At 60.3% G+C, this 56,571-nt stretch carries 57 protein-coding genes (2 of these 57 running past the window's edge); 21 read left to right on the top strand and 36 right to left on the bottom strand.

Translation table 11 applies throughout. The features are described from left to right. On the bottom strand, positions 1–347 hold the start of the coding sequence (gene fliI, locus H0S73_RS01050) for a flagellar protein export ATPase FliI (RefSeq protein ID WP_181050410.1). Its footprint begins 976 nt before the window's first position; the window shows 347 of its 1,323 coding nt (coding positions 1–347); its start codon is at positions 345–347; its stop codon lies off the left edge, out of view. 8 nt (positions 348–355) lie between these two features. Continuing rightward, positions 356–1,081 carry a flagellar basal-body rod protein FlgF gene (gene flgF / locus H0S73_RS01055; protein WP_181050411.1) on the bottom strand — a complete coding sequence of 242 codons (726 nt, stop codon included), beginning with the start codon at positions 1,079–1,081 and terminating at the stop codon, positions 356–358. 200 nt (positions 1,082–1,281) lie between these two features. Between flgF and motA the strand changes: the two genes are divergently transcribed. The 8 genes from motA (at position 1,282) to H0S73_RS01095 (ending at position 7,208) form a co-directional block, all read left to right on the top strand. Beyond that, positions 1,282–2,163 (top strand): flagellar motor stator protein MotA, encoded by an 882-nt coding sequence (gene motA / locus H0S73_RS01060; protein ID WP_181050412.1) that lies wholly within the window; start codon positions 1,282–1,284, stop codon positions 2,161–2,163. Continuing rightward, the gene (locus H0S73_RS01065; protein ID WP_181050413.1) at positions 2,163–3,095 is read left to right on the top strand and encodes a flagellar motor switch protein FliM; all 933 of its coding nucleotides are present in this window, start codon (positions 2,163–2,165) and stop codon (positions 3,093–3,095) included. The genes motA and H0S73_RS01065 overlap by 1 nt, the downstream gene beginning before the upstream one ends. Next, on the top strand, positions 3,076–3,390 hold the full coding sequence (locus H0S73_RS01070; protein ID WP_181050414.1) for a hypothetical protein: 315 nt from the start codon (positions 3,076–3,078) through the stop codon (positions 3,388–3,390). The genes H0S73_RS01065 and H0S73_RS01070 overlap by 20 nt, the downstream gene beginning before the upstream one ends. 83 nt (positions 3,391–3,473) lie before the next feature. Next, a complete protein-coding gene (fliN, locus tag H0S73_RS01075) occupies positions 3,474–3,764 on the top strand; it encodes a flagellar motor switch protein FliN (protein ID WP_181054199.1) in 291 nt (96 codons plus the stop codon). Between the two features lie 14 nt (positions 3,765–3,778). Then, complete coding sequence (locus tag H0S73_RS01080; RefSeq protein ID WP_246388690.1) at positions 3,779–4,807, top strand: flagellar motor switch protein FliG; 1,029 nt, start codon at positions 3,779–3,781, stop codon at positions 4,805–4,807. A 123-nt stretch (positions 4,808–4,930) separates the two neighbouring features. After that, entirely contained in the window at positions 4,931–5,995 is a 1,065-nt protein-coding gene (gene flhB / locus H0S73_RS01085; protein ID WP_181050415.1) for a flagellar biosynthesis protein FlhB, read from the top strand. Further along, on the top strand, positions 5,992–6,495 hold the full coding sequence (locus tag H0S73_RS01090) for a hypothetical protein (protein ID WP_181050416.1): 504 nt from the start codon (positions 5,992–5,994) through the stop codon (positions 6,493–6,495). Before flhB ends, H0S73_RS01090 begins: the two co-directional genes overlap by 4 nt. Before the next feature lie 20 nt (positions 6,496–6,515). Continuing rightward, complete coding sequence (locus H0S73_RS01095; RefSeq protein WP_181050417.1) at positions 6,516–7,208, top strand: AprI/Inh family metalloprotease inhibitor; 693 nt, start codon at positions 6,516–6,518, stop codon at positions 7,206–7,208. Positions 7,209–7,229: 21 nt separating this feature from the next. Here the strand turns inward: H0S73_RS01095 and H0S73_RS01100 are convergent, their stop codons facing one another. The 16 genes from H0S73_RS01100 to flgB form a co-directional block, all read right to left on the bottom strand. Continuing rightward, complete coding sequence (locus H0S73_RS01100; protein WP_181050418.1) at positions 7,230–7,853, bottom strand: transglycosylase SLT domain-containing protein; 624 nt, start codon at positions 7,851–7,853, stop codon at positions 7,230–7,232. Next, positions 7,798–9,021 (bottom strand): flagellar hook-length control protein FliK, encoded by a 1,224-nt coding sequence (locus H0S73_RS26220; protein ID WP_181050419.1) that lies wholly within the window; start codon positions 9,019–9,021, stop codon positions 7,798–7,800. Before H0S73_RS26220 ends, H0S73_RS01100 begins: the two co-directional genes overlap by 56 nt. Positions 9,022–9,200: 179 nt before the next feature. Beyond that, the gene (locus H0S73_RS01110; RefSeq protein WP_181050420.1) at positions 9,201–10,457 is read right to left on the bottom strand and encodes a chemotaxis protein MotC; all 1,257 of its coding nucleotides are present in this window, start codon (positions 10,455–10,457) and stop codon (positions 9,201–9,203) included. A 5-nt stretch (positions 10,458–10,462) separates the two neighbouring features. Beyond that, the gene (locus H0S73_RS01115; RefSeq protein ID WP_181050421.1) at positions 10,463–11,674 is read right to left on the bottom strand and encodes a MotB family protein; all 1,212 of its coding nucleotides are present in this window, start codon (positions 11,672–11,674) and stop codon (positions 10,463–10,465) included. A gap of 6 nt (positions 11,675–11,680) precedes the next feature. Beyond that, on the bottom strand, positions 11,681–12,328 hold the full coding sequence (locus tag H0S73_RS01120; RefSeq protein WP_181050422.1) for a hypothetical protein: 648 nt from the start codon (positions 12,326–12,328) through the stop codon (positions 11,681–11,683). Beyond that, positions 12,328–13,965 (bottom strand): flagellar basal-body MS-ring/collar protein FliF, encoded by a 1,638-nt coding sequence (gene fliF / locus H0S73_RS01125; RefSeq protein WP_181050423.1) that lies wholly within the window; start codon positions 13,963–13,965, stop codon positions 12,328–12,330. The genes H0S73_RS01120 and fliF overlap by 1 nt, the downstream gene beginning before the upstream one ends. A 117-nt stretch (positions 13,966–14,082) precedes the next feature. Next, on the bottom strand, positions 14,083–14,820 hold the full coding sequence (gene fliP, locus H0S73_RS01130; RefSeq protein ID WP_181050424.1) for a flagellar type III secretion system pore protein FliP: 738 nt from the start codon (positions 14,818–14,820) through the stop codon (positions 14,083–14,085). Positions 14,821–14,893: 73 nt separating this feature from the next. After that, positions 14,894–15,403: a flagellar basal body-associated FliL family protein gene (locus H0S73_RS01135; protein ID WP_181050425.1), complete on the bottom strand. Its 510-nt coding sequence runs from the start codon at positions 15,401–15,403 to the stop codon at positions 14,894–14,896. A gap of 24 nt (positions 15,404–15,427) precedes the next feature. Beyond that, the gene (gene flgH / locus H0S73_RS01140; RefSeq protein ID WP_181050426.1) at positions 15,428–16,126 is read right to left on the bottom strand and encodes a flagellar basal body L-ring protein FlgH; all 699 of its coding nucleotides are present in this window, start codon (positions 16,124–16,126) and stop codon (positions 15,428–15,430) included. Further along, positions 16,123–16,638 (bottom strand): MotE family protein, encoded by a 516-nt coding sequence (locus tag H0S73_RS01145; RefSeq protein ID WP_181050427.1) that lies wholly within the window; start codon positions 16,636–16,638, stop codon positions 16,123–16,125. The genes flgH and H0S73_RS01145 overlap by 4 nt, the downstream gene beginning before the upstream one ends. Then, positions 16,635–17,735: a flagellar basal body P-ring protein FlgI gene (gene flgI / locus H0S73_RS01150; protein WP_425488167.1), complete on the bottom strand. Its 1,101-nt coding sequence runs from the start codon at positions 17,733–17,735 to the stop codon at positions 16,635–16,637. Before flgI ends, H0S73_RS01145 begins: the two co-directional genes overlap by 4 nt. Then, complete coding sequence (gene flgA / locus H0S73_RS01155) at positions 17,735–18,196, bottom strand: flagellar basal body P-ring formation chaperone FlgA (RefSeq protein ID WP_181050429.1); 462 nt, start codon at positions 18,194–18,196, stop codon at positions 17,735–17,737. The genes flgI and flgA overlap by 1 nt, the downstream gene beginning before the upstream one ends. Before the next feature lie 24 nt (positions 18,197–18,220). After that, the gene (flgG, locus tag H0S73_RS01160) at positions 18,221–19,009 is read right to left on the bottom strand and encodes a flagellar basal-body rod protein FlgG (RefSeq protein WP_181050430.1); all 789 of its coding nucleotides are present in this window, start codon (positions 19,007–19,009) and stop codon (positions 18,221–18,223) included. A 10-nt stretch (positions 19,010–19,019) separates the two neighbouring features. After that, positions 19,020–19,349, bottom strand: coding sequence for a flagellar hook-basal body complex protein FliE (gene fliE, locus H0S73_RS01165; RefSeq protein WP_181050431.1), 330 nt, complete (start codon positions 19,347–19,349; stop codon positions 19,020–19,022). A gap of 1 nt (position 19,350) precedes the next feature. Continuing rightward, a complete protein-coding gene (gene flgC / locus H0S73_RS01170; protein ID WP_181050432.1) occupies positions 19,351–19,767 on the bottom strand; it encodes a flagellar basal body rod protein FlgC in 417 nt (138 codons plus the stop codon). Then, positions 19,767–20,153: a flagellar basal body rod protein FlgB gene (gene flgB / locus H0S73_RS01175; protein WP_181050433.1), complete on the bottom strand. Its 387-nt coding sequence runs from the start codon at positions 20,151–20,153 to the stop codon at positions 19,767–19,769. Before flgB ends, flgC begins: the two co-directional genes overlap by 1 nt. A gap of 290 nt (positions 20,154–20,443) precedes the next feature. Between flgB and H0S73_RS26315 the strand changes: the two genes are divergently transcribed. The 3 genes from H0S73_RS26315 to H0S73_RS01190 all read left to right on the top strand — a co-directional run bounded on the left by H0S73_RS26315 (position 20,444) and on the right by H0S73_RS01190 (position 26,805). Next, entirely contained in the window at positions 20,444–23,284 is a 2,841-nt protein-coding gene (locus H0S73_RS26315; protein ID WP_181050434.1) for a PAS domain-containing sensor histidine kinase, read from the top strand. Continuing rightward, on the top strand, positions 23,250–23,870 hold the full coding sequence (gene fixJ / locus H0S73_RS01185) for a response regulator FixJ (protein ID WP_181050435.1): 621 nt from the start codon (positions 23,250–23,252) through the stop codon (positions 23,868–23,870). Before H0S73_RS26315 ends, fixJ begins: the two co-directional genes overlap by 35 nt. A gap of 136 nt (positions 23,871–24,006) precedes the next feature. Continuing rightward, on the top strand, positions 24,007–26,805 hold the full coding sequence (locus H0S73_RS01190; protein WP_181050436.1) for a heparinase II/III domain-containing protein: 2,799 nt from the start codon (positions 24,007–24,009) through the stop codon (positions 26,803–26,805). A gap of 61 nt (positions 26,806–26,866) precedes the next feature. Here the strand turns inward: H0S73_RS01190 and H0S73_RS01195 are convergent, their stop codons facing one another. The 5 genes from H0S73_RS01195 to H0S73_RS01215 form a co-directional block, all read right to left on the bottom strand. Beyond that, positions 26,867–27,568 carry a protein phosphatase CheZ gene (locus H0S73_RS01195; protein WP_246388692.1) on the bottom strand — a complete coding sequence of 234 codons (702 nt, stop codon included), beginning with the start codon at positions 27,566–27,568 and terminating at the stop codon, positions 26,867–26,869. Positions 27,569–27,586: 18 nt separating this feature from the next. Further along, positions 27,587–27,970: a response regulator gene (locus tag H0S73_RS01200; RefSeq protein ID WP_181050438.1), complete on the bottom strand. Its 384-nt coding sequence runs from the start codon at positions 27,968–27,970 to the stop codon at positions 27,587–27,589. 49 nt (positions 27,971–28,019) lie between these two features. Next, positions 28,020–28,508 carry a chemotaxis protein CheW gene (locus H0S73_RS01205; RefSeq protein ID WP_181050439.1) on the bottom strand — a complete coding sequence of 163 codons (489 nt, stop codon included), beginning with the start codon at positions 28,506–28,508 and terminating at the stop codon, positions 28,020–28,022. A gap of 2 nt (positions 28,509–28,510) precedes the next feature. Next, complete coding sequence (locus tag H0S73_RS01210; protein ID WP_181050440.1) at positions 28,511–31,309, bottom strand: hybrid sensor histidine kinase/response regulator; 2,799 nt, start codon at positions 31,307–31,309, stop codon at positions 28,511–28,513. Between the two features lie 554 nt (positions 31,310–31,863). Further along, positions 31,864–32,550 carry a response regulator transcription factor gene (locus H0S73_RS01215; protein WP_181050441.1) on the bottom strand — a complete coding sequence of 229 codons (687 nt, stop codon included), beginning with the start codon at positions 32,548–32,550 and terminating at the stop codon, positions 31,864–31,866. Between the two features lie 956 nt (positions 32,551–33,506). Between H0S73_RS01215 and H0S73_RS26025 the strand changes: the two genes are divergently transcribed. Both H0S73_RS26025 and H0S73_RS01225 read left to right on the top strand, forming a co-directional pair. Then, entirely contained in the window at positions 33,507–36,512 is a 3,006-nt protein-coding gene (locus tag H0S73_RS26025; protein WP_181050442.1) for a bifunctional diguanylate cyclase/phosphodiesterase, read from the top strand. A gap of 239 nt (positions 36,513–36,751) precedes the next feature. Beyond that, positions 36,752–37,627, top strand: a complete 876-nt coding sequence (locus H0S73_RS01225; protein ID WP_181050443.1) for an aldose 1-epimerase family protein — start codon at positions 36,752–36,754, stop codon at positions 37,625–37,627. A 34-nt stretch (positions 37,628–37,661) separates the two neighbouring features. Here the strand turns inward: H0S73_RS01225 and H0S73_RS01230 are convergent, their stop codons facing one another. After that, positions 37,662–38,048, bottom strand: a complete 387-nt coding sequence (locus H0S73_RS01230; protein WP_181050444.1) for a response regulator — start codon at positions 38,046–38,048, stop codon at positions 37,662–37,664. A 71-nt stretch (positions 38,049–38,119) separates the two neighbouring features. Here H0S73_RS01230 and H0S73_RS01235 point away from each other — a divergent pair, with 71 nt between their 5' ends. After that, positions 38,120–38,356: a hypothetical protein gene (locus H0S73_RS01235; RefSeq protein WP_181050445.1), complete on the top strand. Its 237-nt coding sequence runs from the start codon at positions 38,120–38,122 to the stop codon at positions 38,354–38,356. A 92-nt stretch (positions 38,357–38,448) separates the two neighbouring features. Here H0S73_RS01235 and H0S73_RS01240 read toward each other — a convergent pair whose 3' ends face one another. Then, positions 38,449–38,658, bottom strand: a complete 210-nt coding sequence (locus tag H0S73_RS01240; RefSeq protein ID WP_181050446.1) for a hypothetical protein — start codon at positions 38,656–38,658, stop codon at positions 38,449–38,451. Positions 38,659–38,907: 249 nt separating this feature from the next. Between H0S73_RS01240 and H0S73_RS01245 the strand changes: the two genes are divergently transcribed. After that, positions 38,908–40,104 carry a YihY/virulence factor BrkB family protein gene (locus tag H0S73_RS01245; protein WP_181050447.1) on the top strand — a complete coding sequence of 399 codons (1,197 nt, stop codon included), beginning with the start codon at positions 38,908–38,910 and terminating at the stop codon, positions 40,102–40,104. Positions 40,105–40,237: 133 nt separating this feature from the next. On the opposite strand, the gene H0S73_RS01250 is transcribed toward H0S73_RS01245, so the two are convergent. From H0S73_RS01250 to H0S73_RS01280, 7 genes are all read right to left on the bottom strand, one after another. Continuing rightward, entirely contained in the window at positions 40,238–41,263 is a 1,026-nt protein-coding gene (locus tag H0S73_RS01250) for a UDP-glucuronic acid decarboxylase family protein (protein WP_181050448.1), read from the bottom strand. A gap of 110 nt (positions 41,264–41,373) precedes the next feature. Further along, positions 41,374–42,483 (bottom strand): glycosyltransferase family protein, encoded by a 1,110-nt coding sequence (locus tag H0S73_RS01255; RefSeq protein WP_181050449.1) that lies wholly within the window; start codon positions 42,481–42,483, stop codon positions 41,374–41,376. Continuing rightward, entirely contained in the window at positions 42,480–43,574 is a 1,095-nt protein-coding gene (locus H0S73_RS01260) for a CgeB family protein (protein ID WP_181050450.1), read from the bottom strand. The genes H0S73_RS01255 and H0S73_RS01260 overlap by 4 nt, the downstream gene beginning before the upstream one ends. After that, positions 43,571–44,683 carry a CgeB family protein gene (locus H0S73_RS01265; protein WP_181050451.1) on the bottom strand — a complete coding sequence of 371 codons (1,113 nt, stop codon included), beginning with the start codon at positions 44,681–44,683 and terminating at the stop codon, positions 43,571–43,573. Before H0S73_RS01265 ends, H0S73_RS01260 begins: the two co-directional genes overlap by 4 nt. Continuing rightward, on the bottom strand, positions 44,680–45,813 hold the full coding sequence (locus tag H0S73_RS01270; protein ID WP_202049761.1) for a glycosyltransferase family 4 protein: 1,134 nt from the start codon (positions 45,811–45,813) through the stop codon (positions 44,680–44,682). Before H0S73_RS01270 ends, H0S73_RS01265 begins: the two co-directional genes overlap by 4 nt. A gap of 45 nt (positions 45,814–45,858) precedes the next feature. Then, positions 45,859–46,974 carry an SDR family NAD(P)-dependent oxidoreductase gene (locus H0S73_RS01275; protein WP_181050452.1) on the bottom strand — a complete coding sequence of 372 codons (1,116 nt, stop codon included), beginning with the start codon at positions 46,972–46,974 and terminating at the stop codon, positions 45,859–45,861. Then, a complete protein-coding gene (locus H0S73_RS01280) occupies positions 46,971–48,083 on the bottom strand; it encodes an NAD-dependent epimerase/dehydratase family protein (protein ID WP_181054203.1) in 1,113 nt (370 codons plus the stop codon). Before H0S73_RS01280 ends, H0S73_RS01275 begins: the two co-directional genes overlap by 4 nt. 409 nt (positions 48,084–48,492) lie before the next feature. Here H0S73_RS01280 and H0S73_RS01285 point away from each other — a divergent pair, with 409 nt between their 5' ends. The 6 genes from H0S73_RS01285 to H0S73_RS01310 are packed head-to-tail and all read left to right on the top strand — an operon-like array spanning position 48,493 to position 53,820. After that, positions 48,493–49,575: an inositol-3-phosphate synthase gene (locus H0S73_RS01285; protein ID WP_181050453.1), complete on the top strand. Its 1,083-nt coding sequence runs from the start codon at positions 48,493–48,495 to the stop codon at positions 49,573–49,575. 16 nt (positions 49,576–49,591) lie between these two features. Continuing rightward, on the top strand, positions 49,592–50,191 hold the full coding sequence (locus tag H0S73_RS01290; RefSeq protein WP_181054205.1) for a histidine phosphatase family protein: 600 nt from the start codon (positions 49,592–49,594) through the stop codon (positions 50,189–50,191). Then, on the top strand, positions 50,188–51,297 hold the full coding sequence (locus H0S73_RS01295) for a CgeB family protein (protein WP_181050454.1): 1,110 nt from the start codon (positions 50,188–50,190) through the stop codon (positions 51,295–51,297). The genes H0S73_RS01290 and H0S73_RS01295 overlap by 4 nt, the downstream gene beginning before the upstream one ends. 2 nt (positions 51,298–51,299) lie before the next feature. Further along, the gene (locus H0S73_RS01300) at positions 51,300–52,112 is read left to right on the top strand and encodes a sugar phosphate nucleotidyltransferase (protein WP_181050455.1); all 813 of its coding nucleotides are present in this window, start codon (positions 51,300–51,302) and stop codon (positions 52,110–52,112) included. Between the two features lie 8 nt (positions 52,113–52,120). After that, positions 52,121–52,894 carry a TIGR04290 family methyltransferase gene (locus H0S73_RS01305; protein ID WP_181050456.1) on the top strand — a complete coding sequence of 258 codons (774 nt, stop codon included), beginning with the start codon at positions 52,121–52,123 and terminating at the stop codon, positions 52,892–52,894. Next, entirely contained in the window at positions 52,891–53,820 is a 930-nt protein-coding gene (locus tag H0S73_RS01310) for a glycoside hydrolase 5 family protein (RefSeq protein ID WP_181050457.1), read from the top strand. Before H0S73_RS01305 ends, H0S73_RS01310 begins: the two co-directional genes overlap by 4 nt. Before the next feature lie 173 nt (positions 53,821–53,993). Here the strand turns inward: H0S73_RS01310 and H0S73_RS01315 are convergent, their stop codons facing one another. From H0S73_RS01315 to H0S73_RS01330, 4 genes are all read right to left on the bottom strand, one after another. Then, positions 53,994–55,022 (bottom strand): Gfo/Idh/MocA family protein, encoded by a 1,029-nt coding sequence (locus H0S73_RS01315; RefSeq protein WP_181050458.1) that lies wholly within the window; start codon positions 55,020–55,022, stop codon positions 53,994–53,996. Further along, positions 55,022–55,975, bottom strand: coding sequence for an MDR/zinc-dependent alcohol dehydrogenase-like family protein (locus H0S73_RS01320; RefSeq protein WP_181050459.1), 954 nt, complete (start codon positions 55,973–55,975; stop codon positions 55,022–55,024). The genes H0S73_RS01315 and H0S73_RS01320 overlap by 1 nt, the downstream gene beginning before the upstream one ends. Before the next feature lie 171 nt (positions 55,976–56,146). Further along, positions 56,147–56,437, bottom strand: a complete 291-nt coding sequence (locus H0S73_RS01325) for a hypothetical protein (protein WP_181050460.1) — start codon at positions 56,435–56,437, stop codon at positions 56,147–56,149. Between the two features lie 66 nt (positions 56,438–56,503). After that, positions 56,504–56,571, bottom strand: partial view of a hypothetical protein gene (locus H0S73_RS01330; protein ID WP_181050461.1) — the 3' end only. It continues 394 nt past the right edge of the window; the window shows 68 of its 462 coding nt (coding positions 395–462); its start codon lies off the right edge, out of view — the gene reads right to left on this strand; the stop codon is at positions 56,504–56,506.

Consider the following 56,571-nt stretch of genomic DNA (forward strand, 5'->3'; position numbering starts at 1 on the left):
TCATCCAGCGGCTCGCCGAGCGCGTTAATGACCCGGCCTCGCCAGGTCTGATCCGGCCGCAGGCCCGTGTCGCTCACGATGAACACGGGCGTTCCGATCCCGGCTTCGATGCGCCCGCTGAAGGGCTTTACGGTGACGCCGCAATCGTCGATGCGGACGACCTCTCCGGTCTGCGTCCCTCCATCGGCGGCAAAACCGACGCGATCCCCAAGCTTCACGAATTGCGACAATCCCGCAACGCGATAATAGCTGGGATTCACCTCGCGGATGGTACCGCTGATCCGTACCTTTCGTCGCCCGACGGCTTCGGCCAGAACAAACTCTTCAAGTCTTTGGAGCGCGTTCATCACGGCCGTCAGGTGCTGGGACCGAGAGTCCGGATGGCATCCATGAAGGTCGATTCGCTCTCCTGGATGGTCGTCGCGGCGCTATCGAAATTCCGTTGGACCGCAATCATCTTCGTCATCTCCAGGACGGGATTGACATTCGATCCTTCGCTGAAACCCTGCTTGATCCCGGTGGAGTTGAAGTCCTGGACGACTTCGCCCGGAATGCTGGACCTGACGCCGGAGTTTCCGAAACGACTGAGCCGGCTGTCGTTGCGCAGGTTGAAGAGACCGATCGCTCCGACCTGGTTAGTGCCCTGCGTGATCGTTCCGTCATGGCCGATGGTCGGGGCGCCTCCCATCGGATCCAGGGCGATGGGGGAGCCGCCGGCGTCCAGGACCCGGTAGCCCTCGACGGTCAGGAGATCGCCGTTCTCATTCATCTTGAAGCGGCCGTCGCGAGTATAGACGGCCCCGCCGGGACCGTCGAACGCGAACCAGGCTTCGCCCTGAATGGCGACATCGAGCGGGTTGTCGGTCTTCACGACAGGGCCGGTCCGCCGGGACACGTAGTTATGTCCGGAAGACGCGAAGGACACGTTCTCCTTGGCCGCGAGCGAAAGAATTTCCTCGAACTTCACCTCGTCGGCCCTGAAGCCGCCCGTGTTCATATTGGCAACGTTGTTCGCAATCGTGTTGAGGCGCTTTTCCATGGCCACCTGGGCGGACAATGCGACATAGAGCGAGGATTGCATTGAGGAACTCCGGCCTTTTCTCTCATGAGGGCGGCGCTGGCCGACCCTGATGGCGCGGCTTCCATCCGCCGCATGAACCTAGCCCTGGGGGTAGCCGAACAGCCTTGCACGAGGCTTGCCCCTCCGTTTCCAGCTTCGCGCAAGCCTCCGTGATTAAGACATCCTCAGCAGGTTGGACTTTCGCAAAAGGGACCACAACGTTGGGCGTTTTGATCGGATTGGCAGTCGCCATTGGCTCGCTCGTGAGCGGCTATGTCGCCATGGGCGGTCATCTGGCCGTGATATGGCAGCCTTGGGAATACGTGATCATCTGCGGCATCGCGATCGGCACGTTCATCATCGCGAACCCGATGCCGCTGGTGAAGGACACCGGTCGGGCCGCCCGCGAGGCGATTTCCGGCACCGTTCCGAAGAGGGACCATTACCTCTCGATCCTGGGCCTTCTCTACGCGCTCATGCGGGAGCTGAAGAACAAGCCCCGCAACGAGGTGGAAGGTCATATCGACCAGCCGGAGGAATCGGAGATCTTCAAAGCCTTCCCGAGCGTTCTGAAGGACAAGGACCTCACCCTCTTCATCTGCGACTATGCGCGCCTGATCATCATCGGCAACGCTCGTCCCCATGAGATCGAAGCCCTCATGGAGGAAGAGATCGCGACCCTCAAGCGCGACCGGACAAAACCCTATTACTCCATCAACACCGTGTCCGAAGCCCTCCCCGCCCTCGGCATCGTGGCGGCCGTCCTGGGCATCGTGAAGGCTCTCGGTGCCATCGATCAGTCGCCCACCATCCTGGGCGGCCTGATTGCCTCGGCCCTCGTCGGAACCTTCGGCGGCATCTTCATCTCCTATGCGTTCCTGTCGCCGCTCGCGAACAAGGTGAAGGCCACCCGGGAGAAGCAGACCCGCGTCTATGTCATCGTCAAGCAGGCACTCATCGCCTATATGAACGGCGCGCTGCCCCAGATTGCCGTGGAGCATGGCCGCAAGGGCATCTCCGTGGATTACCGCCCGACCATCGATGAAGTTGAAGCCGCTACGACCACGGGCGGCCGCAGCGAAGACCTGAAAGAGGCCGCGTGATGATGAGCGGCTCACAAAGCGCCAACGATATCCGCGACATGCTGCTTGACGCGGCGGGCCTTTCCCTCGACCGCCTGCCGATGCTCCACGTGATCTTCGACCGCATGTCGACGAGCTGTGCCGAGCATCTGCGCCACATGGCCGCCTCGCCCATGTACTACTCGCTCAGCGGGCTCGAAAGCGGACGCATCACCGAAATCCTGGAGATGTACGAGGCCAATGCGGTTGCGGGCATTTTCCACGCTCCGGAATGGGACAGCCATATCCTGATCGGGTTCGACCGCGACTTCATCTACACGATGGTGGAGGTTCTCTTCGGATCCGACGGCTCGGAGCCGCCGGTCGAGGAAGCGCGCGGCTTCTCGAACATCGAGCTCAAGATGGCACAGACCCTCTTCGAGCAGGTCGCTAAAGCCCTGCAGGCCTCCTTCTCGCTTGTGGTCGACACGAAGTTCAAGCTCGAACGCATCGAGACCCGCATGGATTTCGCCGTCATCGGACGGCGGAACAACCAAGCCGTCGCGGCGAAATTCCTTCTCCAGGCGCTCAATCGCGGCGGCGAAATGTTCGTCATCATTCCGCAATCGGTCCTCAACCCGATGCGGAAAGCCCTCTCGCAGGTAGTCACCGGCGAATCATCGGGCCGCGACCCACGCTGGATGAAGCAGATCGCCACCGAGGTGAAGAAGACCGAGGTGACGCTCAAGGCCGTTCTCGAAGAGCGCTTCCTTTCGCTCGGCGAGATCGCCGACCTGAAGATTGGCGACGTGATCGAGCTGCAGGCGACGCCGCGCAGCCGCGTCAAGCTCGAAAGCAATCAGCAGGGCCTCTTCTGGTGCCATATCGGCCAGTCGGAAGGTTCCTATGTTCTCAAAGTCGATGAACTCATCGATCAGGAAAAAGAGTTTCTCGATGACGTCCTCCCTCGCTAACGCCATCCTCTTCCTTGCGCTCGTGACGACCAGCGTCATGGTCGCGGTGATGTACCGGAAGCTCAAAAAGCTTGACCGGTATCATGCCGAGTATCAGCAGATCTTCGACAAGACCGGAACTGCCCTTCTGGCCGCCCAGAACGCAGTGACGAACTTCGGCACGGAGGGCAAGGAGACACTCGTCCTTCTCAGCCAGCGTATCGAAGAAGCGCAGGCCGTTTCCGAGCGGCTCGAGACCCTCATCCGAGAGGCTCGCCAACAATCGCAGCCGCGCCCCGGCACCATCCACTCATAAGGTCCGCTCCCATGACGAATCCATTCGAACCCAAGCAAGACAAAGCCGTATGGCAGCAGGAAAACGCCTTCGAGGGCACCGGCATGCATGACGACAAGCTGGGGGGCGGGAAGAACCTCGACTCGATCCTGCGCATCCCCGTGACGATCCAAGTCGTCCTCGGTTCCGCCACCATGCCCGTCGCCAACCTGATGAAGCTCGGACGCGGCGCGATCGTTCCGCTCGACCACCGGGTCGGCGAGCCGGTCGACGTGGTGGTGAACGGACGCATCATCGCCCGGGGCGAGGTCGTCGTCGTCGAAGACGACAACTCCCGATTCGGCATCTCACTGACCGAAATCGTCGGTCCGCCCACCAACGATCTTAACGGCTAACTCGGCTCCTCGGCATGGTCGCTCACGTTCCCATGAAGGCGAATGGCACGAAGGTTCTCAAGGGACCCGAACGCGTCGCAACGCTCCTTTTCGCCATGGGGAAACCTGCGGCGAGCAAAATCCTCAAGCACTTCAGCGAAGAGGAAATTCGTCTCGTCACGAAATCCGCCGCGCAGCTCGGGCCCGTTTCCCCGACGCAGATCGAGCAGCTGGTCGAGGAGTTCGCCTCGAACTTCTCCGATGGTGCGGACCTGATCGGCGGCGCGGCCCATATCGAGAAGCTGCTGACCGGGATCTTAAGCCCGGAACAGATCTCCAGCATCATGAGCGAGGTCGTCGGCAACGCGAACCGGAGCATCTGGGAACGCATTTCGACCGTCAGCGAAGGCGCCATCGCCTCCTATCTCATGAAGGAGCACCCGCAGACGGCGGCCCTCATCCTGTCGAAGGTCAAGCCATCCTGCGCCGCGAAGGTGATGACACAGCTGCCGCAGCCCCTGCGGAACAACCTCATGCGCCGCATGTTGAGCATGAAGCCCATCGTCGACGAGACGATGAAGAACATCGAGAAGACGCTGCACGACGACTTCATGGCGAACTTCTCGAAGAATGCGGGTTCGGACACGCACGCGAAGATCGCCGACATCATCAACAAGATGGAACGGGATCACATGGAGGATGTCCTGACGAACCTCTCGTCCGTCCGTCCGAAATCGGCCGAGATTCTCAGGGGCCTGCTCTTCACCTTCGACGATATCGTGAAGCTGACGCCGAAGGATCGCACGACCCTGTTCGATCAGGTCCCGCCGGATCGCGTCGTGCTGGCCCTGAAGGGCACCAACGACGAGTTCCGCAAGGTGGTCCTGTCGGCGCTTTCCTCGCGCGTCCGCCGCATGATCGAGCACGAGCTCAACAGCAAGGAGCCGTCGGCCCATCGCGACATCGCGGAGGCCAGACGGACCATTACGGATCTCGCGCTGGAGATGGCCGGTCGGGGAGAGATCGTCATCAACTCAGAGAACGAGGATGAAGCTTACTTCTAGCGCATCGTGCGGGTCCGAAGGATCGCCTGAACGATGCGCCTCTGTAGGGATTGAGTATCGCATTCTGCCCCGGGAGCGGAGTCCGCTCGTGGCCTCGATGCTCTAGCAGCCGAACCTCGGATCATGTCTGACACGGACGACCAGGACAGTAAGACAGAAGCACCTTCCGACAAGAAGGTCAGGGACGCCGTCGAGAAGGGGAATATTCCCTTCTCGAGGGAAGCCCCCATGTTTGCTTCCATCGTGGGAATCCTGATCGTCCTGGCTTTCGCCGCAAGGGGCACCACCAAGACCCTGACGGAGAAGCTGTCGCTCTTCGTCAACCGGCCGCAGGACTTCCGGCTCGATTCCGGCTCGGACGCCATCGCGCTGTTCCACGCCGTCGCTCTCGAATCCGGCCAGTTCCTGATTCCGACGGTCATCATTCTGGCGGCTTGCAGCCTTGCGGCGTCGATCCTGCAGAATGTGCCGTCCCTCGTCGCCGAGCGGATCAGGCCGCAATGGAACAGAATTTCACCCGTGAGCGGCTGGAAACGGATCTTCGGCCGCCAGGGGTTAGTGGAATTTGCGAAGTCGCTGTTCAAGTTCGCAACGATGACGCTCGTCAGCATCCTGCTTCTCAAGTCGGAGCAATACAAGGTTCTGAATGCCATGTTCACCGATCCTTCCCTCCTTCCGGAGCTGATGCTGACCATGGCCATGCGGCTTGTCTCCGCCATCGCCATCGCGACGATCGTCCTTGTGGCGGCAGATCTGCTCTGGGCGCGCTTCAAGTGGCGCAGCGACCTGAAGATGACGAAGCAGGAGGTCAAAGAAGAGTACAAGCAGATGGAGGGAGATCCCATGGTCAAGGCGCGGATGCGCTCACTGGCCCAGGATCGAAGCCGCAAGCGCATGCTGGCCGCCGTCCCGAAGGCGACCTTCGTGATCGCCAACCCGACCCATTTTGCCATCGCCATGCGCTACGAGCGCAGCGAAGCCAGCGCCCCGATCGTCGTCGCCAAGGGCAAGGACCTCATCGCTCTCAAAATTCGCGAGATCGCCGAAAAGAACGGCGTCCCCGTGATCGAAGACAAGCCTCTCGCAAGATCCATGTACGATCATGTCGAAGTCGACCGAATGATTCCTCCCGACTTTTATAAAGCAGTCGCTCAGCTCCTGTTCTACATCCTCACGAGGTCTAAATGAGAAGCCTTCGCGCCGTCGAAGCCGCTGTTCCGTTGAGAGAGCATTGGGATATTCAAGCGTTCGAGGAGGTCCTGGCCTGCAACCTCAAGGATGTGATCGCCGATTTCTGCCTCACGGATCCTGAGATCATCCGCTTCTATGCCGACAATCAGCTGCATGGAAACATGGACGAGATGGTGAATGCATCGGCGGAGCTCTATTTCAAGGGCAGGACATTGTCGTACGGCCATGTCGCCCATGTCAGCTCCGGTCGCGAGGAAGCGTCCTGCATCGTGCTCGACATGGAGTTCAATCACGATTCCGTCACGGTCTTCTTCCAGCTCATTTTCGGCAACTATTACATCGGCGTCAAAATCAGCGAAGTTCTCCTCGAGACCGCTCTCCGCAAGGCGGATTTCAATCCTTCCTTCTTTGGAAGGATTCTCTCGTCCGCCCGATTGAGACCGCTTCCGGCCCGGTTCAAGTCGCCCTATTGCCCTGCCGGCACAATGCGCCATTGAGCATCAGAGAACGCACTCCGATGCTGCACAAATGCTTCAATGCGGTGAGCCTGCTGACGCTAACGGCCGCGATCTCGGCCTGCAGCTCGACCGATCCCTCCTACAGCCAGGGGCCTTGGGCGCAGGGATATGCCCGCAGGGCCTACCCGGAATACGCGGCACCCTGGGGGCGGCAGCTTCCCGGACCCGCGCCCTTTGTGATCACCCAACCTGCCGTTCTTCCCATCGAGAGTGTCGAGATCCCCGTCACGCGGCCCACAGGGCGGCGCGACTTCCGCTTCGAAGCGGATATGGGGCCCCTCCCCCCTTCGCAGGACACGGCTCTCGTGGCGCCCCCCGAGCCGGCGCCTCCAGCTGCACCGAGCCAGCAATCGCTTGCGGCGGCCCCGATCTACCCAGAGCCTCAATCGAGTCCTCCAGGAATTTTCGCCGCGCCCCAGCGTGCCACCTCGTATGCCGGAACCTGGAACGCCAGCATCGGCGCATCCTCCTGCAAGGTGCAGCTCACCAGCGTGCCTTCCCTGGATCTCTACAAAGCCTCGACGCAGGGATGCAAGGATGAGGCCGTGCGCGGCGTGAATGGATGGAGCTTCCGCGAGAACCAGGTCATCCTCTTCTCGCGAGGAACCGTGGTCGGCCGTTTGTCAGGCGCGGAAGCAGCACTTTCCGGGACGCTGAGCGGCTCCGGGTCCGAAATCAGAATGTCGCGATAACGGATCGTTTTGGATGGCGGTTCAGCCGTCCGAGGCCGTCTGCCCGCTGCTCAGACCCGGCGCGTCCGCGCAGAAGGTCCTGGCTCCCGGCGTCCACTGACCGAAGCCGGTTGCGACCATGTTGGCGATCACGCGGCAGACATATCGCTTCTGGGCCGGATCGTTGTTCGGGCCGGCGTGATAGCGCGCGACGGCCATCGTCCAGGTCTCGTGACGCGTCTTGAGCTCCCTGAGAAAGCGGGCTGCGTATTCCACGTTCATGCGCGGATCCAGCATGCTCGCCAGAGACGGGAAGTTCTCACGATGGTAGAGGTGGTTGATCTGCATGCAGCCGAGATCGATGAGTTTCGCGCCACTGCGGCTCGCCTCTTCGAAACGCTGCATCGCCTCGGCTGCGCTGTTGGAGAACACAGCCTTGCCTTCGACATTCATGGCATAAGGCTGCAGGCTGCCGCGCCGACCCGTCTCGGTGAGGCCGACCGAGTAGAGCATGCCGATCGGCACTCCGTATTTCGATGAAGCGCGCATCATCTCCCGTTCGCACAGGCCGGAAGGCGCCTGGGCGAAAGCCGGAGTGGCCACACAGGCGCTAGAGATAGACCCCGCCAGCGCGGCCGCCGCCAGAAGCCAGACCTTCGCTCCCATCCTGATGGATCTCCCGCCTGCTGCCGCCGTAGCGGTCTCCCTGATGGCGGGAGGAGTTGCCCTGACCCGCAGCCGCGCCCTGATCGAAGGACTGGCCTCCCATGCTTCCCTGTTGCGGACGGTGGAACGATGAGCGGTCATGGGAGGCAGATTCGGCAGATTGGATGTTGATCAGGTCGGGACGATAGCCCGACACGCGAAGAAGGCTGGACAGCTTGTCTGCATCGTTTCGCAGAAGCTCCGCCGTGTCCTCGTGCTGAGCCTGGATTTCCATTTCGATGCTGTCGCCTGAAAGCCGCATTCTGATCGTCACGAGGCCGAGTTCCGCCGGCTTCAACTGGAGATCCAGGACCCTGAGAACACCCGCGGAGGCTCTTGCCGTGGCGACCCGGTTCAAACCATCATGCTGGAAGGAGGGATGCTGAGGTTCGGATATCCCCCTGGCATCCTCGACGATGGATCTTGCAAGCTGCTGAAGCGTGGAGGACGGGAGAGAGGCGGGTTCGGTTTTCGCCCCATTGATCGGCGCCTGCTTCTGGACGTCCGTCCGTTCCGTCATGCGATCCGAGATCGTGCTTCTGACGGTTGCGCGTTCTTCACTCTTTGCTGCGGCCTCTGCATCGGCAGCCGTCTCCGCTGAGGCCTGGAGAGCCTCATCGGTATTTTCGGGCTGCAGGCCCTTCAAGCCAACGCTTTTGGCTTTCTCCTGAAGAAGGTTCACGGATGTCTGTCCGGTCTCCTCCGTTGAGAAGGGCAGTCCCGATTCCATCGGGGCACTGCTCAGGCCTTCGATGATGGGCTTGAAATGAGATTCCTGGTTTTGAACCGATACGGCGAGCTTCGATCCCAGTCCTGAATTCGCCGGACTCAAATTCTCCAGTTCCTGTTGCATCATGGCCAGGGAAGGCGACGCGAAGGAGGCTCCGGAACGCCCTGGATCGGCATGATTTCCATTGGCCGTTCGCGCCAGAATACGGGGAAGGAGATTTTCGAGGATCGCAAAGGTGGAACTGCCAGCGTCAGGAGCCGAACCATCTTCGGAACCCTCGCGCGGAGGCACCTCGGGCAGGAGATCCTGCAACGGATCGGCGTCGGCCTCTCCCGCCATCGAGAGCGCCTTGTCCCCCTCGGCGCCCACGAGAACGGCTTCGATCTGGGATGGCCCCACACCGTCTCGTGGCGGCTTTCCGGAGAACCCGTCCAGGAGCGATCCGAAATCGGAGGTCGCAGCACTTCCAGCGCTCCCCTGATTGTCCGAACCCGGAGACGGGTTGCGCGACTGCGTGTCCACAAGCCTCGGCGTTGTCTGTGACAGAAGGTCTAATCGGCTCATCAGCTTGCTAACGCCTAGTTCTTGATCAACTTGTCGACGCGGCTCAGGGCGTCACGTGCCTTGGATAAGGCCTGAAGCTGTTCCAGCCCTTGCACAGGGGTGGAGGCGCTCACCTGTCCCTCCGAGGCGACCTTCGTCACTTCCGGCTTCGCCGGAGTGGCAGGCCGGGATTGAAGGTCAGGCACTCGTCGAATCTGATCCGCCATCGCGAGGGCAGAATCCAGCAGGCTCAGGTCGTTCGCCGCGAGATTCGACCTGTCGATGCTGCGGAGATCATTGACGGCGCCATCGATGAATTGCGGCGACGTGATCAGCGAGGCTGCTCGGTAGAGCTTTGCCCTTGTCCCGCTTGCCTGGTCCGATCCGGCCAGCTCCCCGGCCTTGTCGGCCAGCAATTGGGCCGATGTGGTAAAGCCCTGTTCGATCGAGGAACGCGATGCCAGAAGATACAGATCGCGCCTTGCCTCGGGCTCAAGCTCGGACATCATCGCCACGAGGCCGTCGAAGCGTGACGCTTCCTTGCCGAAATCGATTCGGGTCAGAGCGGCGGCCAAGCGCTGGCGGAAGTTGCCGGCATAGATCGAGTGGCGGTATCGCCGCAGGTAATCGGTGGCCAGCGACTGGAACTTCTCCATCTTGCCGGTCTGGCTGGCAACAAAGACCTGCCGTCTCAGGGCAGCCTCTTCGAGGAGGGTCCCGGGCGCCTGCAGCCGGGCGAAATCCAGCAACTCGTCGGATTTCGCCGCGTTCTTGCGCACCACGAGTGCCGATTGAGTCAAGGCGAGCTGCGCTCCCAGCATGGGAGGAAGGGAGCGGGGATCCACGGATGCGAGTGCGCTCTGCGCAGCATCCTCCCGGCCCTCGACATAAGCGAGTGCACCTTCGACCAGGGGCCGTTCGCTCTCTCCGATCACGGACGAGCCCAGTTCCAGGAGCTTTCTCAGGATGGCCGGATTTCCGCCACTGAGGACGAAGGATACGGCCGCCTGCACGTTCTTGCTCGTTTGCCAGGTCTCGGGCTCCAGGTTCATGAACCTGTCATCCAGAATCCCCAGCAGCCCCCGCTGCGCGACGTGTGCCTCCATCGAGCCGACCGCAATCTGGTCCTGCATCAGGTGCAACGTTCTCACGAGCTGCACCGGGCTGGGGATGCCGACGGCCTCGACCTTCTGCTCTGCATGGGCTTCAGAGGGTCCCGCGCTCTCCGCCATAGCGGCACCTGCGCCGAGGAACACGAACATCGCAATGAAAGAGAATGAACGACCTTTCATCGTGATCACTCCTGCAACAGGATCTCGACCCGGCGATTCTGATCCGCGTTCGGATCGCTCGGGATCTTTGGATCCCGATCCGCATGCCCCTCGACCCGCACGATTCGACTCTCGTTCAGCCCGCCGCGAACGAGCATGTACAGAGCCATCTGAGCCCGCGCCTGAGACAGCCGCCAGTTATCGTAGTTGGCCGATTTGAAGGGCCGGGCATCCGTATGCCCCCGTATGACGATCTTCCCCGGACGCGACTGCAGAATCTTCGCGATCTCGGCCATGGCCCGGACGACTTTGGCATGGGGCTCGGCCGAGCCCACGGCAAACATCGTGAAGTCGAAATTGTCCGTCAGGCTGATCAACGTTCCCGCACCGGTCCGGCGGACGTCGATGCGCGGCTGCGGCGACGAGTCCTTGGTCGGCTGAACGGCTTTCATGATGTCCCGCTTGAGCTCCGCCGCCTTCAGATCGGCCGCACTTGCCACGCTCGCATCGCTGTTTGCAGATTGTCCTGCCGCATCGGGCGAAGTGCCGTTCGGTGTTGGCGCCGGCGCGGTGGTCTTAGGCTCGGGCCGAGTTCCGGCCGGAGCTTTCTGGCTCAGAGCTGCGACCACATCCATGATGGCCTTCGGAGGAGCTGGCGCGGCCGTTCCAGGCTTCGGCTTAGTGTCCGTCTTCAGTTCGTCGACCGGTGCGACCTGCCAATACAGAGGGTCGAATGGGTCCCTGAAAGCTTCGCCCGCCTTGAGGCCAGGAACCTCCGTATCGCCTGGCGTCGCGTCTGCGCCGAGCGTATCGTAAGGGGTCACATCAGCCTCATCGGCAATCCTGGCGAGCACGGCATAAGGATCTTGAAAGAGGGCCCCCTCCTTGAATCGCGGCTTTCGTAGCTGGTGGGACTTCCCGCCGGTTCCTTCGCCGCTCCCCTTCTCCTTGCCGTCCTTGGTGTTGTCCGTCTCATTGTCCGGCGGCACGTTCTGCGGATCGTCGAGCCCCTTCTTGTTCGGGGTCGACTCCGCGAGCTGCACCGGATTGAAATAGTTGGCGACGCCGCTGCGTGTTTCCTCATCGGTCATGCCGATGAGCCACATCACGAGGAAGAACGCCATCATGGCCGTCATGAAATCCGCATGTGCGATCTTCCATGCGCCACCCTTGACGACATCTTCGCCATCGTCGCTTCTACGAACGATGACGATCTCCTGTTTGTTTGAACTCGCCATCGATCGTCAGCCTTCCAAGGCCTGGAACAGTCGGGCCGACCAGGCGCTCAATTGCGTTTGAGCAAGTGTATCCTGCGCCGTCGCGCTCACCTCGACATGCTCGCTTGGCGTAACCTCGATCAGCCTCCCGGAATTCCCGAGACTTGCCTGCAGCGACACGAGCAGATCTTCCGGCCCGGAGACATTCAGAAGGCGTGCGTCATTGCCGGACAGCAATGTCGTGAGGACCTCTTTGAACTCTGCGAGCGCCTGCTGGCGATAGGCCTCGGCAAGGAATGGCCTGAGGATGTTGGCGACCTTCTCCGAGAGGTCGCCCTCGATGCGACCGACCGCCGTTGAGATCTGATCCGAGAGTTGCTGCGCCTGCTGCTCGACCCAGATCGCACGCTGCTCGTTCATGTCCTCCAAGTGGCGGATTTTCTCGGCCGCCAGGACGTCCTCAAGCTCCTTGCGCGCGATCTCTCTTTCCTCGGCCCTCACGCGCGCCTCGATCGAGGCCGCGATCTCCGCTTGTCGATCGACGATAGGCGGCTGCGGCGGCTCCGGGCTTGGCTCAGACGCGATCTTGACGGAGCGAAGAAGGCTGATCCCCGAAGGAGCTCCCGCGGCCGGGCTCGAAAAATCGGTCAGGAGGCTGGCGAGGGTCCCGGCCATTACGCGGCCTCCCGGCCGAGCCACTGCTTCAGAACGGCGGCGGCCTGCTCCTCACTCAGCTCGATGATCTGCTCCAGCTTGCGCTGCGGCGTCCTCGGCATCTCGATCAGGTTCTGCTCGTCCAGCTCGGACGCCACCTGCAGGGCAGTCTCCCTGCTGGATTCGAGAGCCTCTTCAGCCTCGGCCGCAGCCAAGGCGGCCGCCTGTTCGCGCTGGAGCTCAAGCTCGGCCTGATGGCGGGCCATGAGCATGCGGACGGCGGGACGCAGGCCGAACCAGATCATCATGGCGCACAGGGCGAGGATCGTCAGGGCGTTCACGACCGTGCCGAACTGGCGCATGAGAATCTCGGTCAGAGACGGGCCCTGAACCGGCTGAAGCATGCCGCCGTCGTCGACGAAGCTGACGGCGGCCACCTTGATCTGATCACCGCGATTCTTGCTGAAGCCTGCGGCCGAGGATACGAGCTGCTCGATCTCGGCGACCTTGGCGTCCATCTCGGCCGGAGTCGCATTCTCGCCGAGAAGCGACGTGATTCGGGACCTGTTCACCAGGACGGCAACGGACAGGTTCTTGATCTGGTAGCCGTCGCTGATCGTCTGGATCGTCTTCGACGAAATCTCGTAGTTCGTCAGCTCTTCGCGCCGCTGGTTGTCCTCGCTCGAGCTGTCGCCCGATTCGCTCCGGACGTTCTCGTCCGGCAGGTTCTGCTGGACCGTGGTAGGCTTCTGGCCGCTCTTGTTCTGCGAGACCTCGGTTTCCTTGATCGTCCGGGTCGAACGCTCGACCTTCGATTCAGGATTGAAGATCGTCTCGTTGGTGCTGACCTTGTCCGTGCTCAGGCGAGCGGCCACGCTGACCTCGAAGTTGCCGGTGCCGAGATAGGGCGCGAGCGTGCGGCGCACATTGTCCTGGATTTCGAGGCCGACCGTCTTCTCGAGGCGAGCCATCTTGCCCGTCGAGGCGTTGGCGGCATCGTCGCCGGACATCAGGAGCGTCCCGTCCGTGTTCATGACGGTGACCTTGTCGACAGCCATGCCGGGAATGGCGGCCGCGACGAGGTGCCGGATGGCCTGCGCGGACGAGGCATCGTCAGACGGCACCGTGCGAATGACGACGGAGGCCGAGGGCGGCTGCTGCTCGCGGCGGAACGAGCCGCGATCCGGAAGGACGATGTGGACACGCGCCGCCTTGATGCCCTTCATGCCCTGGATGGTCCGGGCGAGCTCGCCTTCGAGGGCCCGCACCTTGGTGACTTCCTGCATGAAGGACGTGAGGCCCAGGGAGCCGAGATCGTTGAAGAGCTCGTAGCCGGATTTCGTGCTGTGCGGCAGCCCCTTCTCGGCCAGCAGCATGCGGGCCTGGGCCGTATTGCCGTAGCTGACGAGGAGAGCCGTTCCATCGGTGCTCACATCGAAGGGGATGCCGGCATCCTTCAGGACCGCTCCCATCCGCCCGACGTCCTCGCGGTCGAGCCCCGTATAGAGCATCTCCTGCGCCGGCCGGCTGAGATAGTAGGTGCCGATGCCGACGGACAGGAAGACGGCGAGGCCGATCGCCGCCAAGGCAGCCAGGCGACGGGCGCCAAGCTGCATCAAACTACTCCACAATCTTTCGGCGTGCTGACGACCAGGCATAGAGAATCTCGGTACTGGTAAGAGGTGTCGAGATCACTTTTGCGTCGTCAACCTTGTGCGAAGGTTGCTGCCTCTCCGCCGATCATCCATTTTCCTGCTTTGCAGGATTTGGGTCAGTCAGAAATATGATCGAACGAGGCCGCTCACCAGGATGTTCCACCCGTCGATCAGGACGAAGAACAGGATCTTGAACGGCAAGGCCAGAACGGTCGGAGGCATCATCATCATGCCCATGGACATCACCAGGGTCGCCACGATCATGTCGATGACGAGGAAGGGCAACGCGATCAGGAAGCCGATCTCGAAGCCGCGCCGCAGCTCGGAGATCATGAAGGCCGGGATCAGAATCCGAAGATCGATCTTCTCGCCCTCGCTGGGCCGGGGATAGTTGACGGCCGCCAGATCGCTGAACATCTGGAGGTCCTTGGGCCGCACATGTGTCATCATGAACTCGCGGAAGGGCTCCGTCGTCCTGGTAAACGCCTCCGCCTCGGAAATCTGGTTCTCCGTCAGGGGCCTGACCCCGTCGTTCCAAGCCCGGTCGAAGGTCGGCCCCATGACGAAGAAGGTCATGAACAGGGACAGGCTGATCAGGAAGAGATTGGCGGGCGTGCTCTGGAGCCCCAATCCAGAACGCAGGAACGAGAAAGCGACCACGAACCGGGTGAAGCTGGTCACCATGATCAGCAGGCCGGGCGCCAGAGACAGCACGGTCAGGAGAACGACGAGCTGGATGATCCTGCCGCTGACTGCGCCATCGCCGGCGGGGATGAGCGATTCGAGGCCGGCGATCTGCGCGTGAGCGCTTGTTGCCGTCAGGAGGAATGCGCCGGTGAAGATGAAACGAAAGGGCATCGGTCACTATGTCTTTCAGAAATATGGAAAGGCATTCGCGTAACAGGCCGGCGAATGCCGCAATGGTTTCGTTCTATTGTACGACCAGGGTTTCAAGCACCAGCTCCTGGATCACGCCTTTCGAGCGCAATCTCGCGCGCTCGTTGAGATCCTCACGCAAATGGAGGAGGCCGCTCGGTCCCTGAATCTGCGCCAGAGATACGGTGCGCATATAGGCCAGGATGTCCTGTCGCGTCTCCGATGCCAGCACGTCCGGGTGCTCTTCCTCACCAGAACGGTATACGATGGATGCTTCCAGCCTGACCCAGTCGCTTGCCGAGCCTGCCAGGTTGGTCACGACGGCCGCCAGTTTCTTGATCGCGATGTTGCCCTTGTAGGGGCTTGCGACCTCGGTCTTCTGCGGCAGGGCCTTGTACTTTTCCTCGACCTGACGCTCGATCCCCGAGACCATGACCAGGCCGAATCCGCCTCCGATGGCCGCGGACAGGAGGGTCAGCAGTCCGAGCGTCAGGAGCCATCGGAGCGATCCTTCTTTGCTCGGCGAGCTGCCGGCGGGCGCAGGAAGTTGTAGGGCCTTGGCCATTCTTCTCTCGTCCTGGTGGTCTACTTAGAAAGGCGCCACGACATCGTAGATCTGCTGTCCGTAGGCGGGTTGCTGAACTTCCATGAGGCGTCCGCGGCCACCATAGGAAACCCGAGCCTCGGCAATCTTGTCGTAGCTGATCGTGTTCTTCGGCGAGATGTCCCTCGGCCGCACGATCCCGGCAATGTTCAGAATGCGGAGTTCGTAGTTTACGCGCACTTCCTGCGATCCGCTGATGACGACATTTCCGTTCGGCAGAACCTCGTTGACGACGGCGGCCACGGAAAGGCGTAGCTTCTCCGACCGGTCGATGGTTCCCTGCCCGGCCGAGGACGACGACGAATTGACGCCGAAATCTCCGGTGCCGTCGGCATTCCATCCTTTGAAGGAGAACGCATAATCCAGGCCCGCCCCAATCGAGGATTTTCTCGACCGGTCGCTCGCGTTGTCGAACTGGGCTTTGTCGTCGATTTGGATGTTGACGGTGACGATATCGCCGACCTGTCGCGCGCGCGGGCTCGTGAAGAGGTCCGCGCTGGCATTGCTCCAGGTGGAATTCGCCGCCGTCGGCCCATTCGCTTTGAAGAGATGGGGAAGCGGCTCACGGTCGACGAGGACACCGGACCCGACCGGCGTCATTCCCGGTTCACGCCCAATCTCCTCCGGCCGCGTTGCGCAAGCGCCGAGGAAGCACAGCCCGGCAATCAGTAAAAGGTGTTTCAATTCTGCCTCACGGTATTCTTGTCCCGCTTGGGAGCATCGGTGATGACATTCGCCAATTGCGCGGCGCGGGCCGGTTCCATTTCGTTCAGAACGGCACTGGCGACGCGAGGATTGAGCCTTGCGATGACAGCGGCGGCTATCTCTTCATCCATATTGGTGAGCTGCAAGGCCGCCGCATCCGGGCGCATGCGCGAATAGATCAGGACGATGGTCTCGTCGGCCTTCGTCAGGACTTCGTTCCGGCGACGCAGCCATTCCTCATATTCGGCGCGCTTGGCTTCGAGCACTTTGATCCGGCCCTCGATCTCCTTCTCCATGTCGGCGAGAGCCTGCTTCTGGAGTGCGAAGCGTGCGTCGGAGGCAGCATCCGCAATGCTGGCACAATACTGGCTGGACTTGGCGTCAGCCTTGACTTCCTGCGCCGTTGCAGCGTGATGCGCGCCTGCCCCGAGGAGCAGCCCGGCGGCAATGGCCGTCGACTTGAGAGTCTTGATGATCGTGGATTCGGTCATTGGATCACCAGTTCCGCTTGAAGTGCCCCGGCCGTCTTGACGGCCTGGAGAATGGCGATGACGTCGGACGGTTTGAGGCCCATCTGGTTGAGTCCCTTGACGAGGGTCTGGAGGTCGGCTCCGCGAACGATGGCGAGCGGCACCCTCTCCTCCGCGGCTGTGATCTGAGTGCGCGGCACGACCACGGTCTGGCCCATGGAGAACGGATCGGGTTGAGAGACTTCAGGGGTTTCCGTCACGCGGATCGTCAAGGCTCCATGGGTGATCGCAACCGTGGAGATCTGCACGTTCTTTCCGATCACGACCGTCCCGGTCCGCTGGTCCACGACGATCCTGGCCGGCGTATCCGGCCTGATCTCGAGATCTCCCAACTCGGCGATGAAACGGGTCGCCGCCACATTCTTCGGCTTCTGCAGGAGAACGGTGCGAAAATCGCGCGGAGACGCCACGCGAACGCCGTAACGCTGCTGCGCATAAAGGTTGATTGCATCCGTGATCAGCGTCGCGGTCTTGTAGTCGGGGTTCTTGAGTTCGAAGGCCAGCGGTCCCATGGCATTGAAGCCGCCTTGGACCTCCCGCTCGATCAGGGCGCCGTTCGGAATACGCCCAGCGGTCGCGACGCCCGAAGTCAGCGTCTCGGCCTGCCCCTGGGCGGAGAATCCCGAAACGGCGATCGCACCTTGCGCGACGGCATAAACCTGCCCATCGCCGCCCTGTAGGGCGGTGAGCATCAGGGTGCCGCCCTTCAGGGAGGTGGCATCGCCCATGGACGTAACCGTCACGTCGATGCGCGATCCGGATCCGACGAAAGCTGGAAGGTCCGCCGTAACGATGACGGCCGCGACGTTGCGGGTCCGCAGGTTGATGTCGCGGACATTGACGCCCATGCGGTCGAGCATCGATTGGAGCGACTGCTCGGTAAACTGGGAGTTGCGAAGCGTATCGCCCGTTCCCTGGAGGCCCATGACGAGGCCATACCCGATGAGCTGGTTGTCGCGCACACCTTGAACGGAGGCCACATCCTTGATGCGTGTCGCAGCGTGGCTCTGGAGCGAGACCAGAACGGCGAGGAGAAAAAGAATCGCACGGAGCATCATCAGAATCCGATCCGAACCCGACCGTCGGGCTGAACCCGGCCAGTGATGATCCGGCCGCTGTCGACGTTCTTGACCTGGATGGTTTCACCCAGAGTACCGGACTGAAGCGGGATACCGATCCCCATGATCGACAATCCGCCTTCCTCGAACACGATCTGCGTCTGCGTACCCCGTGTCACGAGCTTCGGGTCGTCGACGGCATTCATCGGAATCGGCTCCCCGGGCAGAAGGGTCCGACGAGCCATCTTGCCGGTGAGAACCCGCGGCGACTCGATGACGGCCGTCCGATAGCGATAGTTCTCCGGAAACGCGCGATCCTTGAGCATAGACTCGTTGATCGTGTCGCCGGGATAAATGGTCACCGAAGGAACCGGGAGGATTCGCTCTTCAGCCATGGCGGCCCAGGGGGCCGCCAGCGCCATGACGCTCGCCGCGAGAGCAATATGGACGAGATGCTTCATGAATCTTTCACCCGGCTTTCGCCCTTAGCGGATGCCCTTGGACACGGTTCCGGCCATATCGTCGGCAGCCTGGATGACCTTCGAATTCATCTCGAAGGCACGCTGCGCCGAGATCAGGTTCGTGATCTCCTTGATCGGATCGACGTTGGAAGCCTCGAGATAACCCTGATGGATCTTCCCGAATCCCGGATCGGACGGCATGCCCACCACCGGGGCGCCGGATGCGAGCGTTTCGCGATAGTAGTTGCTGCCGATCGGCTCCAGGCCCGCATCGTTGGCGAAGTTCGCAAGCGAAAGCTGACCGAGATTCTGCGGCTGGGCTTGCCCGTCGATCTTCGCAAACACCTCGCCGGATTCGTTGATCGTCACGTCGAGAGTGTTCGCCGGTACGATGATCGGCGGGTTGAGCGTGTAGCCGTCGAGGGTGACGAGCTGCCCGTTGCCGTCCTTATTGAACGATCCCGCACGGGTGTAGACGATTTCGCCGCTGGGAGCATTGACCTGGAACCAGCCGCGGCCGTTCAGGGCAAGGTCGAACTGGTTCGACGTATTCGTCAGCGATCCCTGACGATGCAGGTTGCGGATCGCCGCCGTTCGGACGCCGAGCCCCAGCATCGCTCCTTCCGGAACCGGGCTCGATCCGGCCTGGTTGGGAATGGCCTGCGACCGCTCGGCTTGATAGAGCAGGTCCGTGAACTCGGCCCGAGCCCCTTTAAAGGCGGTGGTGTTCACGTTCGAGATGTTGTTGGCGATGACTTCGACGTTAAGCTGCTGGGCATTCATGCCCGTGGCGGCGATCGCGAGCGCTCTCATTTCAGTCCCCTTAAATCGTCATCCGGGAGATTTCTTGGTAGGCCGCGACGACCTTGTCGCGGATCGCGATGGCCGTCTGAAGCGTCTGCTCAGCCGACATCACCGCCTCGACGACCTGCTGCACCGAGGCCTTGCCTTGGATCCCGGCGATCGACGCCGCTTCACCCGCCTTCATGGTGTCGATGGCGGAATTGGCTACCTGAGCCATCATGTCGCCGAAGCTTGCCTGGGATGCCCCGGCCACGGCTCCTGCGGCCGGCGTCCCGCCGAAGGTGGGAATGGCTGCGACCGCCGATGGGCGATCGATCATTGAGGAGATCGAGGAAACTGCGCTGACCATATCAGCCTCTCATGAGATCGATTGTTGCAGTGATCATGGCTCTGGCCTGCTTCATCATCTGCAGGTTCGCCTGGTAGGATCGATTGGCTTCGCGCATGTCCGCCATTTCGATCAGCGTGTTGACGTTCGGCTTCTTGACCATGCCGTTCTCATCCGCGGCCGGATTGCCGGGATCGTACTCGAGCGGGAAAGCCGAATCGTCCTGCCCGATATCCTTGACGGTCACCGAAGCTGCGCCGAGTGTCCGGTCGAGCTCGGATTTGAAGGTGATCGTCTTGCGCGTGTAGGGATCGGAACCCGGCGTGCGCCCCGTCGATTGGGCATTCGCGATGTTCTCCGAGATGACCCGGAGACGAGACGATTGGGCCTCCAGGCCCGAGCTCGATAATTTGCTGGATGCAACCAAGGGGTCGATCATCATGAAGTCCTTACGCTTGACATCAGCATCCGGTGGAATGACTTGACGATGCTTGTATTCAACGAATGCTGCCGGTTGACCTCACCAGCCTTGATGAGCTCCTGCTCGAGGCTGACGGAATTCTTGGAATAGACCGTGTCCCAGCTGTCCGACTTCTTGACCTTGCTCGCTTCGGCTTTTGACGGGGTGAACCCGATATGGCTGGCGTTTGTCGCAGCCATGGCCAACTTGGTTTTGTCCATAACGTCCGCGAACGGCTCGACATCCCTGGCCCGATAGCCCGGTGTGTTGGCGTTGGCGACGTTTCCGGAAATCGTCGTTTGGCGGGCGGCGAGCCATTGAGCCTGTCGCGATGCCAGATCGAACAGATAGACAGGTGCCGTCACAGGGTGGTCTCCAGGCGAATATGGTAAAGAGGCATTTAACCCGCCAACCTTGCACGAGGCTGACCTGGGCACCGTTCCGGGGCCGTAGCTTGAGCCGGCTCGCCTCGCGCGACGAGGCTCAGTTGAGGATCGTGTCGAGAAGGATGGCCGAGCCGCGTTGGCGGCGTTTAAACATTGTAACGTCTCGAAAATTTAGACGCCCTCGTTGGCGCGACACTATAGCAGCAGCGCCAATTGCTTTTTGGGTTGCCGATTTCGGCGCGCTGTTGCAATCGCGACGGTGACATTTCTTGTCGGCCGGGCGTATCAATGGTGTTGCCCTCGGCGATTCTTCACCATTAAGTTTAAATTCTGCACGCGACGCAGCACATGGGTTGGGGGGAATGACTCATACTTCTGCGTTAAATAAGAGAGTCGATGTGCGATCGGGGCAGGATGCCCGACAGATCGCCGATGCCGGTCGCGTCCTCACCGCCATTCGCGACTTCGCGCTGATCACGCTCGACCCTCAAGGACACATTATATCGTGGAACAGAGGCGCTGAGCAAATCTACGGTTGGAGGACGGATGAAGTCCTGGGCCTCCATTTCTCGCTCCTCTATCCATCGGATGCCGTGAGCCGCAATAAGTCCGTTCAGGATCTGAGAGTGGCCGGGAGTCTCGGCCATTTCGGAGATCAGGCGCGCTGCAGAACGAAGCAAGGTGTTCATCTTCTATGCAGGGTCACGATTGATGCCGTCGAGGATGAAACCGGGACCATATGCAACTATGTTCTGACGTCGCGCGACGTCAGCCGTTTCATGGCCGCCGAGGCTGCGCTCAAAACCCAGGAGGAGCGCTACCGGGCCTTGATCGAAGCGAGCGCCGCGATGGTCTGGCGCGCATCGCCGGACGGTTCGATCATCGACGGCCTGTTGGGCTGGGAAACCCCTCACAGCCACTCAGCGATGAATCCCGGAGATTTCGCATGGCTGGACCACGTTCATCCCGATGATCGTGAACGGGCAACGTCGTCCTGGCTCGAGACGCTCGCGTCCGAACAGCCCGGAACAAGCGAGTATCGTGCCCGCCAACCCAGCGGTGAATACCGGTGGGTTCTCATGCGAGCCGTTCCTCTTCGGGATGCCGGTGGCGTAGTGCAGGAATGGGTTGGCACGGTCACGGATATTCACGCGCAGAAATCCGCCGCCGAACGTCTCCGCCAAAGCGAAGAGCAGTACCGCGCCCTGATCGAAGCGAGCGCGGCTATCGTCTGGCGTGCCGCGACGGAGGGATCTGTCACCAAAGTCTGGGGCTGGGAGACGTTCAGCGGCGAGTCCCGCGAAGCCTATATGGGCTTCGGGTTTCTCGACGCCGTTCATCCGGATGATCGCGAGAAGCTGCTCGCGCAATGGCAGGCTGTCCGTACGTCCCAGGACCCTGGCATGTTCGAGTATCGTGTTCGGCGCTCGGACGGGACGTACCGCTGGGTCCTCGCAAGAGCGGTGCCGCTCCTGGGCGAAGACGGCGCCGTGCTGGAATGGGTCGGGACGGTCACGGACATTCACGACCAGCGTCTGGCCGAGATGAAGCTTCGCAGCAGCGAGGAGCGACTGCGACTGGCCATCGAAACGACGGCTCTCGGCATCTGGGATCAGGACCTAGTCACCGGCCGTCGCCAATGGACACCGGAAGCCCGCCAGATCCTGGGCCTTGGACCGGGTGTCGATGTCACCCGCGAGATCGTCCTCGGATGCGTGCATCCCGACGACCAGGACGAGTTGGAAGAAACATTCTATGTCGATGAGCCGGGCGCCAGCCTGACCTATAGCGGCACGTTCCGGGTGTTTCGCGCCGACACCGGCGATGAGCGCTGGGTGACGGCGATCGGCCGCACGATGATCGATGAAATCGGCCGGCCCATTCGCAAGATCGGAACGATTCAGGATATCACGGAACGCAAGCTTGCGGAGAATGCCCTGCGCTCCAGCGAGGAGCGGTTGCGCACCAGGGAGGCTCACCTCCGATCCATTCTCGCAACCGTTCCCGATGCCATGATCGTCGCGGATGAGAGCGGCATCATCCGCTCCTTCAGTGCCACTGCCGTGCATATGTTCGGCTACCGCCCGGATGAGGTCATCGGGACCAATGTCAAGTTTTTGATGCCTTTGCCCTACAGGGAACAGCATGACGGCTATATCCGTCGTTATCGTGAGACAGGTGAACATCGGATCATAGGAAGCGGTCGCGTGGTCGTTGCCCAGCGCAAGGACGGCTCGACATTCCCCATGGAAGTTCAGGTCGGCGAGATGGAATCCGATGGCGAACGGTTCTTCACCGCCTTCATCCGTGACCTGACCGAGCGCCAGAGAACCGAAACCCGGATGCAGGAATTGCAATCCGAACTCGCTTACATGTCCCGCTTCACGGCTTTGGGCGAAATGGGATCGACTCTGGCTCATGAAATCAACCAGCCCCTGACGGCGATCACCAGCTATCTGAAAGGCTGCGGAATGATCCTGAGCGGGATTGAAGGTGATAAAATTGCGCTCGTCCGGCATGCGGTGAACGAAGCGGCCGAAGAGGCTCTCCGGGCCGGCGAGGTCATCCGGCAACTGCGCGAGTTCGTCGCCCGCGGAGGCAGCGAGCATCAGATCGAAGGGCTTCAGAGGCTCGTCGAGGAGGCTGGCGCTTTGGCATTGGTCGGTGCCAAGGAGCAGGAAGTGAAGGTCGAGTTCGACTTTCCCTCGGACAGCCCACTGGTCTTCGTGAACCGCGTCCAGATTCAGCAGGTGCTCCTCAACCTCATCCGCAATGCGATCGAGGCGATGCAGGATGTGAGCCAGCGCGAACTGACGATCAGAGCGAGGCCTTTGCCGGCTGAATCGCTTGTTCAGATCAGTATTCAGGATACAGGGTCAGGGATCCCACCGGAGATCTTGAAGAACCTGTTCAAGCCGTTTACCACCACGAAACAGAGTGGCATGGGGGTCGGCCTCTCGATCAGCCGGACGATCGTGGAATCTCACGGCGGCAAGATCTGGGCGGAATCCGTTCCCGGCGAGGGTACGAGCTTCCATTTCACTCTTAGAACCATCGATATGGAGGACATGGCCAGTGTCGAACACGCCGATCGTGTATGTGGTGGATGATGACATTGGAGTGCGAAAAGCTCTTTCGTTTCTGCTGGTATCGGCCGGGCTGAACGTTCGTGTCTACGAGTCCGCGAAAGCATTCCTCGATGAGGTTCAAGATCCCGGCAGATGTTGCATCGTTACAGATGTCCGCATGCCCGGCATCGACGGCCTGGAGTTCATCCGCCGCCTCCATGGTCGTGGCCTGAATGTGCCGGTTGTCGTCATGACCGGGCACGCGGACATTCCTCTCGCGGTTGAGGCCATGAAGGTGGGAGCCATCGACTTTCTCGAGAAGCCCTTCCGGGAAGACCGCTTCTTGGAAGTGGTGCGCTTCGCATTGGTGTGCGATGAGAAAAGCGTCCGTAAGAATCAGGAGCTTCTTCGCACTCAAGCCAGACTGCAATCGCTGTCTCAGCGGGAGCGCCAGGTACTCGACGGCCTCGTCGCCGGAAAAGCCAATAAGATGATCGCCCACGAGCTGAACATCAGCATCCGCACCGTGGAAATCCATCGATCCAACGTGATGTCCAAGATGGAAGCGAAGAGCCTTTCCGAGCTGATCCGCATGGCTCTGTTTCTCGAAGTGGCTACCGGCAACTAGGCGGGCAGAGCGGTACAGGCGCCCCGGCCCTGTAACCGGCATGTCATGCTCATCCATAGCGCCCTTCTCTCACCTCTGACGTGGTGGAACTCCACACGCCTGCCTCACAATTCTTCGATAAGGCTTTAAGATCCGCATGCCTGAAGTCAGACACATTTCCTCGGCTCCACGAGATCAGGCTGCAGAAGGTTCTAATGGCGACACTCACGTCGTCGCGAACCATAATCGCTGGTCGCGGGTTGTTTTCGACGTCAGGGACGTTTCTAGCGATACCTGGTGCGAGGTCGGATTTGAGATCGCCTGGCATCCGGAAGAGGAAGCGCGGCCCGTTCACGACTTCGCATCGGTCGGCATCGATTTCATGGCGGGGGATGGATCGAGTATCGATTTCGCCTATGTCCCGGGTTTATCCAGGACGCAGATCGATCCTCATAGCCATTACATCTCTGGGCCTGCCTATTATGATCGAAGCAGCGACCATTCCCATTCGGCTCGGGTGCTCTTCAATGTCTTCATCCCGGCTCCAGCACGCCACCTGACCCTTACGATCCGCAGCTGGCGCAACTCGCATCCGTTTACGATCCGCGATCTAAAAGTTCGTCAAAGTGCTCAGACATCTCTGCCTGCTCCTGCGGAACCCACAGGGCTCCAGGCAGAGGACAAGCCAGTACCGGCTTCACGCCGCGCCTGGTGGAATTTGAGTACGACGCCGCACTGGCTGAATTATGGTGTCGCCCCTGGTCATCCGCTCATCGTCCGTGGGCAACTGATCAACAGCGGCAAAGCAAGTGATGGAGCCTTGGCCCGGATCATCTTCCGGGATGCCAAGGGCAAGCAACTCCCCCCTCCCTATGACGGCATCACGTCCTTACCGGCCTACGGGCCCGTCCTCGACATCCCGATCCATCGACAGGCAAGGCGCTTCACGCTTGAACTAGAGCCTCCGTCAGGTGCGGCAACAGTCGAACTCGGCTTCCAGGTCTCAGAGGATGAATCTCAGATCAGCTTGGTCACTCCTCTTGAGGTTTCCATCGGAGACGATCTCCTGCTTGAGAACATTCTAGGAGACGCGATTTCCAATTCGCTTAGCTTCGTGGAGAAGGTCTACGATCGCCTCCACGTTCAGGTTTATCCTGAAACTCAGCGTATGCCTGCGAGCCTAATCGATAAATCGATCGATCCGAGCAATCTCGGACCTCTGTTCACCTTCCATGATCGACTGAGAGCCATCCAGCTCGGGGAAGCGCTGGCGATCACCGATGGCCGCTTGACCCTGTGCGGTCTTGAGCCCTGGCCTCTTCCGGAATCTTTCGAGTGGACGGAAGATCCTTACAAGTCTCCAGCATGGCGCGTGGAATTCCAGTCCCTTTCGTGGCTCCTTGACCTCGCCACCCGGCCGGACCTCGGTGGCCCTGCGAGAGCTGTGGACCTTGCGCTGTCCTGGGTGCGGTCCAACCCCTGGGATGAGCCCAAAGACGCCTTGAGCACATATCCGCGGTCGATGGCGACACGCACAGAAGTGCTTCTGCATCTTCTTGCGCTGACAGCAGCCTCAAAGAACGGTAAGGATATCAAGCGCCGGCAGGCTCTCTTCGCCGAGATTATAAGATACGGTTTCGCCCTCTCCGAGATCGCAAGCCAGAATATCTTCTCGCCCTCCCTCATTCAGCTGCGTACCGCATGTGCGTTGCTTGCCGTCGCCCGCGCCAATCCTCTCTTTCCCTTGGCGTCTTACTGGGCATCCATCGCTCTCGCCCAACTCAGCGCTGGCTTCGAGCAGCTGATCGGCCCCGATGGCTCGTCAGTCGAACAATCTCTTCATGACCGGCTTGAGATGATCTCCATCGGATTGCTCTTGGCGCACAGCCTAAAGGACAGTCCCGAGGCAAGGGAGTTTCGAGAGCGCCTGACCGTCCGCCTGAGTGCCGGCCTCAAAGTCATCGTCGGGATGACCGACCCCGGCGGAGTGCTGCCGCCTCTCGGCGATACGCCGCGCGGCTATCATCATGCATCCTGGCTGAGACGGCTGATCTCCAGTTACGGACGACCGCTTCTGGCAGATGCCGAACTGGCACAGGAGCTGTCCTATCCGACAGGTCCACGGATGTTCACGTCCGAAGGGGACGGCATCGTCGTCCTCCGGGATTATGAGCGAAAGCCGCACTGGAGCTACTTCTGTGCTTCCTTCGGCGAGCAGCGCCATGAGAATGGTCATTTCAACTGCTCGTCCTTTGTGTACACGGCCCGTGGCACCCGGTGGATCACGGATCCCGGAGGATCAAGCCTCCATGACACGGGTTCGATCCGGCATTTTCTGACATCGTCGCGAGCTCACAACATCGCCGGCCCGGACGGGAGAGATCAGTCATCGGGCCATGGGTGGATCGAGGCCAGAACGTCGTTCAATCACGCGAATATCATTCGCATCGGGACGAACGTCTATGGCCCCGGTTACGATCACGCCCGCGTTTTCATATGCCTGGACAATCTCAGCGCAATCGCCGTCTTCGATTGTTTCCGAGGCTCCGGAGCATCCCTCTCGTTCGTTGGGAACCTTCACTTCGAGGAAAATGTCGCCGTCGCGCTGACAAGTTCGAACCTTGCAATCGGATTCCATGGCAAGAACCGATTGCGCATGGTCCCGCACGCCGTGGCGGGTGAATACAACGGCATGGCAATTCTTAACGGTTGCAACGACCGTCGCGGATCGCTGCAGGGCTTCGTCTCCCATACACGGGGAGGCCTGCGCCCGGCCAATGTCCTGACCTACACATTCTCCGGCTCGGGCGATGTCTGTGGAGGAATGATCCTCACGATCAGCGACCAAGGCTTCCGTCGGATCATGGATCTGTTGGCGACTCCCGAGGTCAGGACAATGCTGCAGATGCCAGGACGTCAGCGTTCGATTGCGCCGCAGGACCCGATAGTTTCATGAGGCGATAACCCGGCTGATGCGAGGCCGGGTATCGCTTCAGGCAGCGATTAAAGGTGCCTCATCAGCCGAAAAGCGCGTCGATCGCATCCTGGGATGTTACCCCTTTGTCAGTCGCGAGAGCGGGGCCATTCAGGAGCGCTGCGTCTCCCTTTCGACCGGCTTCGTCCACCGGCTCGATGTCCTTGAAGCTTTCGAGACCGCCCCAGATGTCGATCATGTGATGAACCCGCTCCTCGACGAACTTCATCGCGTTGACAACCTTGCTGATACGCTGGCCCGTAATGTCCTGGAAGTTGCAGGCCTCGAAGATGCTGATGACGTGGTCGAGGATCTCACGGGCGATCTCCTGGTCACCTCCGGTAAGACGCGACGACAGATTGCTGGATAGATCGTCGATCTTCTCGGCTGCGGCCAGGATCGAATTTGTCGCCGTCTCGGTCCCAAGAACGATGGCTCCGAGCTCGTCGGTTACCCGCGTGATCTCTTGGCCTTGTGTGCCCGCATATCGAAGCGTCGCGATCTCTCTCTTGGTGCGCTCGATGGCCTCGTAGATCGAGTCGAGCTCCACCTTCAAACGAAGGGCCTCCTGCATGTCGCGGCGATGCTCTTCGAGCAGGGATGCCGAGATTTCGCGCGCGGGCACGATGGATTCTTTGATCGTTCCGAGCATGCTCATGATCTCGGAATGCCGCTCCTGGATACCCTCGTCATATGGAAGGGCATCCATGCTCGCTTCGATGCGATAGCTCTTACGTGACTTCATGACCGTGCCCGCCATCACTTATCCGTTGAAAACGGCGCTGATTTTTGTCCGCAGCGTCTCGGCGTTGAAGGGCTTCACGATGTAGTTGTTGACGCCGGCCTTCTTGGCCGCAACGACGTTCTCGGTCTTCGCTTCGGCCGTGACCATGATGAAAGGCAGAGTGCTCAGCTCCGCATCGGAACGCACCTGCTGCAGCAATTCATATCCCGTCATGGGAGCCATGTTCCAATCGGAGATCACAAGGCCGTACTTCCTGGCCCGCAGCTTCTCCAGTGCGGCCTGTCCGTCGGAGGCATCGTCCACGTCGTTGAAGCCGATCTGCTTGAGGAGATTGCGGAGGATTCGGACCATCGTCTGGTAATCATCGACGACGAGAACGGGGGTGGAAAGGTCAAGGCTCACGGTATCAGATCCTTATGGGGCCCACATGCGGGCTCGAGTTGCGAATGGCTTACGCAGCTTCCCGCTCTGTCTCGAAGGCCAGGACGGCATCGACGTCCAGGACGATCAACAGCTTGTCGTGCAGCTGATGCACGCCTTGCGACAGACCGACCCAGCCCCGGTCCATGTGAACCGGATTGGGCTGCATCTCATCCGGGTCGAGCTTGAGGACCTCTCCGACCTCGTCCACGAGCAAGCCATAAGCCTCGCCATGGTTTTCCAGACCCACCGCCATTCGGCGCTCCGTTCCGCCTGAATCACCCAGGCCTAGACGGCGACGCAGCGATACGGCAGTGACGACCCGGCCGCGCAGGTTCAGCAGACCTGCAATCTCTCCAGGCGCCAGCGGCACGGTGGTCATCTCGCTCACGACGAAAACATCGTGAACCCGGCTTATCGGCAGGCCGAGCAGCTGCCCAGCAACCGACACCGTGACGAATTCCATTTGCTTGGAAGCTCCCTTAGTCACCGTGGACGTGATCGGATCGATCGGTTTCATGATCATGCAGCCTCTTCAAGCGATGCGCTGAGCTCGGCCAATGCGGAGAGCAGTCCCCGCCGGTCGATCTTCGACACGATTTCAGAAATGCGCAGCTTCCTCGCCAGAGCGATCTGCTGCGGATCGGGCTTGACCGTCATGCCGATGACGGGCGTCGCGCTGTGATGCGAGTCCGCCCTCAAGGAGGCAACGAGTGCGAAGCCCGAATGGCCCGTGAGTTCAAGATCCGTCACGACCACATCGACCTGCAACCCGTTGGACAGAAGGCGAACGGCTTCCTGGGCCGTCGTGGCCGTCTGAACACGGTAGCCAGAAGCCTTGAGGACCGGGACGAGCATGTCACGGAAGAAGGTCGAGCTGTCGACCAGGAGCAGGGACCTGTCCGGCCCGTTGCGCCGGTCTCTGCGAGACCAAGTCTCAAGCACCATGGGGAGGTAATGAGCGATGTTAACGATTTCCGTGGTGCGACCGCGAACGACTGCGGACCCGACCAAGTCCGAACGCTCCGCGAGCAGCTCCACATCGAGCTTGTCTTCGACGATGTCCACGATCTCGGCGACGGCCAGTCCCATGGAGACTTCACCGTCAGAGAACACCAGCAGGGATTGCATGCCCTGCCGTTTGATGGTGAGTTCATCGTCGCAGGACACCAGCGGCATCAAGCGCCCACGGTACTGGATGACCGGGCGCCCGCTCGACCATTCGATGGTGGACGCATCGATTTCTTCGAGGCGCGTCACCAAGGACAGGGGCACCGCCTTGAGGCTCTCGCCTCCGCCACGGAAGAGGAGAAGGCTCGTCAATTCCTCCGCTGCAGCGACCGTCTGTTCGAGGCCCGCATCGGTTTGGAACTCGTTGGTATCGGCACCGGAGCCGACCATCCGGGCAAGTCCGTTGGGATCGATGATGAGCACCACGGCACCGTCGCCGAGAATGGTGTTACCGGAGAAAAGCTGAATATGCCTCAGCTTCGATGACATCGGCTTGACGACGATTTCCTCGGTATGGAAGACGCCATCCACCAGGATGCCAAAGCGCTGATGGGCCACCTGCGTCACGACCACGAAGCCATGGTTCGCATCTTCATTCGCAGAGAGGCCCATGACTTTCGAAAGCGGGACGATCGGCAGCAGCCGGTCGCGCAGGCGAAGAATGGGAGTGCCGTTGATCCGCTCGATGGAATGTTCCGACGAGGGAGAGACCCTGACGAGCTCGGAAACAGCGACCTGCGGAATGGCGAAGCGCTGGTCCTTGGAGGCCACGATGAGCGCCGCGACGATGGCGAGGGTCAGCGGGATCTTGATCGTGAACGTCGTCCCCCGCCCCTGCTCGGAACGGATGTCGACAGTACCGCCGATCAGTTCGATATTCGTCTTGACGACATCCATGCCGACGCCGCGGCCTGACACGGACGTGACCTTCGCGGCGGTCGAGAAGCCGGGATGGAAGATGAACTTGGCCACCTGGGCATCGCTCATCCGCTCCACTTCGGCATCGCCAGCGATGCCTCTTTCGACCGCCTTCTTGCGGATTGCCGCGAAGTTGAGCCCTTTGCCGTCATCGGCAATCTCGATCGTGATCGAGCCACCCTCATGATACGCGTTGAGGCGGATCGTGCCCTTCTCGGGCTTTCCGGCGGCCTTGCGGTCTGCCGGGTTCTCGATGCCATGGTCGGCGGAGTTGCGGACCATATGCGTCAGAGGATCCTTGATGACCTCCAGCACTTGCCGGTCGAGTTCCGTATCGGCCCCCTGCATCACGAGTTCGATCTTCTTCGAAAGCTCGTTGGAGAGATCGCGAACGACACGCGGAAGCTTCTGCCATGCATTGCCGATGGGCTGCATGCGGGTCTTCATGACGCCGTCCTGCAACTCGGCCGTTACTTGCGAGAGACGCTGCAGGGGCACCTTGTAGCCGTGATCCTCGGAGCTCCTCCGGGCGATCTCGAGCAACTGATTGCGGGTCAGAACGAGCTCCGACACCATGGTCATCAGGTGCTCGAGCGTGTCGACGTTGACGCGGATGGTTTGAACCTTCCCGGCAATCCCTTCGCCGCCCTCGCTCGAATCCGACGTCTCGGCATTCTTCCTGGCAGCGGGCGGAGGCGGCGGAGCCGATGCCTCGGCCTTCGCTACAGGCGCAGCCGGCTTCTCGATGACGAGCGGTGCGGGACCGGGCGCCTCACGGAAGGCCCGCTCGAGTTCGTCGAGAGACACCTCGCCCGGCTTGAGGGGGCGTTCGAGCACCTGGTACCTCAAGGTACCGGATGTCAAAACCTTTTCAGGGCCCGGCGCGTCCTGGAAGGCGCGCTCGAGTTCATCAAGCGAAACCTCCCCGGGGCGCAGTTCCCGTTCAAGAACTTGATAGACCAATTGCCCCGATGCCTGCTGTGACGTCGGCTGCGAAGCAGATTCGGGAGCGGGCGCCTCTTGCGAGGCCATCTTCTCCAGCTGCCCGATCAGGTCGTTGTCCGAACCTTCGGGCTCCGCCCCCTGGCGCTCCAGCTCACCCAGGATCTCCTTGATCCGGTCGAGGGTCGTGAGGATCAGGGACACGGCAGGAGTCGTCACCGGCATCCCATCGCGAAACTTGCCCATCAGGGTCTCGGCCGCGTGCGCAAGCGCCTCGAGGCGAGGCAGTCCGAGGAAGCCGCAAGTCCCCTTGATCGTATGAACCAGGCGGAAGATGTTACTCAGAATCGCTTCGTTGTTGGGGTCCTGCTCGAAGCGGACCATCTCCACATCGACCGTCTCGAGATGCTCGTTGGTCTCGGTGAGAAACTCAAGAAGAAGGTCGTCCATTGCCGTGTCTCAACTCTTACTACGCGAACTGATCGGCATAGATCATCAAGCCGTCTCAGATGGAGGATCGCGCGGCCTTCACGCCGGCAACAAAGCGCTGAACATCATGTCCACGCTGGGAATGCGGGAGGATCTTCCTTGATCCACACTCAACTGATCTGAAGCAGCCTGCTCGAACGCGGTTGCTTCTGAATTGAGATCGGCACTGCTCTTATTGTCATGCCCCGCCCCGGTACGCTTTTCACTTTGTCAGGCTCATTGCTAATCTTTTTATGGGACAGATCCGGAGCTGCTCAGCGCCTTAGTTGGCTGCGAGTTTTATTCCGGTGCGCTTACCCATCCTGACAGCTTCGATCATGACGTTGAGGAAGAATAAGGGTCCGTTTCCTGCAATAAAGTTAACAAGTTGATGGAGAATGGGAATTATTTAGAGCTTTAAAGACGAACGGCCACCGCGAAGGCTAATCCTTCGGCGATGACCGCAGCCGCTGTCTCAATGCTTGTCTGGGACTTGAGGGCCCGCATCCTATCCGACGAGCGCTCAAGCAACCCGCTTAGGAAGCCGCGCCGACGTAGGAGTACCCAATGTACCGCTTTGCGTCGATGGGATCGTAGCCAAGACGTTGCCGGAGCTTCTTACGAAGCTTGCTGATATGTCCTTCGACAACGCTGTCTTCCACATCGTCGCTGTAGATTCCATAAACCGCGTCGAAGATCTGCTTCTTGGTCAGGCGATGTCCCCGCTTGCGAACGAGATATTCGAGGATGTGCCGCTCGCGACGAGGGAGCGACAGAGGCAATCCGTCGATCTCCGGATCACGGCCATCAAAGAAGACCTTGAGACGGTCGGTATCGTTCTGCGGCTTCTTTCCTGCGCTTGCATTAACCCGTCTCCAGATTGCTTCCGAGCGGGCCAGGATTTCCCGGACATGGACGGGCTTGCGAACGACATCATCGAATTTCGCTGTGAAGAGTTCCAGGGTTTCTTCAAGGGAGCGAACATCGCTCAAGGCAATAATGGGTGCCTTGGAGTAGCGGCGAATGCTCTCGGCAGAGTGAACCCGCTCTTGGAAGGTGCCAAGGACAAATCCTTGAACGGCCTCGAGATCGGCATCGGATGCTGATTCCAGCCAATCGGTAAATTCATCTGCATATAAGCCAAGGGAGGATATGCCTTCACGCTTGAAACTCGCAACATATCCGGACGTAACCATCTGCCGGTCATCGACGACGATATACATATTATTCTGCCCCGCCTTAATAATTAAGCGCGTTTTACATAGTTTTTACTTGCCGCTTGGAATTTTTACTCGACTCGTTTGTGTCTTGCGGCAACGGTCAGAAGATATGAATTAACGATTGCGCGGACAATACGTAAATAATGGGAGCACTCTCTAGGTTATGGTTAATGCCTCTTAACCAACCTTAAGCAGTCGTTAAACTCGTCCGTTGGATGCTCAATTGCCGGATGTTGCTTTCGGTAATCCAGGCAACGATCTGATAAGGCAGACATTTTTCCGTAGCTTACGTTCCAGGGTTACGGAAAGCCTCAACCCAAACCAATTTCTACAATATTATTACTAAGTAGTGTCCGCAATTTCGGCGTACGTAAAACCACCTATTCTTTACCGCAACTGCTCCGCATGACCACAAGCTGGCTCGGGCAAGAATCCTGAGGCTTCGATGCCGGGTTTCCCGGGGGTCGCTGGACTTTCAGGCCCATGATGGTCTTCATCGCTCTGCGAATCGACATATGAGGAGCCGATCACCCGAGTACGGCGTTCTGCCGCATGAAGATTGCGCGAAGATGCCTTCGCTCTCGAAGCGACTTGATACTGTCTCTTAGAGCCCGCACCTCATAGGATAAGAGTTCCGAATGGCTCATACGGCTCACATTGCGAAACCGTTAACCGTAAATCTTGAGGAGCTTTTCGGCTTCTTGACCCCTGTCCGGCGACAAGGTTATGCCTTGAGACGACTATAGTTCAGATGATTGCGGACAATAGATCGGTCAGCACTATGGCGCACCCCGTTCATGGGTGGCATGACGCTCTGCCATTTTACCGGTACTGAGCCCGGATGTTCTGTGAGCAACGGATCGAGTGACTCTCGATGCATGATGCTGTTCCGTTGAGTCGGTTGAATTCCGACATGTCCCAAACACCCTAGACGCCTCCGAGCGGACAGATTTTGAACGATGGAATGTCCTGGTCCCAGCAATCTTCCTCCCTGGGAGGAGGTCGACCGTCTTGCTGCGCTCCAGAAATACGACATTCTGGATACGGCGCCGGAGGTCGAGTTCGACAGCATCGCCAGAATCGCGGCCCAGGTTTGCGGTACTCCGATCGCTTTTATTTCCTTCCTCGACGAGCACAGGCAGTGGTTCAAATCCAGGATCGGATTTGAGATTACCGAGACGCCGCGCGAGTTCTCCATTTGCAACCATGCTATTCGTCAGCCTGGCATATTCATTATTCCCGATGTCGCGGTCGATCCTCGTTTCGGAAGCAAGCCAGCCGCCAGTACCGACGCAATGCCGGCATTTTATGCCGGAGCGCCTTTAAGGACGAAGGACGGATTACCCCTTGGAATGCTGTGCGTGATCGATTACGAGGCGCGCCCCTCTGGTTTGAGCACACAGCAGGAAGCAGCCTTGGCGGCTCTCGCTGAGACAATCATGACTCAACTCGAGCTAAAGCTCGCCACGAGGACGGCAGCAGATCGTGAGGAATTCACGCGACGCCTGCTGGCAAGTTCGAATGACTGCATCAAGGTTTTCGACCTGCAGGGACGCCTGCGCTTCATGAGCCAGGGTGGACTGCGTGCAATGGTGGCGGAAGAATTCGCCTCGATCGAAGGGGTCGACTGGACGTCGTTGTGGAGCGGCGTTGCCGCAGAGGATGCATCTGAAGCGTTCGAGAAGGCCAGAGCCGGGGGCACCGGCCGTTTCCAAGCGTCTCGCGAAACGGCAACGGGAATATTGAAATGGTGGGATGTCATCGCGACCTCCATCATGGGCCGAGACGGAACCCCTCAGGGGTGCCTATGCATCTCCCGTGATATCACGGAGTTTCGAAGGGCGGAACAGAACCTACACAAGAGCGAAAGGCGTCTTCGCACGCTCATCGAAGCTATGCCGATCTCTTTCTCGTCGCCGCAAGTCGTATGGTTCAGCGATGCGGAAGGCGAGTTCACATACTTCAGCGACGCTTGGTATGAGTACACGGGGCTAAGCCCCGACATAGGATGCAAGGAATGGCACTCGGTCATCCACCCTCTGCACCGTGAAGAGATCCTGGAACTGTGGAAGGGCTCCATAAGGAGGGGAATACCCTTTGAAATGGAAATACCCCTTCGGCGTTCGCCCGATGGGATGTATCGTTGGTTCATCGTCAGAGGAGAGCCTCTCAAGAGCGAGCAAGACAAGCCCGAACAATGGTTCGGTATCGCCTTGGATATTCATGAACGCAAGGAATCCGAGCGGGCCTTGAGCGAGAGCGAAGAGCGCCTCCAACTTGCATTGAAGGCAGCCCATATGATCGCCTGGGAGTTCAATCCGCAAACAGGAATCACGACGAGATCCGACAATTCGCTCGCACTCCTGGGAATCCAACCGGGCGCCGACAAGAACTTCCTGACAGGCATTCATCCTGACGATCATCGGAAGGTAGAAGACTTCCTGCAGCAGATACGGATCAGTGGCTCAGATTCGGTCGAATGCCGCTACATCATGCCAGGTGGAGCGATCCGCTGGCTGCGGGCGCGCGCGGAAAAAACGGCGCCGGATAGGATCGTTGGCGTGACGTTCGACATCAGCGAGCAGAAGGAAGCGGAGGAAGAGATATGGCGCTCGGCCAATCACGATGCGCTGACGCGCCTTCCCAACCGCAATCTCTTCCAGCGTCGGCTTGAGTCAGCCCTCACCGCAGCCAATCAGAACGGCACATGCGTGAGCCTTTTGCTGATCGATTTGGATGACTTCAAGGATATCAACGATACATTGGGGCATGACGCAGGCGATGCCTTGCTGCAGGAGACGGCGCGCCGCCTGTCCGCCATGATCCGCAGCTGCGATACCGTCGCCCGGATTGGCGGCGATGAATTCGCCGTACTTGTCATTGATCCTCTGAAGCTCGAGAATGCCACGCGCCTTGGCACCCTGATCGCCGAGATGCTGCGCCAACCCTTCACTTATCAGAAGCGGACTCTCATCAACCGTGTGAGCATCGGTATCGCGGCCTTTCCGGACCACGACGGAACGCCGGCGGAACTGATCAAGGATGCGGACATCGCGATGTATCAGGCGAAATCGCAAGGCCGCAACCGGGTCTTAACCTACTCCCCTGAAATGCGCAAAGTCATCGAGCAGCGTGTCTCCCTCGGACGCGGCATGCGTGAGGCAATCGCCAAGGATGAGATCATTCCGTTCTACCAGCCTAAGGTAAGCCTCGCGACAGGCGAGATCGTGGGCCTCGAAGCACTGGCGCGCTGGCAGCATCCCACGGAAGGTCTCCTGACACCGAGCTTTTTCGGAGCCGTTTTCGATGACCATGAAATAGCGGTCTCAATTGGCAAGCTCCTGACTTCGAAAGTCGCCGCCGACGTGCGCCAATGGCTCGATCAGGATCTTCCGTTCGGGCGGATTGCACTCAATCTGTCTCCGGCTCAGTTTAGCCAGTCGAATCTCGTCGATACCATGCTCAGGACCTTCGACTGGCTGAAGGTGCCACCGACGTCCTTCGAGGTTGAGGTCACGGAAACTGTCCTCCTGGGGAAAAACTCCGATAATGTTTCCTCAGCTCTTACACAGTTCCGCGAGAGCGGCGTCCAGATTGCGCTCGACGATTTCGGTACCGGCTATGCCTCATTGACTCATCTGAAGCAGTTCCCGGTCGATCACATCAAGATTGACCGCAGCTTCGTGCGGGATCTGGAACAGGATTCCGACGATGAGGCGATCATCACTGCCGTGATCAGCCTCGGCAGAAGCCTGCAGCTTCAAGTGACGGCAGAAGGCGTGGAAACGCACGGCCAAGCGCGGCGTCTGCGTGAACTGGGGTGTGACCATGCTCAAGGTTATCTTTATGCAAAGCCGATGCCCGCTGCCCAAATCGTGGACCTTGTGAGGCGCTGGAACGCAGTGCTCATAAAGCCGCGCCAGATACGAAGCGAAAAGCTATTAAGCGGCCGAATTTCCCTGTAATCCTCTTTGCCGCCTGCTGAATACAGCAATATGGCGAGGGTAAGAGGCATTTCTTTGCGCCTTGATGCAGTTTTCATGGAAACATCTCTCCCATGAACGAACACAGGCCCAGCAGCGGATCAGGAGAAGGTCCATGCCGCTCAGCCTTATGCAATCCCATGAGCCTCTCACGCTCTAGCTTGCGTCGCATTTAGCCGATACCCTTATCAGGATGGAGATACAGGGCCAGGAGCTGCCGCATGAGCGTTACCATTTCGAGTCCTCGTCTTCAGGCTCAAGTGTCGCAGAAGGGCGCGGAACTCGTGCGGCTCCAGGACGAGCAGGGCCGGGACCTTTTGTGGGACGGCAATCCTGCCTTTTGGACTGGCCGCTCCCCCTTGCTTTTCCCCGTCGTCGGCCGCGTGAGGAATGATCGCATCCAGGTCGAGGGGTCGGAATATGGATTGCCGAAGCACGGGTTCGCGCGCACGGCTCTCTTCGAGACGAGAGAGGCAGACCCTGTCCAATGCCGGTTCGGCCTCGGTTCCGACGAGGCCACGTTGAGGCAGTATCCGTTCCCGTTCGAGCTCGACGTGACCTACAGGATCGAGGACGTCAGGCTGACGGTCACTGCTTCGGTGACCAACACCGGCCCCGCCATCATGCCGGCCTCTTTCGGGTTTCATCCGGCCTTCCGCTGGCCGCTGCCCTATGGGGCACCGCGCGACACGCACTCCATCTGCTTCGAGCACGAAGAGACGGCCCCGATCCGCCGTCCCGTGGACGGGCTCATCAGCCGGCATGTCGAGGAGAGCCCGGTCCAGGGACGGATGCTTCGCCTGCGAGACAGGCTCTTCGAGACGGATGCCCTGGTCTTCGACCAACTTGAGAGCAGGTCCGTTACCTACGGGGCACCCGATGGCGGCTCCATCCAGGTCGACTTTCCGGATATGCCGCATCTGGGTATCTGGACCAAGCCCGGAGCAGGATTCATCTGCATCGAGCCGTGGCAGGGGCATGCAGATCCGGAAGGATTCGATGGGGAGCTGGCCGCCAAACCGGGGATCGTCCTCGTTCAACCGGGCGAAACGCGCAGCTTCACGATGGCAATCACCGTCAGTCCTGCGGGCCTGTAGTTCTGGCACAGCGCCCCTTCGGGCACGCCATCCGTCAATGGCTCGTCACGAGCTCACGGATATGCTTGACCACATCCTCGCTGGAATAAGGTTTCGGCACGAAGCGTCCATCGTCCGGGATCTGTTGGGGAAGCGGCCTATGATATGCGGACGAGATCAACAGTGAGATGTGCGGCCAACGCTGCTGAACGCTTTCAGCCAAGTCCAGGCCATTCATGGATCCCGGCATGTCGATATCCGTGAAGAGTACCTGCACGTCATGAGAACAGGTTTCCAATACGGCCAAGGCTACATCGGCATTCGCAGCCTCCAGCACATGGAAGCCCGCATCCTGCAGATCCTCTGCCGCCGCCATGCGCACGAGAAGCTCATCCTCAACGAGGAGAACCACAGACGTCTCGTCTGAATAATTGTTCATCATGAGCGATGGAACGAAACTAACTTATGTTAGTTCCTACTGCTCAGGTGGCTTTTAAACGGGGGAGCCGGGCTATGGCGTCGCACAAGTTCAAGCTTGGGGATCAGGTGCGATTGGTCAAGCTTACGAGCACGAACACCGTTGAGGCTTTTCTCAACTTGGTGACAACCATCGATGCCACTCGTTCCCAGGACATCTGGGAAATCACGCGTCTTCTCCCCGCCGACAGAAACGGCTTCCAGTACCATATCAAGGGCGATCAGGAAGGGCCGGAACGCCTTGTCCGGGAAGAGCAGCTCCAATTCGCCTGATCTGGAAACCTCGACTGGTTCAAGGAGGCGAGCATCGCCAGATCACCTGGATACCGGCGACGCCTTCGTCAAGCATCACAGCAATTTTCGGCTCAGCTTGCCTTGCGAAGCAGGCCGTCATCGACCCCGTCGGCTACAGGCGCCGTCCGGTTGCGGAACTGGTGCAGTTCTTGCCGAACCGTCTCAAGAACCGGATCGAAAGCCGGTCCATGCTCCTTTGCAATCTCGACAAGCACGTCGATCGCCCGGAGCAGGCGCTCCTCGGTCACCGGTTCCCACTTGCGTCCTGACCAATCGTCCATCTCAGACCCTCCTCGTGGCTTGGGAGAGACACTGGTCCAGAGAGTCTTGCATCCGGGTTAAAGGCACCGCTCAAAGTGCAGGCATGCACAGTCCTCAGAAGTGCGACGATCTTGCGTTTACGCATCGACATATCACTCCCGCGGGACGCTCATGCTCGATAAGTGCGTGGAACCGCTGCGTTATTCGGGAGGTTTACGGTTGAATCAGGCCGTTTGGCCGACAACCGATCAATGAGGCTGTGTCCGACTATGGCAGACAATCCGGCTATCCAGCAACCTGGCGCGCGGCAATCCTCCTCCTCTTCGACTGTCACGACCATGTGGGCTGTGGTTCTCGGATGGGCCCTCGTGCGCCTTGTGGCAAGCGGAGAGCGCTCCGCGTCACCCTCGCCCCAAGCTGGTCGCCCCTCGTCGGCTCCGGCGCAGGCTCGGGGACAGGCGCGGAACACCGGTTCGGATATCGGCGAGAAGCAGCATGCTCCCCCTCACGCAGCCGCCGAGAAGGGTCGCGGGCGAGGCGCGGACACGCCAACCGAAATCCCGGCGCGAGGATGGAAGGACATCCTGTGGCGTACCTATGAGGAGTTCAACAAGGACCGGGTTCTATCGGTTGCCGCCGGGGTGACCTATTACGCCCTGCTTGCCGTCTTTCCTGCCATCGCCGCTTTGGTGTCCATTTACGGCCTCTTCGCGGATCCCGTAACGATCCAGGAGCATCTGAACACCGTGTCCGGCGTTTTCCCGGGCGGCGCTCTCGACATCATCCGCGAGCAGGTGACGCGGATCGCTTCGCAGGGAGGCGGGGCACTCGGCTTCGGCTTCATTTTCGGCCTGGGCCTGTCTCTCTGGAGCGCCAATGCCGGCATGAAGGCGATCTTCGACGCCCTCAACATCGTCTATGGCGAGGACGAGAAGAGAAGCTTCGTTCACCTGAACGTGCTGTCTCTCTCATTCACTCTCGGGGCCATCGGTTTTATTCTCTTCGCTCTGGCGGCGATCATCGTGCTTCCGATCATTCTGAACTTCATCGGCCTCGGTTCCGGCACCGAATGGCTTGTCTCCCTCTCGCGCTGGCCGATCCTCCTCATCGGGGTCACGTTCGGATTGTCGCTCATCTATCGCTTCGGCCCCAGCCGCGACAAAGCGGAATGGCGCTGGGTCACGCCGGGCGGGCTCGTCGCTGCCGTCCTGTGGCTTGCCGTCTCCATGCTCTTCTCATGGTATGTGGCCAATTTCGGAAGCTACAACGAAACCTATGGTTCGCTTGGAGCGGTGATCGGCTTCATGACATGGATCTGGCTGTCGACGACCGTGGTTCTGCTTGGCGCCGAGATCAACGCCGAGATGGAGCATCAGACAGCCCACGACACGACCGAGGGCACCGATCAGCCCATGGGGACTCGCGGTGCCCGGATGGCCGACACGATAGGGGTTGCAAAAAGCTGAACGCTCACTATCAACCGCATGAAAGGCGCTCCCACCGAGCGCCTTTCTCTTTGCAATCTTCGTAGGCGAAGAAAAGAAGCGCCAGCCAACGCTGGCGCATTTCAATCCATCGAGGAGACTATGGGCCTCGGACCTACCCGGCCGAGACTGCATCACCCAGGTTCGGCACCTTGTGAGCCCGACCCTCATCGGCGTGATCCTCCGAGAACCAGGCGATGGTCGATTTCAAACCTGCATCGAGAGACGTCCGCGGCGACCAGCCGAGAAGCTTCTTGGCAAGGGTAATGTCGGGGCGCCGGCGCCGCGGATCGTCGATCGGGAGCGGACGCTTCACGACGCGAGAGGACGATCCCGTCATCGCCAGAACCTTCTCGGCCAAATCGCCGACAGTAAGTTCCACCGGGTTTCCGAGGTTCACAGCCCCTGGGAACGACCCCTCATAGGCCATGAGGCGCAGGAAACCTTCCACAAGATCCGACACGTAGCAGAACGAGCGCGTCTGGCTTCCGTCACCGTACACCGTGATGTCCTCGCCCGCGAGAGCTTGGCAGATGACGTTCGAGACGACACGGCCGTCATCGGCTCGCATGCGCGGGCCATAGGTATTGAAGATTCGTGCCACGCGCACTTCGGCGCGCCCCGCTCGATCGAAGTCGAATGTGAGCGTCTCGGCCGCCCGCTTTCCCTCATCGTAGCAGGCGCGCGGGCCAGTCGGGTTGACATTGCCCCAGTAGCTCTCCGTCTGAGGGTGAACCTCGGGATCGCCGTAGATCTCGCTTGTCGAGGCAAGGAAGAAACGCGCACGAACCGACTCGGCAAAGGTGAGAAGGTTGTGCGTCCCGACGACGCTTGTCAGCATGGTATGCTCGGGATCCGCCTGGTAATGCGGAGGAGACGCTGCGCAGGCAAGATTGAAGATCTCGTCGATCTTAAGGCGCTTGGAACGCAAGCGAGCAGGCAACGGCTTGATGATATCGCCATCAACAATATCGAAACGCGGTTCACGCTCGAGATGACGGAGATTCTGCTTTCGCCCTGTTTGAAAATTGTCGAGGGCGATCACGTGAGCGCCTTCACTGAGAAGAGCATCGCAGAGATGAGACCCAAGAAATCCGGCACCACCTGCCACGAGAACGTGCTTACTGTTGCTATTCTTCATGAGAACGCCCTCCTTTTCAGATCCTGACGGATCTAAAGGTACAAACTGGTTCTGCCCCAAGTTTCATGCATGGCATTTTCTCAATGCCTTATTAGAATGAATTCACAAGGTCAGGACTCAACCGCCAAAGCGAACGGCTGTTCCTGGCGCCTGCGCCGAATGGCTTCATGGAGATCCTGCTCCATCGAGGCCGCCCGGTGAGCGGCGGTGTGTTCCGCGAGAATGCGGCGCCGAGCGCGGCCCCCCATTGCCCTTCTCTGATCTTCGGGCCATGTCGCTAGCACATCGACGACCTCTTCAGGCTTGGAGGCAAGAAGGATCTCATAACCCGGCTCGAGAAGCGTCTCGATGCCGTCCCAAATATCGGAAACGATCGGCGTTCCGCAGGCGGCTGCCTCGAAGAGGCGAACGCTCGGGCTATATCCGGCCCGGATCATATCGGCACGCGTGACATTGAGCGTGTATCGGCTCCGCGCATAGAAAGCCGGATGATCGTCCGGCGGCACATGATCGATGCGCTCGACATTCTCCGGCCAGTCGATCCCTTCAGGATACTGCGGGCCGGCCACCGCGAAGCGCAGGTGAGGCGCGCGGCGAGCGGGTTCGATCAGGAGCCGTTCCAAGGTCGGTTGCCGGTCGGGACTATAGGTGCCGATGTAGCTGAGATCCCAACGCTTCTCGCAATCGAGAACCGGATAAGCCTCCGGATCGACGGAACAGTACAGAGCTCTTGCGGCCGGTGATCCATACCGCTCCATGACCGCTTTGAGCGTCGGTCCGCCGGTGAATGAGAAATAGACGTCGTAATCAGGAATGAGGCCGGGTGACAGATACTCGTAGTCGCCTCGGTCCAGCTTCGCGAGCGTGACCGGCGTATCGATGTCGTAGAATGCCACGATGCCGTTCGCCAGGCGCTGTACGTGGCGACCGACATCGACTCCTTCGGGCACATAGGAGCCGACGATCACCGCGTCGGCATTTCCGATTGCGTCTCGGTATCGGCCGAGATCCTCCAGATCGGAATAGAATTCCAGACGGCAGTAATCCGGATTCTTCAGATCGCGTTGAGCAGCGTACCATGGCACATCGCGTTCAAGAAATAGAATATCATGCCCACGAGCCGCAAAGGCTCTCAGCAAGGCGCGGAAGGTCGTTGCGTGACCGTTGCCCCACGAAGAAGACAGGCTCAAGCCCAGGACAACGATACGGAGCTTGGTCACGCCACGCTCCTCTCGCGCTTCTGGGCGGCTTCCTCCCGCAGGATGACGTCGACCTCTGCGCCGCGCCGGGTATAAGTGTGCTCGGCCATGATCCGGGCGCGAGCGGCATCACCGATCGTGCGGGCACGCTCAAGGGTCAGGGCCTCGACATGGTCGGCGACGTCCTTGCCGTCGCGCGCCACCAGGACCTCCTCTCCTTCCTTCAGAAACAGCTCCAGGCCGATCCAGGCATCGGTGACGAGACAGGCGCCCGCTCCCGCGGCTTCGAAGACGCGGGTCGCGGGCGAGTAGCCCGTGCTTGCCATGGAATCGCGAGCGATGTTGAGAACGGCCAGCGGGCTCGTGTTGAAGGCATTGTGATCGCGCGTGTACACATGCCCGATATGGCGCACGTTCGACGGCATGCCTCTCGTCTCCCAACCGTTGCCGCCGATCAGGAACTTGCGGTTCGGCAGGCGCCTGGCTGGCTCGAGGAAGAACTGCTCCACCCGGGCTTCGCGGTCGGGCAGGCGATTGCCGAGAAAGGACAAATCGGCTCCGAAGCGATCATCCGCCGGAACCGGATGATGGGTCGTCGGATCGCAAGCATTGTAGATCGGAACGCAGCGGCGCGCGCCGAAGCCCTCGTAAGCGGCGATCACCGGCGGACCGCCGCCATAGGTAAGCACGAGATCGAGCGCCGGCATGGTGCGATGGAGCGGATGGTCTGGGCTCTCGCGCAGTTCGGCCAAAGTGGCAGGAGCGTCCACGTCCCAGAAGATGCGAATGGCGTCGGGACGCGAGGCTGCCGTGACCCCTTCCAACAACTCGTTGTCGAAGACACCAACCCCGGAGGCCTTCACCACGACGTCCGCCTTCGCGGCCTCGGCCACGACACCGCGCATGGCCTCCTCCGTCGCCGGATAGACCTTTACCTCAGCCCAATCCGGCGGCTCGATGTCCCGATGTTTCTGGCGATCGAAAGCATCCGGTTCATAGAAGGTGATGCTGTAACCACGTCGGGCAAGATCGCTCAGGAGGCCGCGATAATAGGTGGCGGCTCCATTCCAGTACGACGACAGAAGGCTGGAACCATAAAAGGCGATCTTCATGCAGACATCTCCACCGGCGCTGAAATGCCGTAACTTGCAAGAATGGCGAGAAGCTGATCGACCCGGTGGGCACAGGAATGGCGGCTGCGAACAGCATCGAGCCCGTTCTCCACCAAGGATCGGCGCAGATCGGAATCGTTGAGGACCGATTTCATGTGGCGCTCCATCTGCGCCTCATCCTGAGCGACCAGATAGTCCGTCCCCGGCGTGAACAGATTCTCCGAGTCATGCCACGGCGCCGAGATCAGCGGGATACCGCAGGCGAGGGCCTCGAAAACTCGGATCGTCGGAATACCGGGGAGCATATCGACGTAGAACCGCCTCGGCACATGCACGGTCGCAAGATGCTTCGCGAACACCTCGGGCGCTCGGGCGTTCGGAAGCCAGCCGCGATAGGTCACGCCATAACGGGCAAGCGTTTGAAGGGCTGCCTCCGGATAGCGGACGCCATATATGTCGAGGGACAGGCCAGCCGTTTGCGCGGGGCGAAAGAGAAAGCTTTCCAGTTCCGCGCTTCTCTCGTCGTCCCCCCAGTTTCCGATCCAGACAAGCCCTTTCCGATCCGTCTCTTGGACAGGAGGATGAAAGAGCCGTGTATCGGCGGCTTCATGCCAGACGTGAACCCGGTTGCCCCAGCCCCAACGGCGATAAACCTCCGCGAGCGTTTCGCCAAAGGCGAGGACGCCGTCATAACCATCGAGCTCGAAACGGCGGATGGCGTCGGGATCGCTCACTGCCCTGTGATGCGTGTCATGGAAGAGGAGCGTGAACCGTCCGCCTTGTCGCCGCGCTCTGCCGATAGCGGCGACAAGCCAGGGCTCGTTCCATTCGTGAACGACCACCACATCCGCACCGGACAGGGTCTCTCCGAGGTCGACGTCGGGATCGAAAATTTCCGACGACAGTTCAGGGTAAAGGCCGCGATAGGCATGAAGACCAGCCTCTCCATGATCCTTCAGGAGGTTCTCCAGGCTCCAGGCGCCCCGCGGTTCATAGGCTACGACATCGTGGCCGCGGTGAACGAACTCGCGCAGAACCCCGCGCAGAAAATGCGCATTGCCGTGATTCCAGCACGAGGCGAGGGAATGCGTGAAATAGATGAGCTTCATGCAGCGGCTTCCTCAAGTGAGGATCTCGGGGGCTCGCGGCGCAAGACGGAATAGTAAGCGCTCAGGACCCCCGCGCTCATGGCGGCGGCCGTATAGGTATAGGCCCGCTCTCGCGCGCGGCGCCCCAATGCGGCGCGGGACTCCGGATCCTGCAGAAGTCGCTCGATCTCCTCAGCCGCCGCGCCGTCATCATCGGGCGCAACGAACAATGCGGCGCCCTCCCACAATTCACGGAATGTCGGAATATCGGACAAAACGAGCGCGCATCCGTGCTGAGCGGCTTCTAGGACCGCAAGGCCGAAAGGCTCATACCGCGCCATCGAAAGAAAGATGGGCTCTCTGCTCAGGTGCCGGGCAATCTCTGAATCGCTCAAGCGACCAAGCGGCCTCGCATGACACACGTCAACATGCGCGCCGTTTGGGCCGTCGAGCGGCCCGGCCGCAAGGATCGGCACTGTGAGCCGCGAAGAAATCCGGTCGATGACGGCGAAATTCTTGCCTTCGTCCCAGAGGCGCCCAGCGGTAAAAACGAAATCCTCATCGGATTCCGATCGGCTCGCGATGGCGGAACGTCGGCCGTTCGGGACAACATGGGGCGCCTGAACGAGACCATAGACCTGCGCAGTTGCCTGAGCAAAGGCCCACGTCGGCGCGAGCAGTCGGTCCACGGACGAATAACCCTTCGCTACGAGTTCCGTGCGCCAAGCGAACTCCTCCGGCAGAGGACCGTCCTTGACGGCCTGCCACCAAGTCGCAACGCAGGAATGACAAACCGCCACAACCGGGATGTCGAACGACACATGGGCTGCAAGGGCCGGAGAATTGAGGTGAATGAGATCTGGCCTGATCTGCGCAGCGACGCGAGCGACTGCGCGGCCGGTTTCCTCGACCTCGCGGGCATTATCTGCCGTCCAATCGAGTGGAAGGTCTGTCAGGATGAGCTTTGCACCGACGGCCTCGGCCATGGCCTGCTGGTCTGACGAGGGAGGGGGGCCCAGCACTGCTATTGTCGTCCTGACACCCTCCGAGCACAAGCCTTTCGCGAGATCCAGCGCATATTGCCAGACGCCGCCGACCGCATCTGCCGTCATGAGCACATGCAGGCCTGCGGCTTTGTCAGACCCTTCCATGGCTGCCCTCTATTGTGCGCAACGTGGAGGCGACATGACCTCCCATCACAAAGCCTCTGCATTCTGCAGACGTGAAGGCAACGAACCTGAACGTGCGAGCTCCCGTTCATCCTGCAGCCACTCCGCAAGGGCGGCCACGCCCTTGAGCCAAGTGACAGGCTGACTCAACCCGAGTTCCCGGGTTGCGAGGTGCGTGTCGGAAACGTAGTAGCGTTGATCGCCGGCACGCCAGTCGTCGTAGATCGTCTCGACAGGACGGCCAATCACCTCCTCGATGTGGGTGAGAAGCTGGCGCAAGCTGATGGCATTGGACGGACCACCTCCGAGATTGAAGGCTCTGCCCTGAACCGCATCGATGCGCTTCCACGCGGCCGCATAAGCGGAGACAGCATCGGAGATGTCGAGCACGTCGCGAACCTGGCAGCCGTCGCCGTAAATGGTGATTGGCTCGCCTTGAAGCGCACGGATCAGGAAGTGAGCCACCCAGCCCTGGTCCTCGGTCCCCATCTGTCGCTGACCGTAGATGCAGCTCATCCGCATGACGCAGGTCGGCATCCCGAACGAGCGGGCATAATCCAGTACATACTGATCGGCGGCGCCCTTCGAGCAACCATACGGAGTATGAAAATCGAGGGGCCGGCTTTCGCCGATCCCGGCGTTCCTGATCGCAGGGTCGCGCGGCATGTAGGCGTCGTTGGTCTTCTCTAATTCCACATCCGCGAGATCGCCGTAGACCTTGTTCGTGGACGCAAAGATCAACGGGATTCGCTCGCCGCGTTGCCTCAGCGCATCGAGCACGTTCAGCGTTCCGCGAATGTTGATCTCGAAATCCTCGCGGGGATCGGCGAGACTGGTCGTCACCGCAACCTGCGCAGCCATGTGGAAAACGGCCTGTGCATCACGAACGACTTCAGTGACGGCCGCCTCATCGCGAACGTCGCCGATTACTGTGGAAATTTTGCCCGGATGTCGCTTCTTGAGCCATTCGAGATTCCGCTCGACACCGGAGCGCGCCAGGGCATCGTAGATCAGGACATCATGGCCCTCGCTCGCGAAACGATCGGCGAGGTTGGAGCCGATGAACCCCGCGCCGCCTGTCACCAAGATCGGGCGGCGATGGAGGACAGCCGGCGCGGCGGCCGATGTATCTGACGCCGTCATGCCACTAGGCCTCGCGCTTCCAGCTCCTTACGGGCTTCGTTGACCAGATCCTTGGCTTCCTGTCTGGCAACCCATTCGGCAAGCTCCGCCAAGCCCTCGGCAAAATCCTTTCTCGGCTTGTAACCCAGCTCCTGCTGGATCTTGCTGATATCGGCAATGCAATGGCGAATGTCGCCGATGCGCGCCTTGCCGGCGATTTCCGGCGCCATCGGACGGTTCATCGCCTGCGAAAGAAGTTCCGCCACTTCGGATACGGTACGATCCTGGCCGCTGCCGACATTATAGACGCCGCCCGGAGCATTCTCATGCTCGAGAGCCAAGACGAATGCCTGCGCCACGTCCTCCACATGGACGAAGTCGCGACGCTGCCGTCCATCCTCGAAGATCATCGGCGGCTGTCCATTGTGAAGCCGCGATGCGAAGATGGCGAGGACCCCGGTATAAGGATTTGACAGAGCCTGCCCCGGGCCGTAGGCATTCCACAACCGAAGCGCCACTCCCTCCATGCCGTAAGCCGGACACAGCGTCAGGGTCAGTCGTTCCTGAACGTATTTCGAGAGCGCGTAAACCGATGCCAGCGCAGGCTTTTTCCATTCGGGCGTCGGAACGGGAATGAGCGGGCATCCCCGCTCGTCCAACGGATCCCAAGAATCTTTCTCGCTCTTGCGAGGCACACGAACGACATCTTCATGGATGCGTCCATCCCCATCCTTGTAGAGGCCTTCGCCGTAAATGCTCATGGATGAAGCCACGACCACCCGCTTCACCGGATTGTCGATGAGCTGCTGGAACAGCACGGCCGTACCGTAATCGTTGACGGAGACATAGCGATCTACCGCATACATGCTCTGGCCGACACCGACCTCCGCGGCAAGGTGGACGACTTTCGTTGCACCCTTCAGGGCCCTAAGAAGCGCCGTCTCATCGCGCACATCCCCAACCACCACCTCCACGTCCGGATCGAGACCCTCGCCCTGCGTTCTGTCTCCATGAACCTGCTCGATGAGACTGTCGAGTACACGCACCTTGTGGCCATGCTCTAAGCAAGCCTGCGCAACATAACGTCCGATGAAGCCCGCACCGCCGGTAATGAGGATCGTATCCGTCACAAGATATCTCCAGATTGGTTTCCGGGTTAAGCGCCGATGGGTCAGACAGGAGACGACAACCCATCCCCATGGTGGAGATGCGACGCGGAACATGCGCATCTTCCAGGTAGAGAATAGGCCCTGAAGCGGCCCTCGCCGAACGAGGTCTACGCTATATATCCCCTTCGATAGCTTGAGCTTGCGCAGAGAAAACTACGCATCTTCATCTTTGTTCCTGACTTGAACACAGTAGTTTAGGCGCTCGGCGGGGAAGACAAGAGTCACAGACCCGGAATCTGGGCGGAACAACAAACCTTCTTCAAACGTTGAATGCCACGCTTTGAAAAAGGTCGCAGCCGAATGCCTGCGGCCTGCAGATGCTTTTGCCTAAAAAAGAAACACCCGGCGGGCCGTGCAAGGGAGATCAGTCATGAGTTCGAGCAAGGTCCGCGTCGGTATCGTGGGCGTCGGCAATTGTGCCTCGTCTTTCGTGCAGGGTCTCTCCTATTACAAGGATGCAAAAGGGAACGAGCCGGTGCCTGGCCTGATGAATGTCGAGCTTGGCGGATATCATATCAGTGACATCGAGATTTCCGCAGCCTTCGACGTGAATGTCTCGAAAGTGGGCCACGATGTCTCCGAAGCGATCTTTGCCGAACCAAACAATACGCAGCGCTTTGCGGCCGTTCCTCCCAGCGGAATCATCGTCAAGCGGGGAAGAACGCTCGATGGGCTTGGCAAATATCTTCATGACGTGATTGGTGAGTCTCCTGAAGACGAAGTCGATGTCGCGGAGATTTTGCGTCAATCCAAGACTGATGTTCTTGTCTCCTATCTGCCTGTCGGTTCGCAGAAAGCGACGGAATGGTACGCCGAGCGTGCGCTCGAAGCCGGCTGTGCATTCGTGAACTGCATCCCCGTCTTCATCGCGTCGAATCCGGAATGGCGCAGGCGGTTTGAAGAGCGTGGTCTCCCTATCGTCGGCGACGACATCAAGAGCCAGGTGGGTGCCACCATTGTTCATCGTGTGCTCGCCAATCTATTTCGCGAACGTGGCGTGCGCCTCGATCGTACCTACCAGCTGAATTTCGGCGGCAACACAGATTTCCAGAACATGCTGGAACGCGAGCGTCTCGAATCGAAGAAGATATCCAAAACGCAGGCCGTCTCGAGCCAGCTGGATATTCCCCTTCCCGCAGGCGACATCCATGTGGGCCCAAGTGACCATGTTCCGTGGCTCACCGACCGCAAATGGGCCTACATCCGCCTGGAGGGGACAACTTTCGGCGGCGTTCCGCTGAACATGGAAGTGAAACTCGAGGTCTGGGATTCACCGAACTCCGCCGGCATCGTGATCGATGCGGTGCGCTGCGCAAAGCTCGCCATGGATCGTAAGATCGGCGGCGCTCTCACCGGCCCGTCCAGCTACTTCATGAAGTCTCCGCCGCAGCAATTCACCGACAACGAGGCTCGCGACAGGACAATCCGCTTCATTAACGGCGACGAAGATTAGAGCCTTGGAGGTCGAGATGACCACCACGTTCTTTCTCGTGCGCCACGCCGCCCATGATTGGGTAGGGACAGTTCTGTGCGGCCGCATGCCTGGCGTTCATCTCGGCGCTGCAGGGAAAGCCCAGGCGGAGCGTCTGGCTCAGCGCTTTCTTAACGAGAGAGTGGACGCCATTTACACAAGTCCTCTTGAGCGGGCGTCGGAAACGGCGCAGCCCATCGCTTCCCGTCTCGAACGATCTCTTCAGATATGCGATGCCATCAGTGAAGTCGAATTCGGCCGATGGACAGGCATGAGTTTCGAATCCCTGAGCCGAGATCCGCTCTGGTCGTCCTGGAATGCATCGCGCAGCACCAATCGCGCTCCCGATGGCGAGACGATGCTGGAGGCTCAGGGACGTATCGTCGGGGCCATGGAACAGATGCGCAACCGTTATGCGGGGCGTGCGCTCATTCTCGTGAGCCACAGCGACGTCATCAAGGCTGCGATTCTCCACTACCTTGGCATGCCGGTCGACGCCTATGACCGCATCGAAGTGGAGCCCGCCTCGATCAGCACTCTCGTCGTGGGTGATTGGGGTTCCAAGCTTCTCCGATTGAACGAAGTGGTGGCCGCATGAAGATCGTCATATTCGGCCTGACCATCTCGTCATCTTGGGGCAACGGCCACGCAACCTTATGGCGCGGCCTATGCCGGGCGCTCGCAAAGCGCGGGCATAGAATCGTGTTCTTCGAGAAGGACGTGCCCTACTACGCCGAGAACCGGGATCTCATCGAAGTGCCCGATGGCAACCTTATCCTCTACGAGGATTGGGAGAGCATTCGCGCTCGCGCTGAAATGGAACTCAAGGATGCAGACTTCGCCCTCGTCTCGTCCTATTGTCCCGACGGCATCACGGCTGGCGATCTCCTGCTTTCTGCGCCGCGCGCCATTCGCGCATTCTACGATCTCGATACTCCCATCACCTTCTCGCGCCTCGATACGGGCGGGCCCATCAGCTACATCGGCTCACGCGGGCTCGGAGATTTCGACCTTGTCCTGAGTTATACGGGAGGCCGGGCCATTGAAAGACTGCGGACAGATCTCGGCGCCCAACGCGTCGCTCCTCTCTATGGCCATGTGGACCCGGATGTGCACAGACCCGTGCATACCATCCGGCACTATGTTTCCGATCTATCCTATCTCGGCACCTATGCGGCTGATCGCCAGAATGCATTGCAGCGTCTCTTCATCGACCCTGCCGCCTTCCGGCCGGATCGGCGCTTCCTGATCGGCGGAGCGCAGTACCCGGAGGATTTCCCATGGCAGCCCAATATCCATTTCGTCCAGCACCTGCCGCCGCCAGAGCATCCTGCGTTCTTCTCGTCCTCGCGGCTTACGCTCAACATCACGCGGCAAGCCATGGCCGAGATGGGCTGGTGCCCTTCAGGGCGCCTGTTCGAGGCGGCAGCCTGCGGTGCGCCTATTCTCTCGGACTGGTGGGTGGGCCTCGACAGCTTCTTCGAGCCTGGCAAGGACATCCTGATCGCTGCAAATACGGACGATGCCGTCGCGGCCCTCGACCTGACGGACGCCGAGCTGACGCGAATTGCCAGGGCAGGCCGTGAGAGGACGCTCGCAGAGCACACGTCGGATCATCGGGCGAAGGAGCTTGAGAACCTGATCGAGGGCTCAACATCCCTTCTGTGCCCGGCCGAAAGTTCCACCGCCATGATGGAGGCCTGATCATGTGGGGAATCATACCTGCTGCGGGCATCGGCAGCCGCATTCAGCCCCTGGCCTTCTCGAAGGAGCTTCTGCCCGTGGGCAGCCGCCTCGACAACGGCATCGAACGCCCCTGTGCCGTCAGTGAATATCTCGTCGAGCGCATGATTCATGGCGGAGCGGACAAGATCTGCTTCGTCATCTCTCCCGGCAAATCGGACATTATGGAATACTATGGCGCAAGCTATGGCAGCGCTTCCATCGCCTATGTGGTCCAGCCGGAAGCACGTGGCCTGTGCGACGCGATCTTCCAGGCGGCTCCGCTCATTCCCGCCGATGAGGGCGTGATCGTCGGCCTGCCGGATACGGTCTGGTTTCCCGAGAAGGCCCTGGCGGAACTGCCGGACGACTGTCTCTCCTTCCTGCTCTTTCCGGTCGATAATCCCGAGGTCTTCGATGCGGTGATCCTGGACGAGACGATGCAGGTTCAGGAAATCCAGGTCAAACAGGCCGATGCCGCTTCACGCTGGATCTGGGGCGCCTTCAAGATGCCGGGTCATGTGCTCGCAACGTTGCGCAAGCTATGGATGTCACGCAATCGCGATGATGAATTTTTCGGCACGCTCGTGAATGCCTACTTGGCTGAAGGCGGCAGGGCCCTCGGGCTGAGAGCGGGCCAATCCTATGTAGACGTCGGAACCTTGCACGGCTATCGCGCCGCCATCGGCCTCCTGAGCGACGCGGCCCAGCATGAAACCTTTACCGGTGCGCGCGTCGCTCTCGGCTGGCCCGCGGGCCGACTGCCGCGCGGGCTTCATGATTTGAACAGGGAGTAATCGTCACGATGAATGCCATCGATCCCATGCGGCTTGACGAAATCCGTCAGAAAGCCGAAGCGCTCGGGCCCTGGTTTCACAATATCGAGCTCAAGGGAGGCGTCTGGACCGCGCCGAACCATTTCCTCGGCAATTATCCTGCCGTGAAGTGGCAGCGGTTTTCGGATGCGATCCCGCAGGACCTCACAGGGAAAAGCGTCCTCGACATCGGCTGCAACGGCGGCTTCTACTCGATGGAGATGAAGAAGCGCGGCGCGGAACGCGTCCTCGGTATCGACTTCGATGAAGCCTATCTCGCGCAGGCGCGCTTTGCCGCGCAGACGATGGATTACGATATCGAGTTCCGGAAACTGTCCGTCTATGACCTGGGTCAGCTCGGCGAACGGTTCGACGTCGTGCTCTTCATGGGCGTGCTCTATCACCTGCGGCATCCATTGCTAGCACTCGATCTCATTCACGAGCACGTCGCCAAGGATCTTCTCGTGTTCCAGTCGATGCAACGCGGCTCCACGGAGGTCATGCCTGTCGAGGAAAACTACACCTTCTGGCAGACGGATCACTTCGACGATCCGCGCTATCCGAAGATGCATTTCATCGAGCATCGCTATGCCGACGACCCTACCAATTGGTGGGCGCCCAATTCCGGCTGCGTCGAAGCCATGCTCCGCAGCGCCGGGTTCGAGATCGTCCAGCATCCTGAAACTGAAGTTTACATCTGTCGCCGTGTCGATGCCCCACCCGGTGCGGGTGCGGTCTACCCGGCGCAAGGGAGACACGCATGATCGAAGCCGCGATGATCTGGAACGAGCCCAACAACAAGTCTCATTGGGACCCGGAGATCGACCCGGATTGGAGGCTCTTCTCCGACATGGTGATTGCCGCAGGCCAGGCGATCAAGGCCGAGAATCCCAATCTGCCGCGCGTTCTCGGTGGCATCTCGCCCATCGACCCCGGCTTCATCAGGAAGCTGGAAGGACACGGCGCTCTCGATCACCTGGACGTCGTGGCCGTTCACGGCTTCCCGCTCGACTGGAACCTGTGGCAGATCCATGAATGGCCCGCGAAAATCGACGAGATCCGCGCCGTGACGAACAAGCCCATCTGGGTCAGTGAGGTCGGAATCTCAACCTTCGGGGCAGAGGAAGTGCAGGTCTGGGGCTTGAACCGGACCGCCGAGCTCCTGATCGGCAAGGTGCCGAAGATCCATTGGTACAGCCTCTACGATCTCCCCCGCGCTTGGGAAGCCACGACACGCCACCGGGAGGCCGAGGGCTCATCCTATTATCGGCACTTCTACATGGGGCTCCTGCGCGAGGACGGAACGCCGAAACCTTCTCTCGAGGAGTTCGCCAAGCACGCGCCGCAGATGGGGCTGTGCCAGTGGTTCCACTATGAGGACCACCGTCTCGACGATGCCGTGGCATGGATGAAACGCCTGGGCGTCAAGTACCTGCGCACCGGTTTGTCCTGGGCCGACAGCTTCCGTCCGAACGCATTGGATTGGTTCGACCGGCAGATGGAAGCGCTTGCGGATTTCGACGTGACGGTGACCTTCTGCTTCACGCCGGAACATCGCGGGATCGCGCCTCACCACACCAGCGCGCCGCAGGTGAAGGAGGAATTTGCGGAGTTCTGTGCCAGCATGATCCGCCGCTATGCGCCTTCAAGTCAGCCTGATGAAGCGAGCAAGGTTCTGGAAGCTCTCTGAGGTGGGGATCGCTTCCAGGAACTGCCCCTGAACCGTCGTAGCCGGCATAGGGTCGGCCACCCCGATTCGATGCAGTGTCTAAAGGAATCGAAATCACCGGCACAAGGCCAGTGATGATGCAAAAGGGGTCTTGCGAATCGCAAAAGATGTCAGCTTGACCGTTGTACTTGGTGCTATCGTCCATAAATCCGGTCGAGCACCTTTGCGACATCGACCAGTTGCTCTGCGGCCCGATCGAACCCCTCCCCGGCCGCCAGGCGGGATGCCCAATCTGCCGCCGCGCGTCCGCCCCATTCGTCCGGCGGGGAGGTCAGCGTCTCGCGCGACGTGCCCCAATAGCGCTCGGCCGTAAAGTCATAGAACGAACCGTTCACGTTGCGCAGCGCCACGCCGCCCTGCGTTCCGTAGAACGTGGCCGAGATGATTGCATCGGATCCGGCCTGAAGCCGCCAGGAACAGGCGAGCTGGATCACGGCGCCCGTGTTCAGCTCGACAGTCGCGACGGCATAATCTTCCACCTGCGAGGCGGAATCCTTGAGCGGCGCGCCACCTGCGAAGAGCTTGCCCGTGACACCCCCGACGCCGGGGTTGTTCAATGCCCAAAGGGCGAGATCGACCAGATGGACACCGAGATCCATCACGCAGCCGCCCCCGGACAGAGCTGGATCGTAGAACCAGGGCTTGTCCGGGCCATAGGCGTTGTGGAACACGAGATCCACGGCATAGACGTGTCCCAGTTCGCCTGAATCGATGATCTCGCGGATGCGCCGCATGCCTTCCGTAAAGCGGTATGAGAGGTCGACACATAGCAGGCGACCGGCCTTTCGCGCCGCATCGACCACCGCCTGCACCTCTGCCGCGGTTCGCCCGAGCGGCTTCTGGCAGAACACGGCGACGCCGTGCTCCAAAGCTTGGATCGACTGCGCCGCATGCATGGCACTAGGGGTTGCAATCACGACGCCATCAACGCCGAGGTCGAGGATCTCGTCGAGACTGGAAACCAGTTGCGCTTTGGGCGCCAGCTTGCCGGCTTCGGCGGCCATGTCGGGAGATGGGTCGGCAATGGCAGCAACGTCGGCGACACCGGCGCCGAGGATCGCCTGCATGCGGTGCCGCCCGATCCAGCCGACGCCGAGGAAGCCGAGACGCGGACGCGCGGGAGAGGTTCCAGAACTCGTCTTGAGCACAGCCTGTTGCACCATCAGTACGTCACCAGGGCCTTGAGGAAACCGTCGGGCCGGTCGCGCGTGGCGTTCAGCGCTTCGTCGAGTCGCTCCAGAGGATAGGTGTGGGTGTAGAGGACGCTCGGATCGAGGCGCCCCGACGCGATAGCATCCACCGCCTCGCGCAAACCCTGCACGTAGATCTTCGGATCGCGTTCATGCGCGTTGATCACGTCGATGCCGCGCCAGTTCCAGAGCCACATATTGACCTGCCGCGGGCCATCCTGATGATAGCCGGCCACGATCAGCTTGCCGCGCTCGCGGGTCAGTTCCCCGGCGAGATCAAGCGGCCATTGCTTGCCGACGGCCTCGATCACGCGGTCGCAGAACGTGCCGCCGGTCAGTTCCTTGACTTGCTCGATGATCGCATGGTGATCGTCCATCGGGATCGTCTCGACCGCGCCCATGCGGCGTGCCAGCTCGAGCGAGAACGGCCGTCGCGAGATCGCGATCACCCGCGCGCCGGCGTCAGAGGCGAGCTTCGTGAGAATGGCGCCGAGAAAGCCGATGCCAACAATGGCGATCGTCTGCCCGGCCACGATGTCGCTGCGCCGGAAGATGTTCATCGCGCAGCCGAGCGGCTCACCGGGAAAAGCCTGGCCCGCCAGGGCATCAGGCAGGCGTACGACCACGTCGGCCTCTGCCAGATCGTATTCCGCATAGGATTTGTAGGAGAGCGCCGCGACCCGGTCTCCGACCGCCAGGTCTTCGACACCTTCGCCGACCGCGTCCACGAAGCCCCAGGCTTCATGTCCGAGAGCGCCCGGCTCGGTGGGATACTGCATCCATTCGGGGCCGGCCCAAGGTGTCAGGTTGGATGCGCAGACGCCACAGCCTTCCAGGCGAAGCCGCACCTGTCCTCGCCCCGGCACCGGACGCGCCACCTCGCTGACCTTGATCCGCCCGGGTCCCGTGAGGATGGCTGCCCGCATGTTTGCCGGAGCCCCGGCCGGCTCATCGCTCCCCTTCGACGCAGAAGCGGAATTGTTGCTGCCGGCACCACTCTCTTTCAGCAAGTTCGTCCCTCCACCATAGCGCCCGAGCAATTAGAGATGGGAGAGGAGACTTCAAGGCTCGACTATTTGTAACAAGGGATTGTGAGCTCACGCGGTGATCCGGGCGCTCATTTCTGCGGCATATGTCGTGCGCGCCTTGCCGTCGGGCTCCAGGCCCTGTTCCTCGCACCACGACGCGAACGCATCGGGCTCGATCATGATACGCGCAATTAGGAGCCCGGCCTGTTGGCCGACGGTCTCGTTGTTCTCGGCCGAAGCCAGCCACGCCTCATAGGTCGAGGCGAGATTGTGCCGGTCGGTCATCATGGCGCGGATGCGGGGATAATCCTCCCGGCTGTACCAGGGCAGTCCGATCCTGCGGGGCGGCGCATCCGTCATTCATCAACTCTCCGAACAATCGGCACCGGGCCCACTGATCAGGAGGCTCGGTGCCGCAGCATACTTTCAGCTCAGCAGGTAGAACACGGCCGGGGCGGCTGTGAGCAGCCCGGCCGTCGTGAACAGCATGAGCC

It is taken from the genome of Microvirga mediterraneensis (assembly GCF_013520865.1).
GTDB lineage: Bacteria > Pseudomonadota > Alphaproteobacteria > Rhizobiales > Beijerinckiaceae > Microvirga > Microvirga mediterraneensis.

Bases quoted from the DNA above. Each gene is read 5' to 3' on its own strand.
- H0S73_RS01230 (WP_181050444.1), bottom strand. From the start codon at position 38,048: ATGATGAACAATTATTCAGACGAGACGTCTGTGGTTCTCCTCGTTGAG.
- H0S73_RS01315 (WP_181050458.1), bottom strand. From the start codon at position 55,022: ATGGTGCAACAGGCTGTGCTCAAGACGAGTTCTGGAACCTCTCCCGCG.
- H0S73_RS01285 (WP_181050453.1), top strand. From the start codon at position 48,493: ATGAGTTCGAGCAAGGTCCGCGTCGGTATCGTGGGCGTCGGCAATTGT.
- H0S73_RS01320 (WP_181050459.1), bottom strand. From the start codon at position 55,975: ATGCGGGCAGCCATCCTCACGGGACCCGGGCGGATCAAGGTCAGCGAG.
- H0S73_RS01135 (WP_181050425.1), bottom strand. From the start codon at position 15,403: ATGGCCAAGGCCCTACAACTTCCTGCGCCCGCCGGCAGCTCGCCGAGC.
- H0S73_RS01300 (WP_181050455.1), top strand. From the start codon at position 51,300: ATGTGGGGAATCATACCTGCTGCGGGCATCGGCAGCCGCATTCAGCCC.
- H0S73_RS01305 (WP_181050456.1), top strand. From the start codon at position 52,121: ATGAATGCCATCGATCCCATGCGGCTTGACGAAATCCGTCAGAAAGCC.
- H0S73_RS01195 (WP_246388692.1), bottom strand. From the start codon at position 27,568: ATGAAGTCACGTAAGAGCTATCGCATCGAAGCGAGCATGGATGCCCTT.
- fliN (WP_181054199.1), top strand. From the start codon at position 3,474: ATGCATGACGACAAGCTGGGGGGCGGGAAGAACCTCGACTCGATCCTG.
- flgF (WP_181050411.1), bottom strand. From the start codon at position 1,081: ATGCAATCCTCGCTCTATGTCGCATTGTCCGCCCAGGTGGCCATGGAA.
- H0S73_RS01325 (WP_181050460.1), bottom strand. From the start codon at position 56,437: ATGACGGATGCGCCGCCCCGCAGGATCGGACTGCCCTGGTACAGCCGG.
- H0S73_RS01290 (WP_181054205.1), top strand. From the start codon at position 49,592: ATGACCACCACGTTCTTTCTCGTGCGCCACGCCGCCCATGATTGGGTA.
- fliF (WP_181050423.1), bottom strand. From the start codon at position 13,965: ATGCCTGGTCGTCAGCACGCCGAAAGATTGTGGAGTAGTTTGATGCAG.
- flgA (WP_181050429.1), bottom strand. From the start codon at position 18,196: ATGAAGCATCTCGTCCATATTGCTCTCGCGGCGAGCGTCATGGCGCTG.
- H0S73_RS01250 (WP_181050448.1), bottom strand. From the start codon at position 41,263: ATGAAGAATAGCAACAGTAAGCACGTTCTCGTGGCAGGTGGTGCCGGA.
- H0S73_RS01240 (WP_181050446.1), bottom strand. From the start codon at position 38,658: ATGGACGATTGGTCAGGACGCAAGTGGGAACCGGTGACCGAGGAGCGC.
- H0S73_RS01260 (WP_181050450.1), bottom strand. From the start codon at position 43,574: ATGAAGATCGCCTTTTATGGTTCCAGCCTTCTGTCGTCGTACTGGAAT.
- flgI (WP_425488167.1), bottom strand. From the start codon at position 17,735: ATGATGCTCCGTGCGATTCTTTTTCTCCTCGCCGTTCTGGTCTCGCTC.
- H0S73_RS01275 (WP_181050452.1), bottom strand. From the start codon at position 46,974: ATGACGGCGTCAGATACATCGGCCGCCGCGCCGGCTGTCCTCCATCGC.
- H0S73_RS01100 (WP_181050418.1), bottom strand. From the start codon at position 7,853: ATGGGAGCGAAGGTCTGGCTTCTGGCGGCGGCCGCGCTGGCGGGGTCT.
- H0S73_RS01245 (WP_181050447.1), top strand. From the start codon at position 38,908: ATGGCAGACAATCCGGCTATCCAGCAACCTGGCGCGCGGCAATCCTCC.
- H0S73_RS01120 (WP_181050422.1), bottom strand. From the start codon at position 12,328: ATGGCCGGGACCCTCGCCAGCCTCCTGACCGATTTTTCGAGCCCGGCC.
- flgC (WP_181050432.1), bottom strand. From the start codon at position 19,767: ATGATCGACCCCTTGGTTGCATCCAGCAAATTATCGAGCTCGGGCCTG.
- H0S73_RS26025 (WP_181050442.1), top strand. From the start codon at position 33,507: ATGGAATGTCCTGGTCCCAGCAATCTTCCTCCCTGGGAGGAGGTCGAC.
- H0S73_RS01070 (WP_181050414.1), top strand. From the start codon at position 3,076: ATGACGTCCTCCCTCGCTAACGCCATCCTCTTCCTTGCGCTCGTGACG.
- H0S73_RS01145 (WP_181050427.1), bottom strand. From the start codon at position 16,638: ATGACCGAATCCACGATCATCAAGACTCTCAAGTCGACGGCCATTGCC.
- H0S73_RS01295 (WP_181050454.1), top strand. From the start codon at position 50,188: ATGAAGATCGTCATATTCGGCCTGACCATCTCGTCATCTTGGGGCAAC.
- fliE (WP_181050431.1), bottom strand. From the start codon at position 19,349: ATGGTCAGCGCAGTTTCCTCGATCTCCTCAATGATCGATCGCCCATCG.
- H0S73_RS01270 (WP_202049761.1), bottom strand. From the start codon at position 45,813: ATGGAAGGGTCTGACAAAGCCGCAGGCCTGCATGTGCTCATGACGGCA.
- H0S73_RS01225 (WP_181050443.1), top strand. From the start codon at position 36,752: ATGAGCGTTACCATTTCGAGTCCTCGTCTTCAGGCTCAAGTGTCGCAG.
- H0S73_RS01115 (WP_181050421.1), bottom strand. From the start codon at position 11,674: ATGGCGAGTTCAAACAAACAGGAGATCGTCATCGTTCGTAGAAGCGAC.
- fliP (WP_181050424.1), bottom strand. From the start codon at position 14,820: ATGCCCTTTCGTTTCATCTTCACCGGCGCATTCCTCCTGACGGCAACA.
- H0S73_RS01215 (WP_181050441.1), bottom strand. From the start codon at position 32,550: ATGTATATCGTCGTCGATGACCGGCAGATGGTTACGTCCGGATATGTT.
- H0S73_RS01190 (WP_181050436.1), top strand. From the start codon at position 24,007: ATGCCTGAAGTCAGACACATTTCCTCGGCTCCACGAGATCAGGCTGCA.
- H0S73_RS01110 (WP_181050420.1), bottom strand. From the start codon at position 10,457: ATGAAAGGTCGTTCATTCTCTTTCATTGCGATGTTCGTGTTCCTCGGC.
- H0S73_RS01080 (WP_246388690.1), top strand. From the start codon at position 3,779: ATGGTCGCTCACGTTCCCATGAAGGCGAATGGCACGAAGGTTCTCAAG.
- H0S73_RS01090 (WP_181050416.1), top strand. From the start codon at position 5,992: ATGAGAAGCCTTCGCGCCGTCGAAGCCGCTGTTCCGTTGAGAGAGCAT.
- flhB (WP_181050415.1), top strand. From the start codon at position 4,931: ATGTCTGACACGGACGACCAGGACAGTAAGACAGAAGCACCTTCCGAC.
- H0S73_RS01210 (WP_181050440.1), bottom strand. From the start codon at position 31,309: ATGGACGACCTTCTTCTTGAGTTTCTCACCGAGACCAACGAGCATCTC.
- H0S73_RS01205 (WP_181050439.1), bottom strand. From the start codon at position 28,508: ATGAAACCGATCGATCCGATCACGTCCACGGTGACTAAGGGAGCTTCC.
- flgG (WP_181050430.1), bottom strand. From the start codon at position 19,009: ATGAGAGCGCTCGCGATCGCCGCCACGGGCATGAATGCCCAGCAGCTT.
- H0S73_RS01310 (WP_181050457.1), top strand. From the start codon at position 52,891: ATGATCGAAGCCGCGATGATCTGGAACGAGCCCAACAACAAGTCTCAT.
- H0S73_RS01265 (WP_181050451.1), bottom strand. From the start codon at position 44,683: ATGAAGCTCATCTATTTCACGCATTCCCTCGCCTCGTGCTGGAATCAC.
- H0S73_RS01235 (WP_181050445.1), top strand. From the start codon at position 38,120: ATGGCGTCGCACAAGTTCAAGCTTGGGGATCAGGTGCGATTGGTCAAG.
- H0S73_RS01095 (WP_181050417.1), top strand. From the start codon at position 6,516: ATGCTGCACAAATGCTTCAATGCGGTGAGCCTGCTGACGCTAACGGCC.
- H0S73_RS01065 (WP_181050413.1), top strand. From the start codon at position 2,163: ATGATGAGCGGCTCACAAAGCGCCAACGATATCCGCGACATGCTGCTT.